The following is a 55,752-nucleotide window of genomic DNA, read 5'->3' as shown; positions in this document are numbered from 1 at the left end:
GTCGAACGCCAAGCCGGGCTCGATCTATCACGCGCTGAAGCAGATGGCGAAGCAGGGCGAGCTGCTGGCGCACGAGGTCGCGCCGAGTACGGCCGGCGGTCCGCCTCGTACGGAGTACGAGCTCACGGAGGCCGGGACCACGGAGTACTTCCGGCTGCTGCGTGAGTCCCTGGTCGAGTACGACCAGAAGATGGACGTGCTGTCGGCAGGCGTCGGCTTCATCGTCGATCTGCCACGCACGGAGGCCGTCGAGCTGCTGAAGGAGCGCGTGCGGGCGATCGAGGCGTGGCGGACGTCGGTGACCGAGCACTACACGCCGGAGGACGGTCCGGAGCAGCTCGGGCACATCGGCGAGATCATGAACATGTGGATCAGTCAGGCCGACTCCGGGGCCGAGTGGACGCGCGGGTTCATCAAGCGCATCGAGGCCGGCGCGCATGTCTTCTCGGGCGAGGGTGAGCCGTTCGTCGGGGTGCTCGCGGAGGGCGAGGAGAACCCGTACGCGACGGGTGTGCCCGCCGAAGGTGACGACGACTGACGTCGCGGGGATATCCTCTAATCAAGTTTGACTAACTCCTTCTCCAGGGTTACCTTTCGGCCTGTAGTCAAGTTTGACTACGTGGTGGAGGGGCTGGAGGCGAAGGCATTGACTGACGCGACGGACGCGATCGTCATGGAAGGCGTACGCAAGCGGTACGGCGAGAAGTCCGCGCTCGACGGACTCGACCTGGTGGTGGCGCGCGGCACCGTGCACGGGGTGCTCGGGCCGAACGGAGCGGGCAAGACGACGGCGGTCCGGGTGCTGGCCACGCTGCTGCGGCACGATGAGGGCGTGGTGCGGGTCGCGGGGCGCGACGTCCGTACGGAGGCGCGGGAGGTGCGCCGGCGGATCGGGCTGCTCGGCCAGCACGCGGCGGTGGACGAGGAACTGAGCGGGTGGCAGAACCTGGAGATGTTCGGGCGCCTGTACCACCTGGGTGCCCGGCGGGCGGCGTCCCGCGCCGACGAACTGCTGGAGCGCTTCGGGCTCGCCGACACCGGGCGCAAGGCCATCAAGCAGTACAGCGGGGGCATGCGGCGCCGACTCGACCTCGCCGCCTCACTGATCACCGATCCTGCGGTGCTCTTCCTGGACGAACCGACGACCGGACTCGACCCGCGCGGGCGCGCCGAGGTGTGGGCCTCCGTGCGCTCGCTGGTCGGCGGAGGCACGACCGTACTGCTGACCACGCAGTACCTGGAGGAGGCGGACCAGTTGGCGGACCGGATCTCGGTCATCGACGAGGGACGCGTGATCGCCGACGGGACCGCGGACCAGCTGAAGGCGAGGATCGGCGGCGACCGCATCGACGTCGTCGTGCCTGATGTGGGTCAACTGGCCGCGGTGGCAAGGCTGTTCGGTGACGAGGCGACGGTGGTCGAGGACCGCCGGCTGGTCAGCGTGCCCGCGGCGAACCGGATGGCGACGCTGGCCAGGGCCGTGCGGGAACTGGAGGCGGCCGGGATCGAGGCGGAGGACATCGGGGTGCGCAGGCCGACTCTGGACGAGGTCTTCCTGCGGCTGACGCAGCGTGTGAAGGAGGCTGTATGAGCACGACGAACGCCTGGGTACTGACCGACTGCTGGACGATGACGCGGCGCGAACTGGCCCATTGGCGCAGGCAGCCGGTCCAGGTGGTCATCGGGCTGATCTTCCCGGTGATGCTGCTGCTGATGTTCGGCTACCTGATGGGAGCGGGTCGCGGGGTCGACGGGGAGTACATCGGCTTCCTCGTGCCCGGGATGCTCGCGCTGACCATGGCCTTCGGGCTGGAGTCCACGATGCTGGCCGTCACCCAGGATCTGGGCAAGGGGGTCATCGACCGGTTCCGCTCGATGCCGATGTCGTCCTCGGCGGTGCTGGTCGGCCGGAGCACCGCGGACATGTTCCAGTCGGCGCTGAGTCTGGCGGTGATGATCGGGGTCGGTTACGCGCTCGGCTGGCGCTGGAACGGCGGATTCGGCGCGCTGCTGGGGGCCGTGGGGCTGCTGCTCCTGCTGCGGTTCGCGATGCTCTGGCTCGGCATCCAGCTCGCGATGGTGGCGGGCAAGCCGGAGATGGTGCAGGCGGTGCAGATCCTGGTGTGGCCGATCGGTTTCTTCTCCAACGCCTTCGCGACACCGGAGTCCATGCCGGGCTGGCTGGGCGCCGCGGTCGAGTGGAACCCGATGTCGGCGACGGCGACGGCGGTCCGTGATCTGTCGGGGGTTCCGGGGCAGTTGAGCGGTTCGTGGGCGGCGGAGAACGCGCACCTGCTGGCGGTGGTGTGGCCGGTCGCGCTGATCGCGTTGTTCTTCCCTCTCGCGGTGGGGCGCTTCCGCGGGCTCAGCCGCTGACCGGCCGGCGATCGGTCGGTGCCCTGCGGCCGACCGATCGCCGGGTTGGAACCTTTCCGGGGTTCGCGGTGTATCAGAGGCAGAACCGCACGTGGCGCGTCGAATCGCCGCGGACCTCGGGGGGAATCCATGCGCAAGATCTTTACGGGCGCGCGCCGCGCGACAGGGGCGGGCGGCGCGACGGGCGCGCGCCGTTCAATGGTGGAAGGCCGTCGCTCTCGACTTGTCCCGGTCCAACGGGTGCGGCTGGCGGCGCAGTTCCGGCAGCAGCAGCCGCAGATCGGCGAGCAGCATCGCGGCGAGGTCGGCCGAGAATCCGTTGCGGCACACCACGCGAAGGACGGACAGATCCTCGCGGTTGGCCGGGAAGGTGTAGGCGGGCATGAGCCAGCCGTGCTCCCGAAGCCGCCGCGAGACGTCGAAGACGTCGAAGTTCTTCACGTGGGGCGCGGTGGTGAAGGCGAAGACGGGCAGTTCGTCCCCGTGGGTGAGCAACTGGAAGTCCTCCATGGCCCCGATCTCGTCGGCGAGCCCCTGGGCCACGTCCCGCGCCGTCTGCTGGACGGCCCGGTAGCCGTCCCTGCCGAGCCGCAGGAATGTGTAGTACTGGGCGACGACCTGCGCGCCGGGCCGGGAGAAGTTGAGCGCGAAGGTCGGCATCTCCCCGCCCAGGTAGTTGACCCGGAAGACCAGTTCCTCGGGCAGTTCGGCCGCGGTGCGCCACAGCGCCCAGCCGACGCCCGGGTAGACCAATCCGTATTTGTGCCCGGAGGTGTTGATCGAGGAGACGCGCGGGAGCCGGAAGTCCCAGACCAGGTCCTCGTCGAGGAAGGGCGCGACCATCGCGCCGGAGGCGCCGTCGACATGGACGGGGATGTCCCGGCCGGTGCGCTCCTGGAGCGCGTCGAGGATGGCGCAGAGCTCGGCGACGGGTTCGTACGAACCGTCGAAGGTCGAGCCGAGCACGGCGACGACGCCGATGGTGTTCTCGTCGCAGAGATCGGCCGCCGCCTGCGGGTCGAGATGGAAGCGGTCGCCCTCCATGGGGACGAGACGGGCCTCGACCTCCCAGAAGTTGCAGAACTTCTCCCAGCAGACCTGGACGTTGACGCCCATCACGAGATTGGGCCGGGCGGCGCCCGGATAGCGGTCCCGGTTCTTCACGGTCCAACGGCGCTTGAGCGCGAGCCCGGCGAGCATGCAGGCCTCGCTGGAGCCGGTGGTGGAGCAGCCGACGGTGGCGGACGGGTCGGGGGCGTTCCAGAGGTCGGCGAGCATCGTGACGCACCGCCGCTCCAGCTCGGCGGTCCGGGGGTACTCATCCTTGTCGATCATGTTCTTGTCCCGGCACTCCGCCATCAGCACACCGGCCTGTCTCTCCATCCAGGTGGTGACGAAGGTGGCCAGATTGAGTCGGGAGTTGCCGTCCAGCATCAGCTCGTCGTGGACGAGCTGGTAGGCCGTGGACGGCGGCATGGGGCCGTCGGGCAGCCGGTGCGTGGGCGGGGCGGACGTCATCCCGCCGATCGGGTCGGCCTCCCCGAAGAAGGGGTTGAGCGACAGTCTGAGCCGCTCGGAGTGGTCTTCCGCCGGATCGTCCGCCGGGCCTCTCAGATTGCCCTCAGCGCCCTGCGTGCCGTGTTGGAGTGGCATCGGCTTCCCTGTCTCCCGTGGTCTGTCGACTCAGCTGCCGAGGCCGTCCTTGAGGGCACGGGTGAATTTCACGACCCGTTCGGCCTGGACGCGGACCGCGGTCAGCGTCTGTTCGTTCACCGGGAGGTCGCCCTGCCCGGAGACGTGCGAGGTGCCGTACGGATTGCCGTCGACGAACTTCGACGCGTGCGTGTAGCCGGGGGTGACGAGGATGCCGCCGAAGTGGTGGATGGTGTTGTAGAGCGCGAGCAGGGTCGTCTCCTGGCCGCCGTGGGGCGTGGCGGACGCGGTGAAGCCGCTGTAGACCTTGTCGGCGAGTTCCCCGCCTGCCAGAGGCCGCCGAGGGTGTCCAGGAACTGCTTCAGCTGAGCCGCGACGTTGCCGTAGCGGGTGGGGGAGCCGAAGATCACGGCGTCCGCCCAGCGCATGTCGTCGGCCGTGACCTCGGCGATGTCCGCGGTCGCCCCGATGTTGGCGCCCCAGGCCGGATTGGAGTCGATCGCGGCCTGCGGGGCGAGTTCGGCGACCTTGCGCAGCCGTACGGTCGCTCCCGCCGCCTCCGTGTCCTCGGTCATGGCCCTGGCCATCGTGGTGAGGGTGCCGGTGGCGGAGTAGAAGACGACGGCGACGTTCACGGGCGTGGGCATGGCGGCTACCTCGGTGGTCGGGCTTCGGCGGCAAGGACGTCAGGCGCGACGATACGGACAAAACGGTCAGTCGGCTCGCCGGGTGCCGGTCGGTTCGTCCGTCGGGGAGCGGTCGCCGCCCGTCACCGCAGGGCTCTGCCGTCCTCGCCGAGTTGCATCTTCGGACGTCCCGTCACCAGCAGCCAGGCGGGCAGCACGGCCACGCACAGCAGGGGAAGCAGGTTCGGGTCCGCGGCGAGTACGGCCGCGGTGAACAGACTCAGCCACCCCTGCCGGGTGATGGCGAGCAGTATCCCGAGCACACCGCAGACGACCGCCACGGTCGGATGCACGGCGGGTACGAGCGCGTGGGCGAACAGCCCGAGGGAGACGCCGATGAAGACTGCGGGGAAGATCCGTCCGCCCCTGAAGCCGCAGGCGGCCGAGATCACCAGCGCGACCGTCTTCACCCCGCACATCAGCGCGAACTGTCCCGCCGACCAGCCGTCCGGGTCGGACGCCAGGGTCTTCACCTCGTCCAGCCCCTTGAAGAGGGTGAGGTATCCGCCGAGCGCCCCGAGGAGGCCGAGGAGCAACCCGCCGACGGTCAGGGCGAGTACGGGACGTCCGATGCGGTTGAAGGCGCTGTGGACGTACGGGAAGGCGTACACGGCAGCCATACCCAGGGCGGCGGCGACCGGTGCGATCACGATCGCGGCCAGGGCGTCACTCCAGCGGGCGCCCGGATGGTTCGGCAGGGAGAGATCGAAGGTCGGATGGTCGATCAGCACGGCCGTGAGCCCGCCGGCCCCGGCGGCGACCAGTGGCCCGAAGAGCTTGTCCCAGAGCGAACCCGGCCCCGGTTGAGCCGCGAAGGTCTCCGTCAGGATCAGCGCGGCGGCCACGGGGGTGCCGAAGAGCGCCCCGATCGTGCCGGCGGCGGCCAGCGAGAGCCAGAGCCCCGCCGGGGCGGAGGGGGCGACCTTGCGGCCGAGCCAGTAGGCGATCGCGATGTTGGCCGCGGTGATCGGGTTCTCCGGCCCGAGGCTCACGCCGCCCGCCAGCGCCAGAGAGGTGGCCAGCAGCAGACCGGGCACGACGCCGGGCGGCAGTGGAGCGTCGACCAGCCCGGTCGTCGCGGGGTCGGGTCCCGCGTGCCCGGGTACCTGCCGTACGACCAGCCCCACCGCGAGGCCGGTCGCCGTGAGCATCACGATCATCCAGAAGGAGGAGTGCCGGCCGATACCGAGCGCGTCGGGGAGCGTCTTCCAGAGCACGTCCTCCAGCAGTTCGGCCAGCTCGCTCACCCCGAGCAGGATGAGACTCGCGATCACACCGACGGCAAGGGAGGGGATGATCAGCGGGAGGAGCGTGCGCCCGGACGGTGACGGGTGAGCGGACGGAGTGTCAGTGGCCACGCGCACACCGTAATGGCACAAATGCCGCAAACCACCCTCATGGAGGAGGGCTCGCACCTCAGTGGCGTGAGGGCGCATGCCGATGCCGTGCCGCATGCCACGGCCGACAACGGCCCGGTGGACGGCGGGGAGCGGCCGGGGCGGACCGGGGACGAAAGGCGCGCAACACCCCGGTCCGGGCCGATCGCAAGCCGTGGGCGCCGGGTGGAACCTCAGCCATGGGCGGAGCGTTGATAGCTTTGGGCAGCCGACAATCGCTGATGGCGATTGGACGACGCTGATGCAGCGACGGCCGATTTCGACGATCGACCGACTATCGACTCAGGAGCCCGGACCTCGTGACAACCCTTGCGCTCGGACCGAGCTGGCTCGACCCGGACTATCTGATCGGGACCTTCGGTCTGATCGGCGTCCTGGTCATCGTTTTCGCCGAATCCGGCCTGCTCATCGGCTTCTTCCTGCCGGGCGACTCACTGCTCTTCACCACCGGACTGCTGGTGACGTCCGGCACGCTCGACAGGCCGCTGTGGCTCGTCTGTGTCCTGATCGTGCTGGCGGCGATCATCGGCGACCAGGTCGGCTATCTCTTCGGCCGCAAGGTCGGCCCCGCGCTCTTCAAGCGCCCCGACTCCAAGTTCTTCAAACAGGAGAATGTGGAGAAGGCGCACGAGTTCTTCGAGAAGTACGGCCCCAAGTCGCTGGTGCTGGCCCGCTTCGTGCCCATCGTGCGGACGTTCACGCCGATCATCGCGGGCGTCAGCCGCATGAACTACCGGTCGTTCGTGACGTACAACATCATCGGTGGCGTGCTCTGGGGCGCGGGCGTCACGCTGCTCGGCGCCGCGCTGGGCAAGATCGAGTTCGTCCACAAGAACATCGAGATGATCCTCATCCTGATCGTGGCGCTCTCGGTGCTGCCGATCGTGATCGAGTTGCTGCGGGCCCGTTCCAAGTCCAAGAAGACCGCCGCTGCCGAGCCCGTGGACCCCGCGCGGCACACGCCCCACGCACCGCAGCACACACAGGTACCGCAGGACTTCCAGACCCAGCAGCTGCGGGTCACGCGTGACGAGTACGGCGCCCCGCGCCCGTACACCACCCCGGACGACCCGGAGGGCCCGCCGCGCGGCGGGCGCCACGCCAGGCGCTGACCCCGCGAGAAGACGGGCCGCCGGCCCGGCCCGCTCAGAAGCCGCGCGTCCTCTTGGCCGCGCGGCGGCTCGACCCCCGGCCCGCGCCCGGCACCTTCAGGACCAGCCGGGAGATCTCGCCCCCGAAGTTCACCCCGATGGCGATCGCCATGGCCAGCGCCGCGGCCTTGGACAGCGAGGCCAGCCCGTCGTCCACATGGTTCTGCGCGAGACCGAGCAGACCGAAGTACGTCGCCGAGCCGGGCAGCAGCGGCCCGATCGCCGCGGTGACGTACGGCAGCGCGGAGGCGAACCGGTACCGCGAGAACAGCTGCCCGAACAGCCCCACCACACCTGCCGCGACCGCGGTGGCGGCCACCGGCGAGATCCCGCCGGTGACATGCATCGCTCCGTAGACCGTCCAGGCCACGCCGCCGTTAAGGGCCACCATCAGCACGGTGGATCGTTCCTGCTGGAGCAGGATCGCGAAGGCGAAACTGAGCGCCACGGCGGCGCAGATCTGGAGCACGGGCCGCCCCTCCCCGGCCTGGAGCGCCGCGTCCGGGTCGAGCTGGGCGTTCAGCTGGACGCCCAGATACAGCGCGATCAGCACCCCCATGACGATCGCGATGAAGAAGTACATGACTTCGAGCAGCCGTGCGGCGGCGGTGATGTAGTAGCCGGTCAGACCGTCCTGCACGCCCGCCACCAGGGCCCGCCCCGGCAGCAGCGCGAAGAGCCCACCGGTGATCACGGCGGACGGCCGACCCTCCCAGTTCACCGCGGAGGCGGCCAGGGTCAGCGCGACCCCCATCGCGGCCGGCGGCATCGCCGCGGCCACGAACTGGTAGAACTCCGGAATCCCGCGCCCCGCGCACAGCCACGCGAGCCGGTCGCCGAGCATCGCGCCGACCATCGCCGCGATGAACACCACCAGATCACCACCGACCAGCACCGACGCGGAGCCGGCCAGCAGCCCGCTCGCGGCGGTCAGCGCCCACCCCGGATAGGGGTGCCGGTTACGCCTGATCTCGGCCAGCCGCCGGTACGCCTCCTCCAGGGTGATGTCCGTGTCCTCGGTGGTGATGTCGTCGACGAGCGTGTAGACGGCGGACAGCCGGGTGTAGTCGGTGCCCCGCCTGCGTACGGTCCGGCTGGCCGTCACCGGATCGTCCACCAGCGACGGCTGGTAGGAGATCGACAGCAGCGTGAAGGTGACGTTCGGCTCGCAGCGGTCGAGACCGTACGCGCGGCTGACCGCGAACATCGCGGCCTCGACGTCCTCGGCCCCCTCACCGCCCGCCAGCAGCAACTCGCCGATACGCAGCGTCAGGTCGAGCACGCGCGGGACGGCGGGCCCGGCCTCGTCGTGCCGCTGCACGATCTCCGCCACCGGCCGGTCCCCGACCGGCATCCGCAGCAGCGTGCGCATCCGGTCCTGCCAGGGCGCTTCCTTCGTCAGCCGGACGATCGGCACGCCCTCCGCCGGAGTGAACGCCTGGGGCGACCGGCGTGCGCGGTAGGTACTCGGCGGATCGAAGGCCGACCGCTCGGTCTCCTGCGTACCCTCCGGACTCATCCCCTGCGGAACCGCGAATTCCGAGGTGGGGCTGTCCTCCTCGGGGGCGGGCGCCTGGCCCATTCCGGACGGCGGAGTGAAGGCGCTGTGCGCCTCGTCGGACGGGGGCTTACGATCCTCCGCCTCGTCCCGCTCGGCCACCACAGTCCTCGCCCTCACTCACTCTCTTCGGTGCCGCTCGGGCACAGTTCGTACAACCATCCGTTCAGTATGGACACGGGCGCGGACATGGGCGCACACGAGCGGCGGACGGCGCACCCGTGAGGTGCCCCGTCCGCCGCTCGTACGTGCCGCTTCCCGGCCGTTCAGGGCCTGACGGCCCCTGAGCCCCGGTCCGTGGGACGCGTGTTCAGTGCGCGCCGCCCTGCGCCTCGAGGCGCTTGTACGAGGCCTCGATCTCGGCCTCCGCCTCGGCGCGGCCCACCCAGTCGGCGCCCTCGACCGACTTGCCGGGCTCCAGGTCCTTGTAGACCTCGAAGAAGTGCTGGATCTCCAGACGGTCGAACTCCGAGACGTGGTGAATGTCCCTCAGGTGCTCCACACGCGGGTCCGAGGCGGGGACGCACAGCAGCTTGTCGTCGCCGCCGGCCTCGTCCGTCATCCGGAACATGCCGATCGCGCGGCACTTGATGAGACAGCCGGGGAACGTCGGCTCGTCCAGGATGACCAGCGCGTCCAGCGGGTCGCCGTCCTCGCCGAGGGTGTTCTCCACGAAGCCGTAGTCGGCCGGGTAGCTGGTCGAGGTGAAGAGACGACGGTCAAGGCGGATCCGGCCGGTCTCGTGGTCCACCTCGTACTTGTTTCGCGAACCCTTAGGGATCTCGATGGTGACGTCGAACTCCACGGGTGGTTCCTCCATGATCAACACAGATGTCGGTGATGCTGCTGTCGGTGGTACCGCACGTCACCGGGGCCGACCCCGGGGCCGAGCAGGATCGGCCATCGCTGGCCGGGGCACCGTGCTCGTGGCAACGCGCAGTGATTAAGTGTCCCCCACGCAGCTGTGTGATCGCGAAAGGGGCTGGTCAACCGTGCTTGAGCCGAAAGTGTGGCAGCTCACGGCAGGTTCCGCCGTGTTCGGCCTCGTACTGGCGGCCGGGGCGGTGGCCTTGGCCGGCCCCTGGGACTCCGGTCAGCGTAAGGCCGAGCGCGAGTGGGCGGCCGCTCAGGGCCGTACAGGTGGCGCACATCACGACGGGGAGCGCGTGCCCGAGCCCGCGCCCAGCGCCGCCGGGGTGCTCGCCGAACTCGGCGTGTCGACCGCGTCCTTGTCCGCGCCCGCGGATCTTCCGGGCGATCTGACGACGACCCTCGGGCCGCTGCTCGAATCGCCCGACCTCGGACCGGCGCCCGCGGCGTCCGTCGTCGACGTCGCGACGGGTGAGCAGTTGTTCGGGCAGCGCGCCGACCGGCTGATGGCACCGGCCTCCACCATCAAGATCGCCACGGCGGTCGCCGCGCTCTCCGCGCTCGGCCCCGACCACCGCATCCCCACCACCGTGGTCACCGCCGACGGAGGCAAGGGCGACAACAACAAGCCAGGCGACAAGCCCGGCAGCGAGCCCGGCAACGAGGCCGACGGCAAGGGCGAGGAGCCGACGGAGATCACCCTCGTCGGCGGCGGCGACGCCACCCTCGACCGCAAGGGCCTGCGCTCCCTCGCCGCCGACACCGCCAGGGCGCTGCGCGACCGCGGTGTGCACCGGGTGACCGTCCGCTTCGACGTCTCTCTCTACTCCGGGCCCCGAGAACACCCGATCGGCCCCAACGACAACATCGCGCCGGTCACCGCCCTGATGGCCGGCCAGGGCCGCCTCGACGACTCCGCCGCCGACTCCTTCGGCGGCCCGGCACCGCGCAGCGGCGACCCGGCGGGCGACGCCGCCGACGTCTTCGCGGACCTGCTGCGCGAACGCGGCCTCAAGACCTCGGGCCCCCCGGCCGCGGGCAGGGCTCCCGGAGACGCCGACCGCCTCGCCGTGACGTACTCGCGCCCCGTCTCCGCCCTGGTCGAACGCATGCTGACGAACAGCGACAACGACATCGCCGAGTCGCTGGTCCGTCAGACCGCGATCGAGGCGGGCGGACCCGCGAGCTTCGCGGGCGCCCAACAGGCCGTCCAGGCCGAGCTGAAGAAGCTGAAGCTGCCCGTCGACGGCGTGCTCCTGCGCGACGGCAGCGGCCTCAACCGCCACGACAGGCTCACCAGCGGCCTGCTCACCGCGCTGCTCGCCCGCGCGGCCGACCCCGACCGGCCCGAACTGCGACCGGTGCTCACCGGTCTCCCGGTGGCCGGATTCAGCGGCACGCTCCAGGGCCGGTACACCGACGCGGACGCGACCACCGGCAGTGGCCTGATCCGCGCCAAGACCGGCACGCTGACCGGAGTGAACTCCCTGGCGGGCACCGTCGTGGGCCCCGGCGGACGGCTCCTCGCCTTCGCCTTCCTGGCGGAGGACGCCCCGGCCCCCGATACGGCCCAACGCGCCCTGGACCACCTCTCGGCGGAACTGGTGTCCTGACCACCCTTGTCCCGCGTGCCCCGGGGCGGCGACAGGAGCGGTCACACGCACCGACCAGGACAGGCCGCGACGCGAACGGCCCGGCCGACACCTCACCGCCTTCCGGCCCGAGCACGTACGGTTGACGCATGACGAGCATCGGTGGGGCCGAGATGGTGGACTGGAATCTCGCGGTCGCGACCGCGACCCGCCTCGCGCGGCCGGGACCGGAAGTGAGCCGGGACGAGGCACGCGAGATCGTCGCCGAGCTGCGACGGCACGCCAAGGCGGCCGAGGAGCACGTGCGCGGCTTCACCCGGATGATCCCGGACGGCCACGAGGCGCCGGACACCCCGGTCCTGGTCGTGGACCGGGCGGGCTGGATCAAGGCGAACGTCGCGGGCTTCCGTGAGCTGCTCAAACCACTCCTCGACAAGATGCAGGACCGCCGGTCGAACACGGCGGGCGGCGCCGTCCTCGGCGCCGTGGGCGGCAAGGTGACCGGCGTCGAGCTGGGCATGCTGCTGTCGTTCCTGTCCTCGCGCGTCCTCGGCCAGTACGAGACGTTCGCCCCGCCGAGCCGCGACCTCCCTTCGAGTGACGGCGGCGGCGGGCGACTGCTGCTCGTCGCGCCGAACATCGTCCACGTCGAACGCGAACTCGACGTCGACCCGCACGACTTCAGGCTCTGGGTCTGCCTGCACGAAGAGACCCACCGCACGCAGTTCACGGGCGTCCCGTGGCTGCGCGACCACCTCGAGGGCGAGATCCAGTCATTCCTCGAGGAGACGGACGTCGACCCCTCGACCGTCGTGGAACGCCTGCGTGAAGCGGCCCAGTCGCTCACCGGCAGCCGCCCCGAGGGCGAGGAGGAGGACGAGGGCCGGAGCCTGGTCGAGCTGGTCCAGACTCCCGGCCAGAAGGAGATCCTCGGCCGCCTCACCGCCGTGATGTCCCTGCTCGAAGGCCATGCCGACTACGTGATGGACGGCGTCGGCCCGCAGGTCGTGCCCTCGGTCGCCGAGATCCGCGAGAAGTTCCAGCAGCGCAGGGCCAAGGGCGCCAGCCGTCTCGATCTGGCGCTGCGCAAACTGCTGGGACTGGACGCGAAACTGCGGCAGTACCGGGACGGGGAGCGTTTCGTACGCGCCGTGGTGGACGAGGTCGGCATGGACGGCTTCAACCGCGTCTGGACCTCCCCCAACACCCTTCCCACGAAGGCGGAGATCGCCAAGCCGGCGGACTGGATCGCGCGGGTGCACCGCAAGGCCGACTCCTAAGGCGTAGTCCTCAGGAGAGCGCCGCGAGGGCGTGTGCCGGATGTCGGCGTCCACAGGTGTCCACCGGAATGGGCCAGCATCACCCATCCGAGGGACCGTGGGCGCTGGGTAGGCGTGCGATGCTCGGGGAACGGCCCGGTTCTGTCACCATCGACGCACTCTGTGTGACTGAACCCCGTCCCTACTCCGACCGAGGCACCCCCCAAACATCACGAAGGGCACCGGACATGGGTCCCCATCCTGCGGTCGCGGCGATACGCCTGGCGGTCCGCCGCGTACTCCACGACGTCATCACCGAATGCTCCGAATTCGAGAGCTCCGACATCGAGCGCTCCCGTCCCACCGCGACGGACGCCGACCCGGCCACCGCACCGCCCCCGGCCGACCGCCGGCCGCTGGTGCTCGTCGCCTGCTCCGGAGGCGCCGACTCCATGGCGCTCGCCTCCGCCCTCGCCTTCGAGGCCCGCAAGCTCTCCGTCCGGGCGGGCGCCGTCACCGTCGACCACGGTCTACAGCCCGGCTCCGACCTCCGTGCCGCCGAAGTCGTCTCCCGGCTCGCCGCCATGCGGCTCGACCCCGTCGAGTCCGTCGCCGTGACAGTCGGTCGCGACGGAGGGCCGGAGGCCGCAGCCCGCGACGCGCGCTACGCCGCCCTGGACGCGGCCGCCGAGCGGCACGGCGCCGCCGCCGTACTGCTGGGTCACACCCGCGACGACCAGGCCGAGACCGTCCTGCTCGGCCTCGCCCGCGGTTCCGGTACCCGCTCGCTCTCCGGGATGGCCCCCGTCTCCGGCGCCACCGGCCGCTACCGCCGTCCCTTCCTCCAACTCGACCGGCAGACGGCCCGCAAGGCCTGCCTCGTCCAGGCGATCCCGGTCTGGGACGACCCGCACAACGCCGACCCCGCCTACACCCGCTCGCGCCTGCGCCACGAGGGCCTGCCCGCCCTGGAGAAGGCGCTCGGCAAGGGCGTCGTCGAGGCGCTGGCCCGTACGGCTCAGCTCTCCCGCGACGACGCCGACGCCCTCGACGCCTGGGCGGCCGACGCCGAGTCCGCCGTACGGGACGACACCGGACAGCTGGAATGCGCCAAGTTGTACGTGCTGCCGCCCGCCGTCCGGCGCCGTGTCCTGCGCCGGGCCGCCGTCGTCGCCGGCGCCCCCGCCGGGTCGCTGTTCGCCCGGCACATCGAGGAGGTCGACCGCCTGATCACGGGCTGGCGAGGCCAGGGAGCCATCAACCTGCCGGGCCGCGTCGAGGCCCAACGGCAGGGTGGCAGACTGGTCATCCGGCAGGGCTGAAGCGCTGAAGCACGACGGCTGTGTCTCCCGGGTGGCGAGTTCCGGCCTCCTGGCCGACAACGAAAGTGATGCGGGTGGACCACAAGGACATGGGCGCCGACCTCCAGTCGGTGCTCTTCACCAAGGAAGAAATCGACGCCAAGCTGGTCGAACTGGCCGCCAAGATCGACGCGGAGTACACGGGCAGGGACGTCCTTCTCGTCGGCGTCCTCAAGGGCGCCGTGATGGTGATGGCGGACCTGGCGCGTGCGCTGTCCACCCCCGTGACGATGGACTGGATGGCCGTGTCCTCGTACGGCGCCGGGACGCAGTCCTCCGGTGTGGTCAGGATCCTCAAGGACCTGGACACCGACATCAAGGGCAAGCACGTCGTGATCGTCGAGGACATCATCGACTCGGGCCTGACGCTCTCCTGGCTGCTGTCGAACCTCGGTTCGCGCGAGCCGGCCTCGCTCGAAGTGTGCACGCTGCTCCGTAAGCCGGATGCCGCAAAGGTCGCGATCGATGTGAAATGGATCGGATTCGACATTCCGAATGAGTTCGTTGTCGGCTATGGACTGGATTACGCGGAGAAGTACCGCAATCTTCCATTCGTCGGCACACTCGCCCCCCATGTCTACGGCGGCTGAGCCGATCCCGGCGCCCGCCGGGCCGGGACGGGAACCCCAGTACCCCTCCCGCCGTTGGAGCATGGGAAGACCGGTTTACCGGCAGTCCCGTGCGGTCGCGGGTGACAATGCTGGGGTACGGTCCGAAGAACAGTCTTTTCTCACAGCGACATTTACCTACGGGCAGGAGGGACGGGGCGTTCTCGCTCCGTATGGATGGACGTGAAGCGATACTTCCGTGGGCCGGTCATGTGGATCGTGCTGGCCGTCCTCGCCGTGGTCGTGTTGATGCAGGTCGTCGGCTCGTCCGGCGGCTACAAGACGGTGGACACCGGCGAGGTCGTCCAGGCGATCGACAAGAACCAGGTCGACCAGGTCAAGCTGACCACCGGCGACGAACAGATCATCAAGATCGACCTCAAGGACGGTCAGAAGGTCCAGGGCGGCGACAAGGTACAGGCCAGTTACATCGGCTCCCAGGGCTCGGCTCTGGCCGAGAAGCTGCAGGGCAAGTTCGAGAGCGGCGACATCAAGCAGGGCTACACGGTCTCGCCCTCCAAGCAGAGCCCGTTCGTCTCCGTGCTGCTCTCCCTGCTGCCGTTCGTCCTCATCGTCGTGGTCTTCCTGTTCCTGATGAATCAGATGCAGGGCGGCGGCTCCCGAGTCATGCAGTTCGGGAAGTCCAAGGCCAAACTCATTACGAAGGACACTCCCAAGACGACGTTCGCCGACGTCGCGGGGTCCGACGAAGCGGTCGAGGAGCTCCACGAGATCAAGGAGTTCCTCCAGGAGCCCGCGAAGTTCCAGGCCGTGGGCGCCAAGATCCCGAAGGGCGTGCTGCTCTACGGCCCGCCCGGTACGGGTAAGACGCTGCTCGCCCGCGCGGTCGCCGGTGAGGCCGGTGTCCCGTTCTACTCGATCTCCGGTTCCGACTTCGTCGAGATGTTCGTCGGTGTCGGTGCCTCCCGAGTGCGTGACCTCTTCGAGCAGGCCAAGGCGAACGCTCCGGCGATCGTCTTCGTCGACGAGATCGACGCCGTCGGCCGGCACCGCGGTGCGGGCCTCGGCGGTGGCCACGACGAACGCGAGCAGACGCTCAACCAGCTGCTCGTCGAGATGGACGGGTTCGACGTGAAGGGCGGGGTCATCCTGATCGCCGCCACGAACAGGCCCGACATCCTCGACCCCGCGCTGCTGCGTCCGGGACGTTTCGACCGCCAGATCGCGGTCGACCGCCCCGACATGCTGGGCCGTCTGGAGATCCTCAAGGTCCACCAGAAGGGCAAGCCGGTCGCGCCGGACGTCGATCTCGGCGCCGTCGCCCGTCGTACGCCCGGTTTCACCGGCGCGGACCTGGCGAACGTGCTGAACGAAGCGGCGCTCCTCACGGCGCGCGGCGACAAGAAGCTCGTCGACAACCACTCCCTGGACGAGGCGATCGACAGAGTCGTGGCGGGTCCGCAGAAGCGGACCCGGATCATGTCCGAGAAGGAAAAGAAGATCACCGCGTATCACGAGGGCGGCCACGCCCTTGTAGCCGCGGCGTCTCCGAACTCCGACCCGGTGCACAAGATCACGATCTTGTCCCGCGGCCGGGCCCTGGGTTACACCATGGTCCTGCCCGACGAGGACAAGTACTCGACCACGCGCAACGAGATGCTCGACCAGCTCGCCTACATGATGGGTGGGCGCGCGGCGGAGGAACTGGTCTTCCACGACCCGACCACCGGCGCGGCCAACGACATCGAGAAGGCGTCGGCGACGGCACGGGCCATGGTCACGCAGTACGGCATGACCGAGCGGCTCGGCGCGATCAAGTTCGGCGGTGACAATTCGGAGCCCTTCGTCGGACGTGAGATGGGCCACCAGCGCGACTACTCGGAAGAGGTCGCCGCGCTGGTCGACGAAGAAGTCAAGAAGCTGATCGAGACGGCGCACAACGAGGCCTGGGAGATTCTCGTCGAGAACCGCGACGTTCTCGACAACCTGGTCCTCGCGCTGCTGGAGAAGGAGACGCTCAACAAGGAGCAGATCGCCGAGATCTTCTCGACGATCGTGCGACGCCCGGCCCGTCCGGCGTGGACCGGCTCCTCGCGGCGTACGCCTTCGACACGTCCGCCGGTGCTCTCGCCCAAGGAGCTGGCCCTCACCAACGGAGCGGCCGGTACCAACGGCACGATTCCCGGTGTGACGGCCGGCGAGTCCGCGGCCGAGGCCGTTCCGGAGGATCGTCCCGAAAGCTGATCCCGCGTCTCTCACCAGGCCCGGAATAGATGCCGCGCCCCACAGGTCTTAGCCTGATGGGGCGCGGCATTTCTGTTGGCGCGCACGGAACGGCAGAGGAACGAGGCTCAGATGACCAACCCCGTGAAGCTGGACGGCGAGGGTGTGATCGGCGAGTTCGACGAGAAGCGGGCCGAGAACGCCGTACGGGAGCTTCTGATCGCGGTCGGGGAGGACCCGGACCGCGAGGGTCTGCGCGAGACGCCGGGGCGGGTGGCCCGCTCGTACAGGGAGATATTCGCGGGGCTGTGGCAGCGGCCCGAGGATGTTCTGACGACGACGTTCGACATAGGCCACGACGAGATGGTCCTGGTGAAGGACATCGAGGTGCAGAGTTCCTGTGAGCACCATCTGGTGCCGTTCCACGGTGTCGCGCACGTCGGGTACATCCCGTCGGCCGACGGGAAGATCACCGGGCTGTCGAAGCTGGCGCGGCTCGTGGACGTGTTCGCCCGCAGGCCGCAGGTCCAGGAGCGGATGACCACGCAGATCGCGGACTCGCTGATGAAGATCCTGGAGCCGCGAGGGGTGATCGTGGTCGTCGAGTGCGAGCACATGTGCATGTCCATGCGCGGGGTGCGCAAGCCCGGCGCCAAGACGATCACCTCGGCGGTACGGGGGCAGCTGCGCGACCAGGTCACCCGTAACGAGGCGATGAGCCTGATCATGGCCCGCTGAACCACCACGGGCGAAGGTCCCCGGAGATCCGGTCGGCCCTGGCCGGGACCGGTCGGGGACGGGCTCAGGCGCGGGCGGCGCCCTTGTGGTCGTCGTCATGCTCTTCCGGCAGCTTGCAGACACGCTCCAGGAATATCGCGGCGGCGATCACCGCGATGCCGGCCAGCACCGAGAATCCCGCGTAGTACGCCTGGTCCCGCCGGGCGGGGATGTCGAGGGAGCCGAGCAGGAAGACGCCCGTCCCGCCGTACATCCCGGCGACCAGCGCCGCGACCAGCGCGCTCGCGTGGCCGAAAACGACGGCGCGGGCCGCCATCATCGGATCCACGCCCTTGGCGCCGGGCCGACGCTCACGCTGGGCGCGCAGCCGCGACCGCAGGGAGAGCGCCGTCGCCGTGAGGACGACGGCGATCACCGCGAGCACGATGGGCGCGGCGAGGGGGACGCTGGGCAGGGTGCCGAGGGAGTCCCAGAGGCGCGTACCGCCCCACGAGAGCACCCCGGCCACGGCGAAGATGCCGAACAGAACCCGGATCCGCAATTGCCCCACCGCGAAAGCCCGCCCTTCACCCTTGCTCGTCACTGACACACGTCACCCGCACACACCACCGGCGCGCACGACCGGCACCGGACACCCCTGGGCCGGCACCCGTACCGGCCGGCCGGTCCGCAGAGCCTAACGATTAGTCGGGCAGGCGGAGTTCCAGGTCCGCCCGCGGCTCCACGCCCCGCTGCTCGATGACGGCGAGCAGTTCGGAGACCGTACCCCGCCCGGCGAGCAGCGCCTCGGGCTCCACGTCGTGCCAGGGCACGAGCACGAAGGCGCGCTGGTGGGCGCGCGGGTGCGGCAGGGTGAGCACCGGGTCGTCCGACACGACGTCCGCGTACGCCACGATGTCGACGTCGATCGTGCGCGGCCCCCAGCGCTCCACCCGGACGCGGTCGAAGGCTTCCTCGACGGCCTGGGCGCGCTCCAGCAGGGACGAGGGCGGCAGCGTGGTCTTCACCACGACGATCGCGTTGAAGTACGAGGGCTGGGAGCCCGGTTCGACACCCCACGGCTCCGTCTCGTACACCGGGGACACCGCCTTGACCCGCAGGCCCGGAGTGTCCTCCAGCGCGTCGATGGCGCCCTGAAGGGTCTCCAGCCGGTTGCCGAGATTGGACCCGAGGCTGATCACGGCGCGCTTCGGGTTGGACAGGGTGACGTCCGCCGCGTCGACCTGGGCCACCACCGAGGCCGGCACCGGCTGGACGGTCGGGTCGCTCTGGGGATTCATACTCGGCTCCGGGTGATGGTGATGGTCACATCGTCGAAGGGCACCGTGATCGGGGCGTCCGGCTTGTGCAGCGTCACCTCGACCTCGTCGACGCCGTCGTGCTTCAGACACTGCTCCGCGATGCGCTCGGCGAGCGTCTCGATCAGGTCGACCGGCTCGCCCCGCACGACGGCCACGACCTCCTCGGCCACGACTCCGTAGTGGACGGTTCTCGTCAGATCGTCTCCGGCCGCGGCGGGGCGGGTGTCGAGGCTCAGCACCAGATCCACGATGAAGGTCTGCCCCTCCTCGCGCTCCCGGGGGAAGACGCCATGGTGCCCACGGGCCTTGAGGCCGCGCAGCGCGAGACGGTCCACGCGAATCACTCCTGCTGTCGTTGGTCAAGTGGGGCACTATGCCGTATGCGGACGGCGGATGTCCCCCGTCGAATCTACTCGCGGGCACCGACAGGCCCTGCCCGTGGGGGCCTCGGGCGCCGTGGACCGTGCTCGCGGCGGGCTCCGCGCGACTGGCACCGCAGGTAGCTCCAGCGGAGCGGGGCCGACCCCTCGTAAGGTCGTCTACCCACTCACGCGGGAGTTTCGTCGTCCTGGTCGTCGTCGGTTTCGGCCAGAACGGGTGAGCCGTGGTGGGACCAGACCCGCCAGCCGTCCGGGGTGCGTCGGAACACGTTCGTGGCGACCACCAGCTGGCCGACGAGCGGGCCGAGCGCGCCGCTCTCCTCCGCCGGTCCGCCGCTGAGGATGTTCTCGGTGCAGGTCACGAGGGCGGTGTCGCCCGCGACGGACACCACGACATCCGTGAGGAAGAACTGGATGTACTCGGTGTTGGCCATGATCAGCGCGTACGAGCGGAGCACCTCGCCGCGGCCCGAGAGCACCGGCCAGCCCGGATGGACGCAGCTGACGCCGGGGCTGTCGCCGTCCAGCCACAGGGCGGACAGCCCGTCCAGGTCGCCGCGCTCCATGGCTTCGTAGAAGGCGGTGTTGAGGGCGTCGACCTGTTCCTTGTCGGTCCCGCTCGGCAGACTCCTCACCGGGCACCCTCGACGGCGCGCGCCACGCGGACGGCGTCGGCCGTCGCGCGTACCTCGTGCACCCGTACCGCCCAGGCGCCCTCGTGCGCGGCGATCGCGGAGACGGCGGCGGTGGCGGCGTCCCGCTCGCGCGCGGGCGGCGGGGCGCCCTCACCGGCCAGTACCCGGCCGAGGAACCGCTTGCGGGACGCGGCGACCAGCAGGGGCCTGCCCAGTGCCCGCAGGTCCGCCAGACGGGCCAGCAGCGCGAGATCGTGCTCGGTGCCCTTGGCGAAGCCGAGGCCGGGGTCGACGACCAGGCGCTCGGGGGCGATGCCGCCGGCGACGACCGCCTCGATGCGCTCGCGGAGTTCGGCCAGCACCTCGGCGACGACGTCCGTGTAGACGGCGCGGCTGTTCATGTCCTGGCTGAAGCCGCGCCAGTGCATGACGACGAACGGCACCCCCGCGGCGGCGACGGCGGGCACCATGGCCGGGTCCGCCAGGCCGCCGCTGACATCGTTGACCAGGACGGCGCCGGCGGCCACCGCCCGTTCGGCGACGGACGCCCGCATGGTGTCCACCGAAACGGTGACGCCCTCGGAGGCCAGGCCCCGTACGACGGGCACGACGCGCCGCAGCTCCTCGTCCTCGTCGACCCGGGGGGCGCCGGGGCGGGTCGACTCGCCGCCCACGTCCACCAGGTCGGCGCCCTCGGTGACCAGATCCAGGCCGCGCTTGACCGCGGCGGTGGTGTCGAACCAGCGGCCTCCGTCGGAGAAGGAATCGGGCGTCACGTTGACGACACCCATGACCGCGCAGCGGTCCCACTCCGGCAGGCCGTCGACCGTGCCCCTTCCGCCCCGCGGGCGCAACGTACTCATACGTCCCACCCTAGGCCCGTACGGGGGCGGGAACGCGTCGCCCGGGCGGCGCGGCCCCTCCCGGACGGCGCTGTCAGGAAGCGGCGATCTGGGCGACCGTCTCCAGTTCCACCTCGGTGCGGGGGATCGCGTGCGCGTCCGCGTCGATCGAGCGGCGCAGTGCCTCGTGCAGCCGGGCCGGGGTCAGGACGCCGAGGAAGCGGCCGGTCGACTCCTTGTCGATGACGGCGATCCAGCCGGCGTCGTGCTGGAGCATCGTGGAGAACGCCTGCTTGAGGGAGGCCCCGACGGGCAGCCAGGCCTCCATACGGCGGGCGTGCTCCCGCACGGTGCCCGAGGAGCCGGTCTGCTCGGTGGAGATCCAGCCGTGCAGATTGTCCTCGGCGTCCAGGACGACCGCCCAGCGCGCGCCCTCCTTGGAAAGCTTCGCCGCCGCCGCCCGCAGCGGGTCGTCCAGATGGACGACGGGCGGCTGTTCCAGGTCGCCCTCCTCGATCGGGGTGACCGAGAGGCGCTTGAGGCCGCGGTCCGCGCCGACGAAGTCGGCGACGTACGGCGTGGCGGGAGCGCCCAGCACGGCGGCGGGGGCGTCGAACTGCTCGATGGTCCCCTGCCCGAAGACGGCGATCCGGTCACCGAGCCGGACGGCCTCCTCGATGTCGTGAGTGACGAAGAGCACGGTCTTGTTGACGGCGGCCTGGAGCTTCAGGAACTCGTTCTGGAGATGTTCGCGTACGACAGGGTCGACCGCGCCGAAGGGCTCGTCCATCAGCAGGACGGGCGGATCGGCGGCGAGTGCCCGTGCGACGCCCACCCGCTGGCGCTGCCCGCCGGAGAGCTGCTCCGGGTAGCGGTCGCCGTAGACGGACGGGTCGAGGCCGACCAGGTCGAGGAGTTCGGCCGCGCGCTCACGGCCCTTGCCGCGCTGCCAGCCCAGGAGATGGGGGACGGTCGCCGTGTTCTCCAGGATCGTCTTGTGGGGGAACAGGCCGACCTGCTGGATCACATAACCGATCCGGCGCCGGAGTTGGACGGGGTCGATGGTTGATATGTCGTCCCCGTCCATGAATATCCGGCCTTCGGTCGGTTCGATCAACCGGTTGACCATCTTCATGGTGGTGGTCTTGCCGCAGCCGGACGGTCCGACGAGCGTGACCAGCTCGCCCGCTCCGACCTCCAGGCTGAGGTCGTCGACGGCCGTGGTGCCGTCCGGGTACCGCTTGGTGACGTGCTCGAATCGGATCATGATTTCCCCATTGTGACGCGTCTTGTGTGAAGGCAATGTTGCTGGAATGTGGCGGCCTTCCGCGATTGTCGGTGGTCGGGGATAGGGTCGCCCAGACAAAGACACCAGACATACGTTCGGGGAGATAGGGGAGGCGGGGGTGGATGAGCGCTCAAAGCTGCCTGGCGGCGAACGAATGGATCTGCGGAGAGTATCTCCGCTCCCGTAGCCAGGAGTTGATCGATGCGACGGTCCAGCACATCGGGATCACCGTCGTCTCGGTCCTCATCGGGCTGCTCGTGGCCTTTCCGCTCGCGCTGCTCGCCCGAGGCAAACCGGCTTTCGCCGGCCCCGTACTCGGACTGACGACACTGCTCTACACGATCCCGTCGCTGGCGATGTTCTCGCTGCTGCTGCCGTTCTTCGGGCTGTCGACCGCGCTGGTGGTCACCGGCCTGGTGCTGTACTCCCTGACGATCCTCGTGAGGAACATCATGGCGGGCCTCGACTCCGTCCCCGCGGAGGCCAAGGAGGCCGCCCGCGGGATGGGGTACGGCTCCGGGCGGCTGCTCTGGGAGGTCGAGCTGCCGCTCGCCCTGCCCGCGCTGATGGCGGGAATCCGGATCGCGACGGTCTCCACGATCGCGCTGACGACCGTCGGCTCGATCGTGGGGCGCGGCGGTCTGGGCAATCTCATCGAGGACGCGCTGCCGAGCCTGTTCAAGGCGCAGGTGCTCGCCGCCTCCGTGCTGTGCGTGCTGCTGGCGGTCACCGCCGACCTGCTGCTCCTGGGACTCCAGCGGCTGCTCACGCCCTGGACACGAATACGTACGGGCAAGGGCCGCACGTCACGTCCGGCGCGCGCGGGCCGGGCCGGCGACCCGGTGAAGGTGGGGGGCTGACCCATGGGTGTTCTGGGTGACGCGTGGACCTGGCTGATCACCGGCTCCAACTGGTCCGGCGAGAGCGGGGCCCTGGCCCGGCTCGGTGAGCATGTGTACGTCAGCGGGGTCGCGCTCGCGCTCGCCTGTGCGATAGCCCTGCCGACGGCCTTCTACCTCGGGCACATCGGCAAGGGCGGCGCCCTCGCCATCAACATCTCCAACGTGGGGCGGGCGATCCCGGTCTTCGCCGTGCTCGCCCTGTTCATGCTCTCCCCGCTGCGCAACGCCGGCTATGTGCCGACGATCGTCGCGCTGGTGCTCTTCGCCGTGCCGCCGCTGCTGACCAACGCCTACGTGGGTATGCGGGAGGTGGACCGCGCGGTGCTGGAAGCCGCTCGGGGCATGGGGATGTCCGGGCGCCAGCTCTTCCTCCGGGTCGAGCTGCCCCTGGCGTACCCGATGGTGATGACCGGCCTGCGGTCGGCCTCCGTGCAGGTGGTCGCCACGGCCACGATCGCGGCGATGGTGGGGCAGGGCGGCCTCGGGCGGATCATCACCGCCGGGTTCAACACCTACGACACCCCGCAGGTGGTCGCGGGCGCGCTCCTGGTGGCGCTGCTCGCGCTGCTGGTCGAGGGCGTGCTCGTGGTGGTGGACCGGATGCTCGACCCGTCTCCTCCCACTGCCGCCACCCGGTCACAGTCGCCCGGCACACGGGACGGCGCCCCGAACGGCGTTCCGAACGACGCCCTCGGTAAGACCGACGCGCTCCCGACGGGCGACTCGCTCCCGCGAGACCGGGTGACGAAGACCGTGTGACGACGACCCGAGTGACACGACGACCGTGTGACGACCGACTTTCTCGGCCTCCCTATGGCCTCTACGGATGGTGAACTTTCATGAGCAAGACCTCGCGCATGGCGGGTGCGGTACTTGGCGCCGTCGTCCTCACCGGGTCGCTCGTCGCGTGCGGCGGCGACAGCCTGGAATCGGACAGCGGCTCCGACAAGGGCTCCGGCTCCGACAAGAAGGGCTCCCTCGTCGTGGGCGCCGCGGCCTTCACCGAGTCCAAGGTGCTCGCCGAGCTCTACGCGCAGATCCTCGGTGACGGCGGATACGACACCTCCGTCACCACGGTGAAGAACCGCGAGCTGTACGAGCCCTCCCTGGAGAAGGGTGAGATCGACGTCGTCCCGGAGTACGCGGCGACGCTCACCGAATTCCTCAACGCCAAGGTGAACGGCGCGGACGAGGCACTGAAGACCCCGCTCGCCTCCAGCGACACGGCCGCCACGGTCGCCGCCCTGGAGAAGCTGGCCGAGCCGCTCGGGCTGAAGGTGCTGCCCGCCGGCAAGGCGGTCGACCAGAACGCCTTCGCCGTGACCAAGGAATACGCGGAGAAGAACAACCTCAAGACCCTTTCGGATCTGGGCGCCTCGAAGCTCAAGGTGAAGATCGCCGCGGGCGACGAGTGCGAGGTGCGGCCGTTCTGCGCGCCCGGTCTCAAGGCGACGTACGGGATCGATGTCACCGGTATCGACCCGCAGGGTGTCGGCACCCCGCAGGCCAAGCAGGCGGTGAAGGACGGCAAGGACCAGCTGGTGCTGAGCACCACCACCGACGGCACGCTCGACAGCTTCGGTCTGGTGGTCCTGGAGGACGACAAGAAGCTCCAGAACGCGGACAACGTACTTCCGGTGGTCAATGCCAAGGACGCCGGTTCTCAGGAGATAGCGGACCTTCTCGGCAAACTCAGCGACGCCCTCACGACAGAGGATCTCGCGAAGCTGAACCTGAAGGTCGACGCCGAACGTGCGAAGCCCGCGGATGTCGCCAAGGAGTATCTGGAGTCGAAAGGTCTGATCGGCAAGTAGCCGGAAGCGGCGGGAAGTAGAGGGAGGGGAGTGGAGTCGGCAACGGACGGGGAAAGATTGTCCGGCCGACCCCCATTCCGCGTCCACGCGCGGTAAATTTCGGGCCATGCCACGTGGACGCCATCGCCATTCCCCGCCCCTCCACAGGATTCTGCCGCCGTCGGCCGTAGCAGGGGCCGCGGCGCTGTGCGCCGCGGGTGCCTGGCTGCTCGCGGAACCCGTGGCGCTCCGCGGTCTGGTGGCCGTCACCGCGGTCGCCGCCGCCACCGGCGCTTATCTGATGCGCAGTTGGGACTCGGCGGCGGGCAGGCGTGTCGCGGAGCTGTTGCGCGCGCGGGCGAGCGAGGAGTGGAAGACCGAGGAGCGAATAGCGGAACTCGAAGCCGATATCGACGAATCGCGCGAGATTCGCACCAGGCTCGAGACCAAACTGCGCGCCAAGCGGGTCGAACTCGCGAAGCTGCGCGGTGAGCACGCCGCGCTCCTGCGGCGGTACGCCACGGCGGAAACCGCGCGGGCCAGTGCGCTGGAGGGCCGGCGGCAGCTCGCGATAGAGGCGGCCCAGGAGCCCAAGGCGCTGCCCCCCGCGGGCAGTACGCCCACCGCGTCGGCGTACTTCCGGGCCTCGAAGGCCCTGGACGACCTGACGCGCAACGGCATCACGCAGCACACCAGGCGGATCCTCGAAGACGCCCGCCGGCGACAGCTCGCAGAACGCGCGGCCCGCGAGGCCGAGGCGGAGGCGGAGCGGGCGAAGCGGACCGCGAAGGCCGAGAAGAAGGCGCGCGCGGAGAGGGCGGAACGGGAGAAGGCCGAGCGGGAGAAGGCGGCCGAGGAGCGGCGCGCGGCACAAGCGGCGACGGCCGCCGAGCAGCACACGCGCCCGTCGTCCGCGCTGCCGCTGAAGGTCCGGCCGACGTCGTCCCTGCCCGCCACCCGCCCCCACCCCGGCGCGTCGGCGATCGTCCCGTACAACCGGCGGCACCGGCTCCAGAGGGGCCCCGAGGGAGGGTTCGACTTCTTCGGTACGCAGAAGGACGGCCCGGCCGCGATCGAACCGCCCGACGGCGCGACGGAGGACGGCCCAGCCGGCCCGGAGGCCGTGGACACCGGGGCCGGACGGCCGGAGCCCGCGCAGTTGGAGCGTGCGCAGCGCGAGGACCTGGCAGATGTGGTCGGCGAGGAGGCCCTGGCCGTACAGCGCGGGTCCGAGGACCGGGCGGTGGGTCAGGTCATCGACCTGACCGAGCACGACGAGACCGAGCCGCTGCCGCTGGGTCAACTGCGCAGCGCGATCGGCTCCTAGACGGCGTCCGAGTCCTGGACGGCGACGGCCGAACGGCGTCCGAGTCCGTCCTACTTGTCGATGTCGCCGACGACGAAGAAGAGCGAGCCGAGGATCGCCACCATGTCGGCGACCAGGGTGCCGGGCAGCAGTTCGGTGAGGGCCTGGATGTTGTTGAAGGACGCGGAGCGCAGCTTCAGCCGGTACGGCGTCTTCTCGCCCTTCGACACCAGGTAGTAGCCGTTGATGCCGAGTGGGTTCTCGGTCCAGGCGTACGTGTGTCCCTCGGGCGCCTTGAGAACCTTGGGCAGCCGCTGGTTGATCGGACCGGGCTCCAGATCCGCGATGCGGTCCAGACACGCGTCCGCGAGGTCCAGCGAGTTGTGGGTCTGCCCCAGCAGGCACTCGAAGCGGGCCAGGCAGTCGCCGTCCTCGCGGGTCACGACCTCGAGCGTGTCCTGGAGTTCGCCGTACGCGAGATACGGCTCGTCGCGGCGCAGATCGAAGTCGACGCCCGAGGCCCGCGCGATCGGCCCCGAGACCCCGTACGCGTGCACGGCCTTCGCCGAGAGGACGCCCACGCCACGGGTCCGGCCCCGGAAGATCTCGTTGCCGAGGACCAGCCTGTCGTACACGTCCATCCGCGAACGGACCTCGGAGACCGCGTGCCTGGCGCGGTCCAGCCAGCCGGCGGGCAGGTCCTCCTTGAGACCGCCGACCCGGTTGAACATGAAGTGCATCCGGCCGCCGGAGATCTCCTCCATGACGGCCTGGAGCTCCTCGCGCTCCCGGAAGGCGTGGAACACCGGGGTGATCCCGCCCAGTTCGAGGGGGTAGGAGCCGAGGAACATCAGATGGTTGAGCATCCGGTTCAGCTCGGCGAGCAGGGTCCGGGTCCAGACGGCGCGCTGCGGCACCTCCATACCGAGCATGCGCTCGACGGCCATCACCACACCCAGCTCGTTCGAGAACGCCGACAGCCAGTCGTGGCGGTTGGCGAGCATCACGATCTGGCGGTAGTCGCGCGCCTCGAACAGCTTCTCGGCGCCGCGGTGCATATAGCCGATGACCGGCTCGGCGTGCCGGATCACCTCACCGTCGAGTACCAGTCGCAGCCGGAGCACACCGTGCGTGGAGGGGTGCTGGGGCCCGATGTTGAGCACCATGTCCGTGCTCTCGGCCGCGCCGCCGATGCCGACCGTCGTGCGGGTGGTCTCCGTCATGGGGCCCAGTCTCTCAGAGCGGTACGGACGGGGGTCATCAGCCAGCCGAAGTCGCCGAGGCCGCCGCGGGCGGTCAGTTCGGCGGCCTGGCCGGCGGAGGCGAGCGCGCCTACGTAGGAGGCGGGGTCGGTCTTGGCGAGGGAGAGCGGTGGGCGCTGCCCGCTGACGCCGAGGCGGTGCAGGGCCTCGCGCTGACTCAGTACGAAGGCCGCCGCATCGCCCCCGATGTCCGCGACGCCCGCGTCGTCGTCGGTGTCGCCGGTGTCGTCCGAGCCGTCCACCGCGACCGCCGCCGCGCACGCGTCCAGCGCGACATGCGCGGTGATGTCGCAGCTCCCGTCCGGCACCGGGCGCACCTCGCGGCCGTCCCGGAACCCGGTCAGCGTCCCGAACAGCGGCCGGTCGCCCCGTACATGGGCGTAATCGACGGCCACCGCCAGCCCCCGGTCCAGCGTCGCCACTGCGGCGGCCCACGCCTCGTCACGGCTGCGCCCGATCTCCGCCCGCGCCCCCGGCTCGGCCATCGGCCACCAGCGCGCCAGCCACGCGGCGTCCGCGCCGTCGACCGGGGCGCCGGGCCGCTCCGTACCGTCGGGGCCGACCAGGACGTACCGCACCGTCCCGTCGGGCCCGGTCTCGGCGACGTCGACGGGCACGTTGTCCAGCCACTCGTTGGCGAACAGCAGCCCCCGCACACCGGTCGGCGGCCGGTCGGTCCACTCGACGCGCCCGTCGAGCCCCGGCGGACGGGCGGCCCGTTCGACGGCGTACGGCCTCACGGCCAGCCCGTCCGGTACGGCGGCCAGGACCCCCGTCAGCAGCTCCCCGCGTCCCGCGCCGACGTCGACCAGCGCGATCTCGTCGGTGTCCAGCGCCTCCGCCGTCGCCATCAGCAGGCGCGCGACGGCCGACGCGAACAGCGGGGAGGCGTGCACGGAGGTACGGAAGTGCCCGGCGGGCCCCTCAGGGCGCCGGTAGAAGCCCTCCGGGCCGTACAGCGCGCTCTCCATGGCCGCGGCCCACCCACGCGGCTCCTGGCCCCACGGAGCCCCGCGAGTCCCCTCGCGCTTACACGTCTCATCCGTCACAGGCCCAAGTCTCCACCTTGGGGAGTACGCGCCGACCGACCGGATCGGCCCTCCGGTTGACCCTTCTACCTTTCTCGCTTCCCTACGCTGGGTTACGTGCAGCGTCTCTATGATTTTCTCCGCAGGCACCCGACGGGCGTCGACAGCTTCTGGGCTGTGGTGCTCTTCGGGTGCTCCGTGCTGTGGGTGGGGGTGGAGAGCAACACCGGCGCCGAGCGGATGCTCGTGGCCCTCGTCGTCGTTCTTCTGCTCTCGCTGACCGTCGCGCTGCGCCGACGTGCCCCGGACAAGATGCTGCTGCTCACGGCCGTACTGGGCGTGGTCCAGCTGCTGGCCGATGTCAGCGTCAATCCGGCCGACTTCGCCATGCTGGCGCTGATCTACACGGTCGCCGCCCGTGGTGGCCCCCGCTGGGCCACCCGGCTGGGGCTGATCGGCGGATTGGCCGCGGCGCCGCTGGCGTCACTGCGCTGGCCCACCAACGAGGCCAGCTTCAGCGGGCAGGTCTTCCTCACCGTCGTGCTGACCGTGCCCTTCGTGCTCGCCTGGGTGCTCGGCGACTCCATCCGTACCCGTCGCGCCTACTTCGCCGAGCTGGAGGAGCGCGCCACCCGGCTGGAGAAGGAGCGCGAGGCGCAGGCCAAGGTGGCCGTCGCCGCCGAGCGCGCGCGGATCGCCCGCGAACTGCACGACGTCGTCGCGCACAACGTGTCCGTGATGGTCGTCCAGGCCGACGGCGCCGCCTATGTCCTGGACACCGCGCCCGAGCAGGCCAGACAGGCCCTGGAGACCATCTCGGGCACCGGACGGCAGGCGCTGGCGGAGATGCGCCGGCTGCTCGGAGTGCTGCGGACGGGGGACGTCAAGGAGAGCGGTGAGTACGTGCCGCAGCCCGACGTCCGGCAGATAGAGGATCTGGTCGAACAGGTGCGGTCGGCGGGGCTCACCGTGGACTTCAAGGTCGAGGGCACGCCCCGGTCGCTGCCGAGCGGGGTGGAGCTCACCGCGTACCGGATCGTGCAGGAGGCCCTGACGAACAGCCGTAAGCACGGCGGACCCGATGTGGGAGCCAGTGTGCGTCTGGTCTACTTCGACGACGGGCTCGGACTCCTGGTCGAGGACGACGGGCGCGGCGCGGGCCACGAGATGTACGTGGACGGTGGCGCGGACGGCCGGGGACACGGTCTCATCGGGATGCGCGAGCGCGTCGGCATGGTCGGCGGCACGCTCGACGCGGGGCCCCGCCCGGGGGGCGGCTTCCGCATCAGCGCGCTGCTTCCCCTGAAGCCCGCGCATTGAGCCGCGACCGCCACCACCCCCGCCCACTTCTCCCCGACCCGACCCGACCCGACCCGACCCGACCTGAACCGATCCGACCCACCCGATCACTGGACCCAACGGACAAGGAACCCGCCGATGTCGATCCGCGTGATGCTCGTCGACGACCAGGTGCTGCTGCGCACCGGTTTTCGCATGGTGCTGGCCGCACAGCCGGACATGGAGGTCGTCGCGGAGGCGGGCGACGGAGCGGAGGCGATCGAGAATCTGCGCGGCACCGCCGTGGACGTCGTCCTGATGGACGTCCGCATGCCGCGGCTGGACGGCGTGGAGGCGACCCGCCGGATCTGCGCGGAGCCCGACCCGCCCAAGGTGCTCATCCTGACCACGTTCGACCTCGACGAGTACGCCTTCTCGGGGCTCAAGGCGGGCGCCAGCGGCTTCATGCTCAAGGACGTACCGCCCTCCGAACTGCTGACCGCGATCCGCGCCGTGCACAGCGGTGACGCGGTCGTCGCGCCGTCCACGACGCGCCGGCTGCTCGACCGCTTCTCGGCCATGCTGCCGAGCGGCAAGGAGAACGGCGCGGCCACCGGCGCGCTGGAGCGGCTGACCGGCCGCGAGCGCGAAGTCATGCTGCTGGTCGCCCAGGGCCTGTCGAACGGCGAGATCGCCGCCCGGCTGGTGCTCTCCGAGGCGACCGTGAAGACGCACGTCGGCCGCATCCTCACCAAGCTCGGTCTGCGCGACCGGGTGCAGGTCGTGGTGCTCGCGTACGAGTCGGGGCTGGTGCGCGCCGGAGGAGGCGCCCTCTGATGCTGCTGTGGATCAACGGGCCGTTCGGCGGCGGGAAGACACAGACCGCGCACGAGATCGCGCGGCGGCTGCCGGGCAGCGTCGTCTGCGATCCCGAGTACGTCGGGTTCGGGCTGCACCGCATGCTGCCAGCGGGGCTCCGTGGTGACTTCCAGGACCTGCCCGTCTGGCGGCAGGGCGTCCACGACATGCTCGATCTGGCGCTGCGCGAGCACGACGGCACGGTCATCGCCCCCATGACGCTCGTCGACGACGGCTACTTCAAGGAGATCGTCGGCCGACTGCGCGAGGAGGGCCACGACGTACACCACTTCGCTCTGCTGGCCGCGCGCGAGACCGTCCTTAAGAGGCTCACCGAACGCGGACTCGGGCTGGGGCTCAAGCGGGAGAGCTTCGCCGTCGGGAAGCTGGACCACTGTCTGGAGCGACTGTCCCGGCCGGAGTTCGGCGAGCACATCCGTACGGACGGCCTGACGATCCCCCAGGTCGCCGACACCGTCGCCGCGTCGGCAGGGCTGCGGCTCGCCCCGAACACCGACAGCGCGTTCCGCCACCGGCTGCGGCGGGCCTGGACCGGCGTCAAGCACATCCGCTTCGACTGAGCCCGAGGCCGGGGCCGAGGGCGTGCCCGCGATTGTCGTGCCCTCGATCGGGCCGCGAGCGGCTCGCCACTCAGCGCAGCACGCCCTCCAGGAAGTCGCTGCCGAGCCGGGCCACGAGGGTCACGTCCAACTGGTGCAGCACATAGCGCCCCCGGCGGCGGGTGGTCAGCAGACCGGCCTTCCGCATCACGGCCAGATGCCGGGACACCTCGGGCGCCGTGATCCCGTACGTGTCGGCCAGCTCGCCCGTCGTGTACGAGCCCCGCGCCAGACTCCGGCACATCCGCATCCGCATGGGGTGCGCGACCGCCTCCAGACGCAGCTTGACCATCTCCACGGAGGGGGCGCCGCCCGACGGCTCCGGGCTGCCCACCGGGTACTGGACGACCGGCTGCCAGTCGCGCGCGTACAGCGCCAGCAGATGCGGCCAGCCGAAGGCGGTCGGCAGGAAGGTCAGGCCCGTCCCGGCGGCGCTCGTACCGCCCGACGTGAGCTTGTCGACGACGACGGCGAGGCCGCCCGTGCCCGTCTCCTGGAGGCTCACGGCGGACGAGACGGCGGCGACGGCGTCCGCGAGCCCCTTGTGGCGCAGCAGTTCGGTCTTGTGCCGGGCGTCGGCGGCCAGCTGGACCCGGACACGCCGCCAGGTCTCGGCGAAGAACGCCTCGTCGCAGTCCTCCAGCAGCCGCCGTATCCATGCCCGGACGGCGGGCGGGTCGGTCAGCATGCGCCGTACGAAGGCGGCCTGGTGCGGCCCTCGTGCCGCCGCCAGCTCCAGTACGCGCTCGCGCATCGCGGTGTCCACCAGCGGGGACGGCGCGCCCGTGCCGTACTGACTGGCGCAGGAGATCTCCAGCGCCGCCGCCACGTACTGCTCGTCCGGCATCGTGTCGAGGTCGTCCAGCTCCTCGGCCAGCGTCTCGCGGGGGCGGGCGGGCAGCAGGATGTCGGAGCGGGCGGACCGCCACAGGAAGTCCGCCTCGTGCAGCCGGTCGGCCAGCTCGGGCTTGAGGCCGGCGGACGTGGAGGTGACCCAGCCGTGGAGCCGGGCGTGGTGGCCGGGCTCCGACAGCACGTGCAGGGCGGCGCCCAGCTCCGCGAGCGGTGAAGGTCCGAAGACGATGCGCTCGTGTGGCAGCCCGGTGATGTCGATGGTCACGCTCATGCACCCATGCTGCACGCCACCACCGACACCGCGGCGGACGATTGACGCCGTCCGTCAATCGGCGGGCCCGTTACCCCGGCACCACTCGCGCCATGAACTCACCGACGGCCAGCCGCACGTCGTCCGCCGTCCACTCCAGCCCGTCCGAACCCACCGTCACCTCCGCCACCGCCACACCGGGCGGGCCCGCACCCGACTCGAACCAGCGGCGGAACAGCGTCACACCGGTCTCCTCGGCCTGCCGTACGGCCGCCTCGTTGAGCACCGCCGCGTCGTGCGGAAGCCACACCTGGAACTGGTGCGTGTGCGGTGTACGTGGATGTACGCGGAACCACGGGGCCGCCGATTCCCCCGCCGCGCCCGGCGCCGGTGCCGCGAACGCCTCCGCCAGCGCCGTGGCGACCACGCGCGCGTGCGCCACGTACGAAGGCAGCCGCGGCAGCTCCCGCTCAAGCCCCAGCAGCGCGGACAGCGCCGCCGGATACTGCTGGAAGAGCTGCCCTCCGTACCGATGCCGCCACACCCGCGCCTCCTCCACCACCGCCGACGGGCCCACGAGCATCGCCCCCGACAGCCCGTCCAGGGATTTGTAGAAGGACACGTACACGCTGTCCGCGAGCCCCGCGATCTCCTTCAGCGGCCGGCCGAAGTGCGTCACGCACTCCCACAGCCGCGCGCCGTCGAAGTGCACCACCGCGTCCCGCTCGCGCGCCGCCGCCACCACGGCGACGAGCTCGTCCCACGTCGGCAGCACGAACCCCGCGTCGCGCAGCGGCAGTTCCAGCATCAGCGTGCCGAACGGCTCGTCCGCGGCGTGGATCTCCTCGGCCGTCGGGAGCCGGGGCGCGGACGTCGGGTGGACCGTACGGAGGCCGCTGACGACCGACAGGGCGCCGCCCTCGTGCACCTCCGGGTGCGCCTGCGGATGCAGCGCCACGGTCGCGTTCCCGGTGCGCCCCGCCCAGCACCGCAGCGCCACCTGCTGCGCCATGGTCCCGGTCGGGAAGAACGCGGCGGCCGGGAAGCCGAGCAGGTCCGCCACCCGGCTCTCCAGCTCCGCGACGACCCCGTCCCCGTACACGTCCGTCCATTCGTCCAGGTCATGGACCGATGACGCGTCGGCCGCCAGAGCGGCCAGCCGCTCACCGAGGGGCCGGTCGGCCGAGCTGCGCCAGAGGGTCCGTCCGGACGCCTTCCAGGCGGCCAGCCGCCGCCGTCGTTCGTCCTGTTCGCTGATGTCTGCCATGGGGGGATCATCGTCCACGGGGCAGACGGGTCCCAGTCCTTCACCGGGGTCGCCCACAGCCTGTGGACAGTCGGGGAATGCCACGAAACGCTGGCGTAGCATGGCGAGAAATCGTCCGGTACCCGTCGCGGACTGGAACGGAAGGCCCCGCCGCGTGAACGCATCAGCAGTTCCCAGAGATCCACGTGACCCGAGGGACAGGCCCGCCCGGCTCACGGTCGGAGTCGTCGGTTCCGGCCGCGTCGGGCCGACGCTGGCCGCCGCTCTCCGGCTCGCGGGCCACCGCCCGGTCGCCGCGTCGGGCGTCTCCGACGCCTCCGTACGGAGGGCGGCCGTCCTGCTCCCCGACGTGCCCCTCGTGACGCCCGCCGAAGTGCTGGCCCGCGCCGAACTGGTGCTGCTGACCGTCCCGGACGACGCCTTGCCCGGCCTGGTCGAAGGGCTCGCCGAGACCGGAGCCGTACGGCCGGGACAGCTGCTGGTCCACACGTCCGGGCGGTACGGCACGAAGGTGCTTTCCCCCGCCCTGCACGCGGGCGCGCTGCCGCTCGCGCTCCACCCCGCGATGACGTTCACCGGCACCTCCGTGGACGTCCAGCGGCTGGCGGGCTGCTCCTTCGGGGTCACGGCGCCCGACGAACTGCGGCTCGCCGCTGAGGCGTTGGTCATCGAGATGGGCGGCGAGCCCGAGTGGGTCGAGGAGGACGCCCGCCCGCTCTACCACGCGGCCCTGGCGCTCGGCGCGAACCACCTGGTCACGCTGGTCGCGCAGTCGATGGAGCTGCTGAGCAAGGCCGGCGTCGCCGCGCCGGACAGGATGCTCGGCCCGCTCCTCGGCGCCGCCCTCGACAACGCGCTGCGCTCCGGCGATGCCGCGCTCACCGGTCCCGTGGCGCGCGGCGACGCCGGCACCGTCGCCGCGCATGTCGCCGAACTGCGCGAGCACGCGCCCGCCGTCGTGCCGGGCTATCTGGCGATGGCCCGTACGACGGCAGACCGGGCGCTCGCCCACGGGCTGCTCAAGCCGGGGCTGGCCGAGGACCTGCTGGACGTCCTCGCCGACGGTGACCACCACGGGGGAAGCGCCCGATGAGCCTCGAAGTGGCCTCCACGCGCGCGGAGCTTCACCGGCTGCTCGCCCGGCACGGCGAACGGCCCGCGGCAACCCATGAGCCCGCACCCGCCGCCCGTACCGCCGTCGTCATGACGATGGGCGCCCTCCACGACGGCCACGCCGCGCTGGTACGTGCCGCGCGGGCGCACGTCGGCCCGGCCGGTTCCGTCGTCGTCACCGTCTTCGTCAACCCGCTCCAGTTCGGCGCGGGCGAAGACCTCGACCGCTACCCCCGGACACTCGAATCGGACCTCAAGACGGCCGAGGCGGCGGGCGCCGACGCCGTGTTCGCGCCGTCCGTCGACGAGGTGTACCCGGGCGGCACGCCCCAGGTGCGGATCTCCGCCGGCCCGATGGGGGAGCGCCTCGAAGGCGCCGCGCGGCCCGGACACTTCGACGGCATGCTCACCGTCGTCGCGAAGCTGCTGCACCTCACCGCCCCCGACGTCGCCTTCTACGGACAGAAGGACGCCCAACAGCTCGCGCTGATCCGGCGGATGGCCCGCGACCTGAACTTCCCGGTCGAGATCGTCGGCGTGCCGACGGTCCGGGAGGGCGACGGTCTCGCCCTCTCCAGCCGCAACCGGTTCCTCTCCGCCGCCGAGCGCCGTACCGCCCTCGCGCTCTCCCTCGCGCTCTTCGCCGCGAGAGACCGTCTGGGCGCCCAGCACGCGCTGCGCGCCCGCGCGGAGTCCGCGCCCACGTCCAATGCCCGCGCCGCCGCCCTCTCCGCGCTCGGCGAGGCCCGTGCCGCCGCCGACACCCACGCGGTGGCGCACGCCGCCTCACGTACGCCGCCGACGCGGGGCTGCGGCGCGCACGCCGTACGGTCCGCGGCCCGCGTCGTCCTCGACCAGGCGGCCAGGGACAACCGGTCCTTCACGCTCGACTACCTGGCCCTCGTGGACCCCGCCGACTTCACCGAGGTCCCCGACGACCACACCGGCGAGGCGATCCTCGCCGTGGCCGCGCGGGTCGGCGCGACGCGGCTGATCGACAACATCCCCCTGACGTTCGGAGCCGCCCAGTGACCGCCGAGTCCGCCCGGACGCCGGAGCCCGGCCTGCCGGCCGGCATCCAGCTCACCGCGCCCGTGCCCGGCTGGGCCATCGACGCCGACGTGGTCGTGGTCGGCTCCGGCGTCGCCGGACTCACCGCGGCGCTGCGCTGCACGGCGGCCGGGCTCAGGACGGTCGTCGTCACCAAGGCACGCCTCGACGACGGCTCCACCCGCTGGGCGCAGGGCGGCATCGCCGCCGCCCTCGGCGAGGGCGACACCCCCGAGCAGCATCTGAGCGACACCCTCGTCGCGGGCGCGGGCCTCTGCGACGAGGAGGCCGTACGCACCCTCGTCACCGAGGGCCCCGACGCCGTACGCCGCCTGATCGGGACTGGCGCGCGGTTCGACACGTCGGCGACGGGCGACCTCCAGCTGACGCGCGAGGGCGGCCACCACCGCCGCCGTATCGCCCACGCGGGGGGCGACGCGACCGGCGCGGAGATCTCCCGCGCCCTGGTGGACGCGGTGCGCGACGCCTCACTCCGTACTGTCGAGAACGCGCTGGTCCTCGACCTCCTCACGGATGAGTACGGCAACACCTCCGGCGTCACCCTCCATGTGATGGGCGAGGGTCAGCACGACGGCGTCGGAGCGGTCCGCGCCCCCGCCGTGGTCCTGGCCACCGGCGGCATGGGCCAGGTCTTCTCGGCGACGACCAACCCCGCCGTATCGACCGGCGACGGCGTTGCCCTCGCGCTCCGCGCCGGCGCCGAGGTCTCCGACCTCGAATTCGTGCAGTTCCACCCGACGGTGCTCTTCCTCGGCGCCGGATCGGAGGGCCAGCAGCCGCTGGTCTCCGAGGCGGTACGGGGTGAGGGCGCCCATCTCGTGGACGCCGACGGGGTCCGCTTCATGCTCGACCAGCACGAACTCGCCGAGCTGGCGCCCCGCGACATCGTCGCCAAGGCCATCATGCGGCGGATGCGGGAGCAGGGCGCCGAGCACATGTATCTGGACGCCAGGCACTTCGGCGCCCGGATGTGGGCCGACCGCTTCCCCACGATCCTCGCCGCCTGCCGGTCGCACGGCATCGACCCGGTCACCGAGCCGATCCCGGTCGCGCCCGCCGCCCACTACGCCTCCGGCGGCGTCGTCACCGACCTCCGGGGCCGTACGACCGTGCCGGGCCTCTACGCCTGCGGCGAGGTGGCCTGCACGGGCGTGCACGGCGCGAACCGGCTGGCGTCCAACTCGCTGCTCGAAGGACTGGTGTTCGCCGAGCGCATCGCGGCCGACATCGCCGCGGTCGCGGCGGCTCCCCGCCCCGAGCCCTCCGCCGACCGGCCCCCGGCCACCGCGCACGGGACGGCCGATGCCACCGCCCTCCTGCCGCTCATCGCCCCCGAGGCACGCCTCACGATCCAGCGGATCATGTCCAAAGGCGCGGGGGTCCTCAGGTCCGCCACGAGTCTGGGCGTGGCCGCCGAGGCCCTGGAGGCGGTGCACCAGGAGGCGCTGCGCCCCACGGACCCCGGAAAACCCGCCCAGCCGGGCGTCGAGTCGTGGGAGACCTCCAACCTCCTGTGCGTCGCCCGCGTCCTGGTGGCCGCCGCCCTGGAGCGCGAGGAGACCCGCGGCTGCCACTGGCGCGAGGACTTCCCCGAGCGGGACGACACCGACTGGCGCCGCCACCTCGTCGTAAGGCTCGGGGCGGGCCGCGCCCTGGAGCTGAGCCGTACCGACACCCCCGCATTTCCCGCCGTACGCCCAGCAGATCCCCCCGTCCCCAGGGAGCCGTCACCGTGAGCACGCCCGAAGACAGTCCGCGCCCCGAGGCCGTGGACGTACCGCTCATCCAGATCGGCGCCCCGGCGTCGGCCGCCGGGGGCTGCGGAGACGGCTGCGGCTGTTCCGACGGGGAGGACTCCCTGGAGTGCGGTCTCGACCCCGCGCTCGCCGCGCTGCTGGCCGAGGCCGGGCTCGACCCCGTACAGGTCGAGGACATCGCCCACGTCGCCATCGGCGAGGACCTCGACCACGGCGTGGACGTGACGAGCGTCGCGACCGTCCCCGCCGACGCCGTCGCCACCGGCGACTTCACGGCCCGCAGGAGCGGCACGGTCGCCGGACTGCGCGTCGCCGAGGCCGTCCTCTCCCTCGTCTGTACGGAGGACTTCGAGGTCGAGCGGCACGTCGAGGACGGTGACCGCGTCGAGGCCGGTCAGAAGCTCCTCAGCGTCACCACCCGCACCCGTGACCTGCTCACCGGCGAGCGCAGCGCGCTCAACCTCCTGTGCAGGCTCTCCGGCATCGCGACCGCCACGCGCGCGTGGGCCGACGCGCTCGAAGGCACCGGCGCGAAGGTGCGCGACACCCGTAAGACGACACCCGGTCTGCGCGCCCTGGAGAAGTACGCGGTGCGCTGCGGCGGCGGCGTCAACCACCGGATGTCGCTCTCCGACGCCGCGCTCGTCAAGGACAACCACGTGGTGGCGGCCGGCGGGGTCGCCGAGGCCTTCAAGGCCGTACGGGACCAGTTCCCCGATCTGGCGATCGAGGTGGAGACGGACACGCTCCAGCAGGTCCGCGAAGTCCTCGACGCGGGCGCCGACCTGATCCTGCTGGACAACTTCACCCCCGCCGAGACCGCCGAGGCCGTCGCGCTCGTCGCCGGCCGGGCCCTGCTGGAGTCGTCCGGCACGCTGGTCCTGGAGAACGCCCGCGCGTACGCCGAGACCGGCGTCGACTATCTCGCCGTAGGCGCCCTCACGCACTCCGCCCCGATCCTCGACATCGGCCTCGACCTGCGCGAGGCGGGAGTCTGATGCTGCTCACCATCGACGTCGGCAACACCCACACCGTGCTCGGTCTCTTCGACGGCGAGGAGATCGTCGAGCACTGGCGCGTGTCCACCGACTCACGCCGTACGGCCGACGAACTCGCCGTCCTCCTTCAGGGACTGATGGGGATGCATCCGCTGCTCGGCGACGAACTGGGCGACGGCATCGAGGGCATCGCGATCTGCTCCACCGTGCCGTCCGTCCTGCACGAACTGCGCGAGGTGACCCGCCGCTACTACGGAGACGTGCCCGCGGTCCTGGTCGAGCCCGGCATCAAGACCGGCGTGCCGATCCTGGTCGACAACCCGAAGGAGGTCGGCGCCGACCGCATCATCAACTCGGTCGCCGCCGTCGAGCTGTACGGCGGTCCCGCGGTCGTCGTCGACTTCGGTACGGCCACGACGTTCGACGCCGTGAGCGCGCGCGGGGAGTACACGGGCGGGGTCATCGCGCCCGGCATCGAGATCTCCGTGGAGGCGCTCGGCATCAAGGGCGCCCAGCTGCGCAAGATCGAGCTGGCGAGGCCGCGCAGCGTCATCGGCAAGAACACGGTCGAGGCGATGCAGTCGGGCATCGTCTACGGGTTCGCCGGCCAGGTCGACGGCGTCGTCACACGGATGGCGCGCGAGCTGGCCGAGGACCCGGGCGAGGTGACCGTGATCGCGACGGGCGGCCTGGCGCCGATCATCCTCGGCGAGTCGTCGGTGATCGACGAGCACGAGCCGTGGCTGACGCTGATCGGCCTGCGACTGGTGTACGAGCGCAACGTGTCACGCATGTAGGGCCGTCGTCCGCAGAGCCCGCTGTTCGGATCGGGGTGCCGGGCCGCCACGTCGGGCCGCCGGGCCGGGCCGTATCCGAACGGCGGACCCCGGTCCCCGCCGCGCCGCTTCCGTCGCGTTTAGACGATTTTGTGCGGTTCGTGAGTATCGTCACCTCATGCCCACGCCATACGGATCCCGCGGCGGCATGGCGTTCGGCGCAGACGAGCTGCGTGTGCTCCGAGGCGCCCTCGCCGTCGCTCTCCACCCCGCTCCCCTCCCCGACGAGGACGTCCAGGCATGCCTGCGCCTCGCCGAGTCCGTGGACGAAGCGGTCCGCGAGGCCGGCCGGCTGCGCGCGTTCCTCCTCGCCGACCTCGCCCGCTACCGCGCCGCGCTTCCCGGCTCTGCCGCCGGTTATCTGGAGCTTCTCCAGGACGCCCTGGCCGCCGGGTACGACCCCCGTCCGGAGGACCTCATGGCTCTGCGCACCCTGTGCCCCGCACCCGCCGCCACCGCGCTGCTCGACCGCTGCCGGCGGATCGCCGAGAACTCCGTACGGGCCCGCCTCGCCGGCCGCCAACCCGCCGCTCCCGCGCCCCGTACCCGGCTGCTGGCGCTCCAGGGAGGCCGCGCCGCAGCCGACCCGGACCGGCCGAAGGAGGAGCCGGGAAAGGCCCCGGGAAAGGCGCCCACGCCGCCCCGCCGTCCGGCGGCCCCCGGGCGACCCGCCACCGAGCGCCCGATGCCCAAGCCGTCCGAGGTGTTTCCGCCACGCCGTAAGCCCACGCCCCCGGCGGAACGGCGGGCCGCCGGATAGCTACTCTGGTCCCATGGACTACGTATCCGCTCTCCTGCCGCCCGTGGTGATGGCCGCCTTCTTCATCGGCCTGGTCGTGACGATCGTCAAAAGCCAGGGCGGGGACAACAAGTCGAAGGAGGACGCGGCCGTGGACGCGGCGATCGCCCGCGCGGAGGCCGTGAAGCAGCCGGGTACTCCGTCAGGAGCCTGACGCACCGGGCTGTAGATCAGGACGTACGACTTCCACCATGTCGTACGTCCTTTTTGTTACGTCAATAACCGGCCATTCGGACATCTCGCACTATGGTTGCGGTGTGCCCCGCCAATTGGGAGACCTGGAAGACGCCGTCATGAGTCGCGTCTGGCAATGGAACCGTCCGGTCACCGTCCGGGAAGTCCTCGAAGACCTTCAGCGGGAACGGTCCATCGCCTACACGACCGTCATGACCGTAATGGACAATCTCCATCAGAAGGGCTGGGTGCGCAGGGAAGTCGACGGCCGCGCCTATAGATATACGGCGGTCTCCACGCGTGCCGCCTACGCGGCGGCGCTGATGAACGAAGCCTGGTCGAAGAGCGACAACCCGGCGGCCGCTCTTGTCGCCTTCTTCGGGATGATGTCGCCGACGCAGCGCGACGCCCTGGAGGACGCGGTCCGTATGGTGCGGCGTGACCAGCCGGAAGTCGAGGCCGAAGCCGCACCGGGGGCAGTGCCGGAAGTTCCGTCTGAAGCCCCGTCAGAAACTGCCCCCGAAGTCCCGGCCGAAGTCCCTGCCGAAGCACCTGGTGAAGTCCCGGACGAAGTGCCCGCCGAAGTCCCGTCCGAGGGCGCCGACCGAGAGCATCCAGCGGGGCGATAGCGTCCAGTCATGTCCTCTGAGGTTCCGAAAGCCGCGGCGAATGCCATCACCGTCCGGCGGGCCAGGACGAGCGATGTGTCCGCGGTCCGTCGTCTCGTCGACCCGTACGTGAGTGAAGGCATCCTGCTCGACAAAGCGACGGTGACGCTTTACGAGGACATCCAGGAGTTCTGGGTCGCCGAACGCGACGACGACGCGGCGGTCGTCGGATGCGGCGCACTCCATGTCATGTGGGAAGACCTCGCCGAAGTGCGCACACTCGCGGTGGATCCACGGTTCCGGGGCGACGGCATCGGGCGTCATGTGCTCGACAAGTTGTTGCAGACCGCCCGGTGGCTCGGTGTGCGGCGCGTATTCTGTCTCACCTTCGAAGTCGACTTCTTCATCAAGCACGGCTTCGTGGAGATCGGTGAGACTCCTGTCGACGGAGATGTCTACAGCGAGCTGCTGCGTTCCTATGACGAGGGTGTGGCCGAGTTCCTCGGTCTCGAACGGGTGAAGCCGAACACCTTGGGTAACAGCCGGATGCTTCTGCACCTGTGAGCGGCTGAAGAACCCGGAACCCTATGTCCGAATCGCGCACGTTTCCCGTGTTCTTGTGCTACTGAACCTCTGCCGGGGGTTTGTGTTTTCCTGAGAAAAGCGGTTTCCTTTCGGCGTACTGCATTTTCGATGAAAGGAAAACCGGTGGCACAGAAGGTTCAGGTCCTTCTTGTTGACGACCTCGACGGTGGCGAGGCGGACGAGACCGTCACGTTCGCGCTGGACGGCAAGACCTACGAGATCGACCTCACGAACGCGAATGCGGACAAGCTTCGTGGGCTGCTCGACCCGTACACCAAGAGTGGCCGTCGCACCGGTGGCCGTGCCGCCGGTGGCCGTGGCAAGGGCCGCGCCGCCGCGGGTGGGAACAAGGACACCGCGGAAATTCGCAAGTGGGCCAAGGAGAACGGCTACAGCGTCAACGATCGCGGTCGCGTTCCGGCCGAGATCCGTGAAGCCTACGAGAAGGCCAACGGCTGAGATTTCGTACGTGCCGTTTCTCCACGAAGCAATCGGGCCCGGTGGCACTGAGTCGCCGCCGTGTCCACGAGTCGAACGAGATCGGGGACACCCCCACCACTGTCCCCGTGTCCGGCACTCCCTCCGGGGCCGTGTCCGATCTGAGTGAGAGCCGGCAGGGTCGGCTCCACCTCGCGTCCCGGCTCGGGGGGCCGCAGCCACACGGCGGCCCCCTGCTCCGCTCCCGGGCGTCCGTCCCCCGCTCCGCCTCGCGCCTGAATCCCCGTCGGCCCCCGAGGGCCTCTCGGCCCCGTCGGCCTTCCCGGCGGCTCCGGAGCGGTCATCCGGCCGCCGGCGCCCACCGCGGTCAGATCCAGCGTGATCCCGCCCCACTCCAGCCAGTCGAGCAGCCCCGGCAGTTCCTCCGCGCCGCCCGCGGCCACCAGCAGCCGCATCCGGCCCTCCACGAGCGCCACCGGCCCGGTCCCGGACGCGTCGATCCGGCGCAGCAACGCGGCGCCCGCGTCGGCCGGCAGCTCCAGAACGTCGAAGCGGAGCCCGGTCAGCAGCGCGACGGGTGGCCCCGGCGCCGTGGCCCAGCCCAGCTCGTGCTCGTACCAGAAGGCACTGCCGCCTTCGAGCGGCAGCGGCGCGCGGGGGAGCGGAACGGGGAGAGCCATGTTCGGACCAACTCCCCTTCGCCGCTTTGAGTTACGCGCTGTTGCCATGCGCTCGCTCCGAGTGTTCATCGTGGGGGCGTACTGAAGCATTCGGGAGTGCAAGGGTGTTCGCCCGTAGCGGAGGGAACCGGGGTGCGCCGCATGGACTGTCGGTGCTTGCGGGTAAGACATTCCTAGTGGGGAGGGTCGACACGCGGTCCCGGACGTCTCACGTTCGCCATCGGCGTACCGATAGCGGGGGTATCTGTCTGGCCTGCGGGAACATCGTCTCGCACCATCAGGTTGGAGCAGATGTCGGCTGTTCGTGAGGAAAGTTCGCCGCCGAGGCGGGGTGATCACGGCGGATGTCGGCAGTTGGAATGAGCGGTCCCCGCTTGCGGGACTAAGCTGCGGAAGGACAGGGAGGGGACCGACCCCTTTACTGCCTGACCGCTCTGAGGAGCGATTAACGATGTTCGAGAGGTTCACCGACCGCGCGCGGCGGGTTGTCGTCCTGGCTCAGGAAGAAGCCCGGATGCTCAACCACAACTACATCGGCACCGAGCACATCCTCCTGGGCCTTATCCACGAGGGTGAGGGTGTCGCCGCTAAGGCCCTGGAGAGCCTCGGGATTTCGCTCGAGGCGGTCCGCCAGCAGGTGGAGGAGATCATCGGGCAGGGCCAGCAGGCTCCGTCCGGCCACATCCCCTTCACGCCCCGTGCCAAGAAGGTCCTGGAGCTGTCGCTCCGCGAGGCCCTTCAGCTCGGCCACAACTACATCGGCACCGAGCACATCCTGCTCGGCCTGATCCGCGAGGGCGAGGGCGTCGCCGCCCAGGTCCTCGTGAAGCTGGGCGCCGATCTCAACCGGGTGCGGCAGCAGGTCATCCAGCTGCTCTCCGGTTACCAGGGCAAGGAAGCCGCCACCGCCGGCGGCCCGGCCGAGGGCACGCCCTCGACCTCGCTCGTCCTGGACCAGTTCGGCAGGAATCTCACGCAGGCCGCCCGTGAGTCCAAGCTCGACCCGGTCATCGGGCGCGAGAAGGAGATCGAGCGGGTCATGCAGGTGCTGTCCCGCCGTACGAAGAACAACCCTGTTCTCATCGGCGAGCCCGGCGTCGGCAAGACGGCGGTCGTCGAGGGACTGGCGCAGGCCATCGTCAAGGGCGAGGTGCCCGAGACCCTCAAGGACAAGCACCTCTACACCCTGGACCTCGGCGCCCTGGTCGCGGGCTCCCGCTACCGAGGTGACTTCGAGGAGCGCCTGAAGAAGGTCCTCAAGGAGATCCGCACCCGCGGCGACATCATCCTGTTCATCGACGAGCTCCACACCCTCGTGGGTGCGGGCGCCGCCGAGGGCGCGATCGACGCGGCTTCGATCCTGAAGCCCATGCTCGCCCGTGGAGAGCTCCAGACCATCGGTGCGACGACGCTCGACGAGTACCGCAAGCACCTGGAGAAGGACGCCGCGCTGGAGCGCCGCTTCCAGCCGATCCAGGTGGCCGAGCCGTCGCTGCCGCACACCATCGAGATCCTCAAGGGTCTGCGGGACCGTTACGAGGCGCACCACCGCGTGTCCATCACGGACTCCGCGCTGGTCGCAGCCGCGACGCTCGCCGACCGTTACATCTCGGACCGCTTCCTGCCGGACAAGGCGATCGACCTGATCGACGAGGCCGGCTCACGGATGCGCATCCGCCGGATGACCGCTCCGCCGGACCTCCGCGAGTTCGACGAGAAGATCGCGAACGTCCGCCGCGACAAGGAGTCGGCCATCGACTCCCAGGACTTCGAGAAGGCAGCTTCGCTCCGCGACAAGGAGAAGCAGCTGCTGGCCGCGAAGACCAAGCGGGAGAAGGAGTGGAAGGCCGGCGACATGGACGTCGTCGCCGAGGTGGACGAGGAGCTGATCGCCGAGGTCCTGGCGACCGCCACGGGCATCCCGGTCTTCAAGCTCACCGAGGAGGAGTCCTCGCGGCTGCTCCGCATGGAGGACGAGCTCCACAAGCGCGTCATCGGCCAGAAGGACGCCATCAAGGCGCTCTCCCAGGCGATCCGGCGTACGCGGGCGGGTCTGAAGGACCCCAAGCGTCCCGGTGGCTCGTTCATCTTCGCCGGCCCCTCCGGAGTCGGTAAGACGGAGCTCTCCAAGACGCTCGCCGAATTCCTCTTCGGCGACGAGGACGCGCTGATCTCCCTCGACATGTCGGAGTTCAGCGAGAAGCACACGGTTTCGCGTCTCTTCGGTTCTCCCCCCGGATACGTGGGGTACGAAGAGGGCGGCCAGCTCACCGAGAAGGTGCGCCGGAAGCCGTTCTCCGTCGTCCTCTTCGACGAGGTCGAGAAGGCCCACCCCGATATCTTCAATTCCCTTCTGCAGATCCTGGAGGACGGTCGGCTGACCGACTCCCAGGGCCGGGTCGTGGACTTCAAGAACACGGTCATCATCATGACGACCAACCTCGGGACCAGGGACATCTCCAAGGGGTTCAACCTGGGCTTCGCCGCCCAGGGCGACACCAAGTCCAACTACGAGCGGATGAAGAACAAGGTCAACGAAGAGCTCAAGCAGCACTTCCGGCCCGAGTTCCTCAACCGTGTTGACGACACGGTCGTCTTCCACCAGCTCACCGAGGAAGACATCATCCAGATCGTCGACCTCATGGTGGACAAGGTGGACGAGCGCCTGAAGGACCGGGACATGGGCCTCGAGCTCAGCCCGAACGCCAAGGCGCTGCTCGCCAAGAAGGGCTACGACCCCGTTCTGGGCGCCCGGCCGCTGCGCCGGACGATCCAGCGCGAGATCGAGGACATCCTCTCCGAGAAGATCCTCTTCGGTGAGCTGCGCCCCGGTCACATCGTGGTCGTGGACACCGAGGGCGAGGGCGAGGAGAAGAAGTTCAGCTTCCGTGGCGAGGAGAAGTCGGCTCTGCCCGACGTCCCGCCGATCGAGCAGGCGGCCGGCGGCGGCGCCGGTCCGAACCTGACGAAGGAGGCGTGAGCCGGGGCTGAGCCGCTGCGCTCGGCCTGAGAGCCCGCAGTCGAAGGGGTGGCCCGAGACCGTAAATGGTCTCGGGCCACCCCTTTGTCGTACCTGCGGTCCGCCCTCTTCCGGGCCCCTTCCGAGGGCCTCTTCCGCGCTTCGGTCATGCCTCGGTCGCACCTCCGTCCTGGCCCCCCGCGAGGCCCGTTGAGAGCCCCCCGCCGTGACAAGCCGCACACCCCTTTCCGCGCCTACGACCAGGAATAGTGGTGAAGCGGATGATTGTGGCGGGACCTTCGGAAAGGTCCGCCTCGGGACCAAGGTCCCGAGGCCCCGGAAAGGGGCGGTGGCCCGGCCGCCGACCGGATGCGCACCACTCTGACGTGCGAATAAACGGTATCTAATACGGACATTTCGATTCAAGACGGAGAAGCGTCTCGGGTCGTCAAGGGGTCGATCTGCCGGTGCCGCGACTACGACGACATGTCGTAGATGGGCGGTTTGGGGTGTGATGGGCGGTCGGGTTACCAAGGTGAGGCAAGCCCACCCGGTGCCTGAGTGCCGGGTCCATTGACGCCCCGGAGGTTTCTCAATGTCGCAGCGCACCACGCCCCGCCAGTCCACGCTCCGTACTCGTGCCGCCATCCTGGCCGCCGGACTCGGAGTGACGACGGCGCTCGGAGCGGGGGTCGCGTTCGCCGCGAACAGCAGCGGCGACGCCGGCGCCCCCGCCGCCGTAGCCGCCGACAAGGCCCACTCGGAGAAGGCGACCGCAGCCAAGGCCGCCGACAAGGCCAAGGACAAGGCCAAGAAGGCCAAGAACCCCACCTGGGCCAAGCCGGTCTCCAAGTACACCCTCAGCGCCACCTACGGCCGCGGTGGCGGTATGTGGGCCAGCAAGCACTCGGGCCAGGACTTCGCCGTCTCCGTCGGCACGAACGTGAAGGCCGTCCACAAGGGCACCGTTGTGAAGGCCGGACCCAACGGCGCCGGTGACGGCCCCGCGTACGGCAACGCGATAGTCGTCAAGCACGGCACCGGGCCGAGCGCGAAGTACTCGCAGTACGCGCACCTGTCCAAGGTGAAGGTGCACGCCGGCCAGAAGGTCGACAAGGGCCAGAGCATCGCGCTCTCCGGCAACACCGGCAATTCGAGCGGCCCGCACCTGCACTTCGAGATCCGCTCGACCCCGAACTACGGCAGTGCGATCAACCCGGTCTCGTTCCTGCGCTCGGCCGACGTCATTCTGTGACGCCCTGAGCCTGCACCATCAGATCGGTGGCGACCTCGAGGATGGCTTCCTGCTTCTCCTCGGGGTCGCCTTCGACGTCCCTGAGCGCGAACATGCCGGCGTGCATGGCGAAGATCGCGGTGAAGCAGCGCACGCGGTCGGTCATCGTCCCCTCGGGCTGCTTGAGCAGCTCCAGGAGCCGCATCATGCGGCTCTTGAAGGTCTCGCCGACGCTCAGGTCGCGCATCGTCGCCTGGTTCTCCTGCATGAAGCGGAACAGGGGCGCCGCGGCGGCGAGCGCGTCGCTGTAGCGGCGCAGGATCTCCTTCTTCGCCTCCAGGGTCGGCGGCTGTGTCTCGCCCCAGGCGATCAGCTCGTCGATCGGCCTGGCCAGGTCCTGGAAGAGGCTGACCAGGATGTCTTCCTTGGTCTTGAAGTGGTAGTAGAGCGCCGCCTTGGTGACCTCCAGGTGCTCGGCGATTTCGCGCAGTGAGGTCTTCTCGTAGCCCTGCTCGGCGAAGAGTTCCAGCGCGACGTCCTGGATGCGCTGACGGGTGTTGCCCCGACGTGGCTGCGCCGTGCTGCTCATGCTGCTCTCCCGAGTTACTTACTTGACGACCGGCAAGTGACAGGTCTACCTTCCCCGAGTGTACTTACTTGCCGGTCGGCAAGTAAGTAGAAGAACGGGGCCAGGAACAAGGGGAGTGGGGGACCATGTCGCTCGACGCGGTGGGGTCGGAACAGAAGACTAAGGCGGAGCCACAGCCGCGCAGCGTGCGGGTGGTACTGCTCGCGCTCATGATCGCGATGCTGCTCGCCATGCTGGACAACATGATCATCGGCACCGCGATGCCGACCATCGTCGGCGAGCTGGGCGGGCTGGAGCACCTGTCCTGGGTGGTCACCGCCTACACCCTCGCCACCGCCGCGTCGACCCCGATCTGGGGGAAGATCGGCGACATGTACGGGCGGAAGAAGATCTTCCTGCTCTCCATCGTCATATTCCTGATCGGCTCGGCGCTCAGCGGCATGGCCCAGGACATGGGCCAGCTCATCGGCTTCCGCGCCGTCCAGGGCCTGGGTGCCGGCGGACTCATGGTCGGTGTCATGGCGATCATCGGAGACCTCATCCCGCCGCGTGAGCGCGGCAAGTACCAGGGCATGATGGCCGGCGTGATGGCCCTCGCCATGATCGGCGGACCGCTGGTCGGCGGCACCATCACCGACCACCTCGGCTGGCGCTGGAGCTTCTACATCAACCTGCCGCTCGGCGCCGTCGCCCTCGCGATGATCGTGACCGTGCTGCACCTGCCCGCCGTGGAGCGGACCAAGAACAAGATCGACTATCTCGGCGCGGCCCTGCTGACGGTCGGCATCACCTCGATCGTGCTGGTCACCACCTGGGGTGGTACGGAGTACGCCTGGAGCTCCGCGGTGATCATGGAGCTGATCGCCATCGGCGTCGTCACCCTCGTCTCGTTCGTGTACGTACAGACCAAGGCGCCCGAGCCGATCCTGCCGTTGCACATCTTCCGCAACCGAAACTTCAGCCTCATGCAGGTCATCGGCTTCCTGACCGGTTTCGTCATGTTCGGAGCCGTACTCTTCCTGCCGCTGTACCAGCAGTCCGTCCAGGGCGCCTCGGCGACCAACTCCGGTCTGCTGCTCCTGCCGCTGCTGCTGTCGATGATGGTTGTCTCGCTGTTCGCGGGCCGGGTCACCACCAACACGGGCAAGTACAAGATCTTCCCCATCGTCGGCAGCGCCCTGATGGTCACCGGGCTCCTCCTGCTCGCGCAGATGGACACCGGGACCTCCCGGCTCACCTCCGGCGTCTACATGGCCGTCCTCGGCGCCGGGATGGGCTTCCTGATGCAGATCACCATGCTCGTGGCGCAGAACAGCGCCGAGCCGAAGGACATGGGCGTCGCCTCGTCCTCGACCACCCTCTTCCGTACGCTCGGCAGCTCCTTCGGCGTCGCCATCATGGGCGCACTGTTCACCAGCAAGGTGCAGGAGGAGATGACGGCGCGCGGTGGTGACGCGGTGACGCAGCAGTCCGCGCAGCTCGACGCGGCGAGCCTGGCCAAGCTGCCGGACGCGGCGCGTGAGGCGTACCAGATCGCCGTGTCCTCCGGAACGCACGTGGCCTTCCTGCTGGCCGGTTCCGTCGCGGTGATCGGCTTCGTCGCGGCGTTCTTCGTCAAGGAGGTCCCGCTGCGGGGCGCGGGCCCCGAGAAGGCCGGCGCGGCGGACAAGGGCGTGGCTCCGCCCGACGGGGCGAAGGTCGCGCAGTCCGTCTAGAGCGTCCCCGGCCGGTGTCGGGTGCGCTGTGGACGGTGGGGGGCGTTGTCGGTGGGCCGTGCCGGCGTCGGGGACGTGAAACAGCGAGCAAGCAGGTCAGCCGCCGCAGGTGCCCCTCAGGCACCTGCGGCGGCCGCGTCTGGCCAAGGACGCCATGGACCGCGACCGGGCGTCAGTCCGGCAGTGTGATCATCGGGAAGCTGCCCGTCGCCGTCGGGGCGTGCTCGGGGAGCCAGAGGACCGCGATCGCGCCGCCCGTCTCGTCCGGGCCCGGTATCGGGCCCTCGGGCGCCGCGTTGCGGAAGGTCAGCCGTGCCCCGAGAACGCGCGCCTGACCGGCGGCGATGGTCAGGCCGAGACCGTGGCCGTGCCCCGCGCGATCGCTCGCGCCCGTACGGAACCGGCTCGGCCCGTCACGCAGCAGCGCCTCGGGAAAGCCGGGACCGTGGTCGCGTACACGTACCACCCGGCCCTCGACGGTCACCTCGACGGGCGTGCCGCCGTGCTTGGCCGCGTTGGCCAGGAGATTGCCGAGGATGCGTTCCAGACGGCGCGGATCGGTGTTCACCCGTGAGTCGTGCGCGACATGGATCCGCACATCGGGATCGAGCAGCGCCACCCGCCTGCTGACGAACTCGCCGAGCGCCACCTCCTGGAGTTCGGCGCGTTCCGACGCGCTGTCCAGCCTGGCGACCTCCAGCACGTCCTCGACCAGCGTCCGCATGGCCTGGGCGCGGTCCCGCACCAGCTCGGTGGGGCGGCCCGGCGGCAGCAGCTCCGCGGCCGTCAGCAGCCCCGTCACGGGCGTACGGAGCTCGTGCGCGATATCGGCGGTCACCCGGCGCTCCGCCTCGATGCGTTCGTTCAGCGCGTCCGTCAGGGCGTCGACCGCGCGGGCCAGCTCGTCGGTCTCGTCCCGTACGACTCCGCCGACCGCCTCCCGTACGCGCACGTCCGTATTGCCCTGCGCGACCTTGCCGGCGGCGGCCGCCGCCTTGCGCAGCCTGCGCGAGAGCTGCCCGCCGATCAGCACTCCCAGCGCACTGCCGCCGACGACCACACAGACCGAGCCGATCAGCAGGGCCCGGTCGAGGTCCTTCATGATCGTCGCGGAGCGGTCGGCGAACTTGCTGTGCAGGGAGAGCACCCCGTTCTCCAGCGGTACGGCCGCCCAGACGTCGGGCGTCCCCTCCCCCGAGTCGCGCACATAGGTGGCACGTCTGCCCTCCTGCACCTTCTTCCGCAGGTCGTTCGGGAGCACGGGGTCGTTCAGCTTCGTGCCGAACTTCAGCTCATGGGTCGAGTCGTACATGCGCTGCGCGAACAGCAGCCGCTCCAACTGCACCTCACGCGCGTTGTCCAGCATCGAGACCTGAGCCGCGTTGTGCACGACAAGGCTCAGCGCCAGCGCGATGAGGGCGCCGACCGCCGCGATCGCGATGCTGATCTTCCACCGGACGCCGGTGCGCAGGGCGAGGCGCTTCATGCCTTGAGCTTGTAGCCGAAGCCGCGGACCGTCTCGATCCGGTCCTGTCCGATCTTGGCGCGCAGCCGCTGCACATGGACGTCGACCACGCGCGTGTCACCGCCCCAGCCGTAGTCCCAGACGCGTTCGAGCAGCTTGTCACGGGACAGGACGGTGCCGGGCGCGGCCGAGAACTCGATCAGCAGCCGCATCTCGGTCGGCGTCAGCGACACCGGCTCACCCCCTTTGCGTACCTCCATGCCCTCCTTGTCGATCTCCAGATCGCCGAAGGACAGCGCGCCCTGCTCGTCCGCCCCCTCCTGCCCGCCCTGGTCCCCGGCCGGTCCGCCGGCGTGCCCGAAGCGGCGCAGCACCGCGCGGATCCGGGCGACCAGCACCGCGCCGTCGAAGGGCTTGGTCACGTAGTCGTCGGCCCCCGCCTCCAGGCCGAGCACCACATCGATCGAGTCGGCGCGCGCCGACAGCATGATCACGGGCACCGTCGACTCGTCCCTGATACGGCGGCAGAGACTGACACCGTCGAGGCCCGGCACCATCACGTCCAGCAGCGCGATGTCCGGCCGGTCGGCCCGGAACGCCTCAAGACCGGACAGGCCGTCAGGCATGGCCGTCACCGTGAAGCCGTCACGCTCCAGCGCGAGTTGGGTGGCCTCGCGGATGACGTCGTCGTCCTCGACGAACAGGACATGGGTCTCCAGCATCCGGCAGCTCAGCTCTCTCAGTTCCCGATCGACGCGGACGGCGCGGGGGCGTCCACGGGGCCGTTGACGACCGCTCCGCTGTAGTTGTTGCGCACCCGGTAGCGCTCGGTGAATCTCGTGTCGGCCCAGCCGTAGGTCACGATGTCCTCGCCGGACGGATACGAGACGGGGTCGCCCTTCGCGTACACCTGGCGGGTCACCACCAGCTCGCCGCGGTCGATCGTGGCGTACACGGCGGGTTCCTCGGCGACGAAGACGTTCTCGTACCGCTGCTGGTCGGACTCGCGGTAGACGTACGTCCCCAGGCCCACGGCGTCGTCGCAGCTCATCACGTTGACCACCACGTCCGGCGCGGTGCCGTCGGTCAGATTCCCGTACGAGGTGTCCACCGGGTAGGCGTCCTCGGAGCACGGCTTGAGGTCGGCCTTGACCTGCCCGCTCACCTTGGGGTCACGCTGGAGCAGGGCCACCGGGTCGATGTCCTCGGCGGGCATGGCCGAGTCCGTGTCGGTCGGCGGCGTGACGGGGTCGGCGGTGGCGACGGCGGCGGCGCCCTCGTCCCTGGTGCCGGTCGCGGTCGTGGAGCCGATGGCGAACACGCCGAAGGCGACGATCACGACCAGCGCCAGGGCGCCGGTCGCGGTCGTCGTTGTCAGTGTCAGCCGTTTCAGGGTCCGGCTCGCCGGTGTGTCACCGGGCGATATGTCGTCGGCCGCCGCCCGGCCGGTCTTGGTGCGGCCGGTCTTGGTGCGGCCGGTCTTGGTTCGGCCGGGCGCTGTGCCGTCGGGCGCCGTGCCGTCGGTGGCGCTCCGGGCCGCCGGCGTACGACCGCTCGTCGTTCTCGGCGCAGGGGTGCCGTCTCTGTCGCGCTTCAGGCCGCGCACCGCTCCTGCCCCCGTCCGTCGCGACGATAACCGGCACGCTCCGGAGCCTGGGCGCGCGGACGGCGTCGCTCCGGCTGCCGGTTCCCCGGCGTCCGGCGCTCCACATCGCGGCGTGCCAGCTCCCGGGCCTCCAGCTCCTCACGGAGTTTGGCCAGCGCCCGGTGCAGCGTGCTCTTCACCGTACCGGTAGACATGCCGAGCGCCGCCGCCGTCTCCTCCGTGCTCATCTGCTCCCAGTGCCGCAGCACGACGACGCTGCGCTGCTTCGGCGCCAGGACCCCGAGGATGTCGATGAGCAGCGCTCGGTCGGCGCGCTGGTCGGATCCGTCCTCGATGCAGGGCTCGGGCAGCTGCTCGGTCGGCACCTCTTCGAGCCTGCGCGCCCGCCACCACTCCGTACGGGTGTTGATCATGACGCGGCGCAGATACGCGTCGGCGAGCGACTTGTCGGCGATACCGTCCCACCGGCCGTACGTACGGGCCAGGGCGGTCTGGAGCAGGTCCTGGGCGTCGACGGGATCGGGGACCAGCCGCCTGGCACTGCGCAGCAGAGCTTCCTGCCGGGTGCGTACGTACTCCTCGAATTCGAGCACCTCGCCGTTCGCCATGCCAACCGCCTCCCACCCCGTGAACCGCACCGCTCGCCGCGCTGCTGTCGTCCTCCGTGCTGCCTTACGTCCCAGAAGTTACGGAGGCGTTGTCACGAGGTCGTGCGCGCCAGCCCTCGGCGGGCGCACGGACATCCATCGGTTGTGTAACGGCGCAGGGATGGAACGGACGAAGCCGCGACAAGTGGCGTGACATTCGAACGGCCGGCCCGCAGGGGGCCGGCCGAGCCGGATCGAATGGGGCGTCGCCGGGTGGTAACAGAGGGTCGGGCGGAAAGGGCCGGGTGGTGCGCTCAGGTCTGCGGCAGTCGGTACAGGTCGTCGGCCAGCGGCTCGACCAGCCCGTCGGCCACCAGCCCGTCCAGCGCCCTGGCCCGCTGCACCGGTTCCTCCCACACGCCGTCGAGCACCGCGAGCGGCACCGGCCCCACCGCCTCGCGCAGTACGGCGAGCAGCTTGCCCCGCACCTGGCGGTCGGTGCCCGCGTACGTCTGGCCGCGCCGGGCCGGGCCCTGGTGCGCCGGTTTGCCGGCCTGCCGCCAGGCGCACTGTGACGCGATGGGGCAGCGCGCGCAGTCCTCGTTCTTCGAGGTGCACACGAGCGCGCCGAGTTCCATGGACGCGGCGGCCCAGCGGGCGGCCGTCTCCTCGTCCACGGGCAGCAGCGCGCGGGCCAGCCGGCGCTCGGCGGCCGTCGTCGCGTTCGGCGGGTACTGGATGCCGGCGGCGGCGCGCGCGAAGACGCGCCGCACGTTCGTGTCGAGGACGGCGTGCCGTTGTCCGTACGCGAACGAGGCCACGGCGGCGGCCGTGTACTCGCCGATCCCGGGCAGCGCGAGCAACTGACCGTGCTCGCGGGGTACGTCGCCGCCGAACCGCTCCGTTATCGCCAGGGCCGCTCCGTGCAGCCGCAGCGCCCGGCGTGGATAGCCGAGTCTGCCCCAGGCGCGTACCGCTTCGCCGGGAGCCTCGGCGGCCAGGTCGGCCGGGCGGGGCCAGCGCGCGAGCCACTGTTCGTACACCGGGAGCACCCGGGCGACCGGGGTCTGCTGGAGCATGAACTCGCTGACCATCACGCCCCAGGCGCCCGTGTCGGGGCGGCGCCAGGGCAGGTCGCGGGCGTGCGCGTCGAACCACGCGATGACGGGATCGTGAAGGGCGGCCGGGTCGGTGACCGGCGGCGTAGTCGCAGAAGTCGCAGTCATGGCACCACCGATCCTGGCACGTTCAGGGTTGGGGGTGGTGCATCCGGGCCGCCGTGCGCCCGGCGTCGCGGGGAGTGACGGGGGCGTGAAGGGGGCGCGTTGTTGGTCGTGCCCGCCCGGCCGACGGTGGGGGACGCGGGAGTGAACCGCGCGCTCAGGGGCGCGCGCCGTGGCGGCCCCTCTGCCGGCGGAGCCGGCGGGAGTCCCCGACAGGTCCGTGCCCCGCTCCGTGCCCGGACTCCGGTCCGTACCCCGACGCCTGGCCGGACCCCTCGCCGTGGACCTGTCCCGAACCGATGTCGGGCCGGACGGCCGGCCCCGGCCCCGCGAACCAGACCACCACACCCGTACGGCTCGTCCGCATCGTCTCGATCAGCGCCCGAGCGGGCCGCGTCAGCGCCAGGACGACGAGCGTGGCGACCAGCCCGCCGAGCACCAGCCCCACCGCCACGTCGTGCGGATAGTGCACGCCGACGAAGACCCGCGAGAAGGCGGCGAAGAGCGCCAGCGGGAGCGTGAGGATCGCGATCTTCCGCCAGGCGATGGCGAGCGCGATCGCCGCCGCCCCGGCGATGGTCGAGTGGTTGCTGGGGAACGACCAGTCGCCGACCGGCGGACAGGTCGCCAGTGACGCCGCCGCTCCGGCGACCGCGCGGCACGGCCGGTCCTCCTGCACGGCGCTCTTGAACAGTTCGCTGCACACGTACGCGACGGCGGTCGCCAGCGGCCCAACTACCGCCACGGCCATGGCCCGTGAGTCCGCGGACCGGGTGCGCCACCAGCTGACGAGGAACAGAACTCCGAAGATCAGGATCACGGCCTCCGTCCCTATCTCGACGAAGTGCCCTACCCAGGAAGGCGATTGCTGGGCGAGGTCAGTAATGTCGCGGTAAAGGCCGCTGGTGACGGAGGGGTCCATGATTACGGACGGTACCTTCCTCGCTCCGGCTCGCGCATCTCGCCATCGGCGGCCGAACCCCTGACGAAAGTGACAAGTAGGGGCACACGGGCGGTCGTCGCGTGATGATGATCCGTAAAACTTGCGAGACGAGCGGCATGTGGGGCGGGAGTTGGGCCTGAACTCTCGTAGAGTTTGCGTCGTGGGATCTATGCGCAATCCGGTCGGGCCGCTTCCCTCCTCCATCTACTGGCGACGGAGGGCAGTAGCGGCGACTCTGATCGCGCTGCTCGCGTTGCTCGTCGTATGGGCCGTCACATCCAACGGTGGTGAAGGCGGGAAGAAGCGCGACGACGGCGCGAACGGAGAAGGCCCCGCGCCCTCGATCACTCCGGGACCGTCCGGATCCGGACCCGCGATCAGTGAACAGCCGGGCGGACGCGACGAGTCGGACGAGACCGGCGGCAACGGCGGCGGCGACCAGGGTGGTACGGACGCGGGCGCCGACGGCGGTGGCAGCGGCGAGAACAGCGGTGGTGGTACGGGCGGATCCGCCGGTTCGGGCGGCGCCGCGAACGGCGGCGGCAGCGGTGGCAGTGGCGGTGACGGCGCGAGCGGCGGCAGCACGGGCGAGCAGGTCCCGGTCGGATCGAGCCTCCCCGACTGCGCGCCGAGCGCGCTGACCCTGAAGCTGGAGAGCCGGAAGGTCGCCTACGAGCCGGGCGAGAAGCCCACGTTCAGGATCGTCGCCACCAACGGGTCGGCCAAGGACTGCAAGGCGGACCTCGGGCCGAAGTCCGTGGTGCTGACCGTCACCGACGCCGAGAGCGACGAGGTCTGGTCCTCCAAGGACTGCCCCAAGATCGGTCAGTTGCTGCTGAAGGTGCCCGCCGGCGGGACCGTCACGCGCACGCTTGTCTGGGACCTCACGCAGAGCGCCCCGCAGTGCGCCACACCCCCGCCGGGCAAGGCCGAACCGGGCACCTACCTGGTGGAGGCGGCGGCGCCCCGCGCGACCGTGAAGCAGGGCCAGACGTCGATCCGCCTGGACAAGGACTGACACGCACGCAGGGCCCACGTACGTAGGAGGGCGGCACCACCGACGCGGTGGTGCCG

53 protein-coding genes and 1 pseudogene (1 of these 54 only partly in view) are annotated in these 55,752 nt (G+C 70.5%); 31 read left to right on the top strand and 23 right to left on the bottom strand.

Going from position 1 to position 55,752, the window contains the following annotated elements:
* The 3 genes from ACFWHU_RS17100 to ACFWHU_RS17090 form a co-directional block, all read left to right on the top strand.
* On the top strand, nt 1–538 hold the 3' portion of the coding sequence (locus ACFWHU_RS17100; protein WP_387225429.1) for a PadR family transcriptional regulator. 104 nt of this gene lie to the left of the window's left edge; only the last 538 of its 642 coding nucleotides appear in the window; its start codon lies off the left edge, out of view; the stop codon is at nt 536–538.
* A gap of 135 nt (nt 539–673) precedes the next feature.
* The gene (locus ACFWHU_RS17095; protein WP_385798485.1) at nt 674–1,591 is read left to right on the top strand and encodes an ATP-binding cassette domain-containing protein; all 918 of its coding nucleotides are present in this window, start codon (nt 674–676) and stop codon (nt 1,589–1,591) included.
* The gene (locus ACFWHU_RS17090) at nt 1,588–2,376 is read left to right on the top strand and encodes an ABC transporter permease (RefSeq protein WP_387225428.1); all 789 of its coding nucleotides are present in this window, start codon (nt 1,588–1,590) and stop codon (nt 2,374–2,376) included. Before ACFWHU_RS17095 ends, ACFWHU_RS17090 begins: the two co-directional genes overlap by 4 nt.
* A 195-nt stretch (nt 2,377–2,571) precedes the next feature.
* Here the strand turns inward: ACFWHU_RS17090 and ACFWHU_RS17085 are convergent, their stop codons facing one another.
* The 3 genes and pseudogenes from ACFWHU_RS17085 to ACFWHU_RS17075 all read right to left on the bottom strand — a co-directional run bounded on the left by ACFWHU_RS17085 (nt 2,572) and on the right by ACFWHU_RS17075 (nt 6,073).
* Nucleotides 2,572–4,029 (bottom strand): glutamate decarboxylase, encoded by a 1,458-nt coding sequence (locus tag ACFWHU_RS17085; protein ID WP_387225427.1) that lies wholly within the window; start codon nt 4,027–4,029, stop codon nt 2,572–2,574.
* 30 nt (nt 4,030–4,059) lie between these two features.
* Nucleotides 4,060–4,676: pseudogene (gene wrbA, locus ACFWHU_RS17080) on the bottom strand (NAD(P)H:quinone oxidoreductase).
* A gap of 122 nt (nt 4,677–4,798) precedes the next feature.
* On the bottom strand, nt 4,799–6,073 hold the full coding sequence (locus tag ACFWHU_RS17075; RefSeq protein WP_387225426.1) for an ion channel protein: 1,275 nt from the start codon (nt 6,071–6,073) through the stop codon (nt 4,799–4,801).
* A 338-nt stretch (nt 6,074–6,411) separates the two neighbouring features.
* On the opposite strand from ACFWHU_RS17075, the gene ACFWHU_RS17070 reads away from it, so the two are divergent.
* The gene (locus tag ACFWHU_RS17070) at nt 6,412–7,224 is read left to right on the top strand and encodes a DedA family protein (RefSeq protein WP_385798357.1); all 813 of its coding nucleotides are present in this window, start codon (nt 6,412–6,414) and stop codon (nt 7,222–7,224) included.
* A gap of 34 nt (nt 7,225–7,258) precedes the next feature.
* Here the strand turns inward: ACFWHU_RS17070 and ACFWHU_RS17065 are convergent, their stop codons facing one another.
* Together ACFWHU_RS17065 and ACFWHU_RS17060 are read right to left on the bottom strand one after the other, a co-directional pair.
* A complete protein-coding gene (locus ACFWHU_RS17065; RefSeq protein WP_385798483.1) occupies nt 7,259–8,926 on the bottom strand; it encodes a threonine/serine exporter ThrE family protein in 1,668 nt (555 codons plus the stop codon).
* Nucleotides 8,927–9,131: 205 nt separating this feature from the next.
* The gene (locus tag ACFWHU_RS17060) at nt 9,132–9,626 is read right to left on the bottom strand and encodes an inorganic diphosphatase (protein WP_003968257.1); all 495 of its coding nucleotides are present in this window, start codon (nt 9,624–9,626) and stop codon (nt 9,132–9,134) included.
* Between the two features lie 187 nt (nt 9,627–9,813).
* On the opposite strand from ACFWHU_RS17060, the gene dacB reads away from it, so the two are divergent.
* From dacB to folE, 6 genes are all read left to right on the top strand, one after another.
* Nucleotides 9,814–11,304 (top strand): D-alanyl-D-alanine carboxypeptidase/D-alanyl-D-alanine-endopeptidase, encoded by a 1,491-nt coding sequence (dacB, locus tag ACFWHU_RS17055; RefSeq protein ID WP_387225425.1) that lies wholly within the window; start codon nt 9,814–9,816, stop codon nt 11,302–11,304.
* A 128-nt stretch (nt 11,305–11,432) separates the two neighbouring features.
* Nucleotides 11,433–12,563, top strand: coding sequence for a zinc-dependent metalloprotease (locus ACFWHU_RS17050; RefSeq protein ID WP_385798353.1), 1,131 nt, complete (start codon nt 11,433–11,435; stop codon nt 12,561–12,563).
* A gap of 227 nt (nt 12,564–12,790) precedes the next feature.
* Nucleotides 12,791–13,864, top strand: coding sequence for a tRNA lysidine(34) synthetase TilS (gene tilS / locus ACFWHU_RS17045; RefSeq protein WP_387225424.1), 1,074 nt, complete (start codon nt 12,791–12,793; stop codon nt 13,862–13,864).
* A 68-nt stretch (nt 13,865–13,932) separates the two neighbouring features.
* Complete coding sequence (gene hpt / locus ACFWHU_RS17040) at nt 13,933–14,493, top strand: hypoxanthine phosphoribosyltransferase (protein ID WP_387225423.1); 561 nt, start codon at nt 13,933–13,935, stop codon at nt 14,491–14,493.
* A gap of 195 nt (nt 14,494–14,688) precedes the next feature.
* Nucleotides 14,689–16,716 carry an ATP-dependent zinc metalloprotease FtsH gene (gene ftsH, locus ACFWHU_RS17035; protein ID WP_385798348.1) on the top strand — a complete coding sequence of 676 codons (2,028 nt, stop codon included), beginning with the start codon at nt 14,689–14,691 and terminating at the stop codon, nt 16,714–16,716.
* A gap of 111 nt (nt 16,717–16,827) precedes the next feature.
* Nucleotides 16,828–17,433, top strand: coding sequence for a GTP cyclohydrolase I FolE (gene folE, locus ACFWHU_RS17030; RefSeq protein WP_385798346.1), 606 nt, complete (start codon nt 16,828–16,830; stop codon nt 17,431–17,433).
* Nucleotides 17,434–17,497: 64 nt separating this feature from the next.
* On the opposite strand, the gene ACFWHU_RS17025 is transcribed toward folE, so the two are convergent.
* The 6 genes from ACFWHU_RS17025 to ACFWHU_RS17000 form a co-directional block, all read right to left on the bottom strand.
* Complete coding sequence (locus ACFWHU_RS17025) at nt 17,498–17,983, bottom strand: DUF3180 domain-containing protein (RefSeq protein WP_385798482.1); 486 nt, start codon at nt 17,981–17,983, stop codon at nt 17,498–17,500.
* Nucleotides 17,984–18,116: 133 nt separating this feature from the next.
* A complete protein-coding gene (folK, locus tag ACFWHU_RS17020; RefSeq protein WP_381904156.1) occupies nt 18,117–18,713 on the bottom strand; it encodes a 2-amino-4-hydroxy-6-hydroxymethyldihydropteridine diphosphokinase in 597 nt (198 codons plus the stop codon).
* Nucleotides 18,710–19,069 (bottom strand): dihydroneopterin aldolase, encoded by a 360-nt coding sequence (folB, locus tag ACFWHU_RS17015; RefSeq protein ID WP_385798343.1) that lies wholly within the window; start codon nt 19,067–19,069, stop codon nt 18,710–18,712. Before folB ends, folK begins: the two co-directional genes overlap by 4 nt.
* Before the next feature lie 212 nt (nt 19,070–19,281).
* Nucleotides 19,282–19,740 (bottom strand): nuclear transport factor 2 family protein, encoded by a 459-nt coding sequence (locus ACFWHU_RS17010; protein ID WP_147878412.1) that lies wholly within the window; start codon nt 19,738–19,740, stop codon nt 19,282–19,284.
* A 5-nt stretch (nt 19,741–19,745) separates the two neighbouring features.
* On the bottom strand, nt 19,746–20,612 hold the full coding sequence (folP, locus tag ACFWHU_RS17005; RefSeq protein ID WP_385798341.1) for a dihydropteroate synthase: 867 nt from the start codon (nt 20,610–20,612) through the stop codon (nt 19,746–19,748).
* 73 nt (nt 20,613–20,685) lie between these two features.
* Entirely contained in the window at nt 20,686–21,858 is a 1,173-nt protein-coding gene (locus tag ACFWHU_RS17000) for an ABC transporter ATP-binding protein (RefSeq protein WP_385798339.1), read from the bottom strand.
* Nucleotides 21,859–22,001: 143 nt separating this feature from the next.
* Between ACFWHU_RS17000 and ACFWHU_RS16995 the strand changes: the two genes are divergently transcribed.
* The 4 genes from ACFWHU_RS16995 to ACFWHU_RS16980 all read left to right on the top strand — a co-directional run bounded on the left by ACFWHU_RS16995 (nt 22,002) and on the right by ACFWHU_RS16980 (nt 25,901).
* Complete coding sequence (locus ACFWHU_RS16995; protein WP_385798337.1) at nt 22,002–22,739, top strand: ABC transporter permease; 738 nt, start codon at nt 22,002–22,004, stop codon at nt 22,737–22,739.
* A gap of 3 nt (nt 22,740–22,742) precedes the next feature.
* On the top strand, nt 22,743–23,540 hold the full coding sequence (locus ACFWHU_RS16990) for an ABC transporter permease (RefSeq protein WP_387225422.1): 798 nt from the start codon (nt 22,743–22,745) through the stop codon (nt 23,538–23,540).
* Between the two features lie 80 nt (nt 23,541–23,620).
* The gene (locus ACFWHU_RS16985) at nt 23,621–24,595 is read left to right on the top strand and encodes an ABC transporter substrate-binding protein (protein WP_385798333.1); all 975 of its coding nucleotides are present in this window, start codon (nt 23,621–23,623) and stop codon (nt 24,593–24,595) included.
* A gap of 106 nt (nt 24,596–24,701) precedes the next feature.
* Nucleotides 24,702–25,901, top strand: a complete 1,200-nt coding sequence (locus ACFWHU_RS16980) for a hypothetical protein (protein ID WP_387225421.1) — start codon at nt 24,702–24,704, stop codon at nt 25,899–25,901.
* A gap of 50 nt (nt 25,902–25,951) precedes the next feature.
* Here ACFWHU_RS16980 and ACFWHU_RS16975 read toward each other — a convergent pair whose 3' ends face one another.
* The gene (locus ACFWHU_RS16975; protein ID WP_385798329.1) at nt 25,952–27,103 is read right to left on the bottom strand and encodes an NADH-quinone oxidoreductase subunit D; all 1,152 of its coding nucleotides are present in this window, start codon (nt 27,101–27,103) and stop codon (nt 25,952–25,954) included.
* Nucleotides 27,100–28,113, bottom strand: coding sequence for an SAM-dependent methyltransferase (locus ACFWHU_RS16970; RefSeq protein ID WP_387225420.1), 1,014 nt, complete (start codon nt 28,111–28,113; stop codon nt 27,100–27,102). The genes ACFWHU_RS16975 and ACFWHU_RS16970 overlap by 4 nt, the downstream gene beginning before the upstream one ends.
* A gap of 174 nt (nt 28,114–28,287) precedes the next feature.
* On the opposite strand from ACFWHU_RS16970, the gene ACFWHU_RS16965 reads away from it, so the two are divergent.
* The 3 genes from ACFWHU_RS16965 to ACFWHU_RS16955 all read left to right on the top strand — a co-directional run bounded on the left by ACFWHU_RS16965 (nt 28,288) and on the right by ACFWHU_RS16955 (nt 30,887).
* On the top strand, nt 28,288–29,490 hold the full coding sequence (locus tag ACFWHU_RS16965; protein WP_385798325.1) for a sensor histidine kinase: 1,203 nt from the start codon (nt 28,288–28,290) through the stop codon (nt 29,488–29,490).
* Nucleotides 29,491–29,607: 117 nt separating this feature from the next.
* Nucleotides 29,608–30,285 (top strand): response regulator, encoded by a 678-nt coding sequence (locus ACFWHU_RS16960; RefSeq protein ID WP_385798324.1) that lies wholly within the window; start codon nt 29,608–29,610, stop codon nt 30,283–30,285.
* Nucleotides 30,285–30,887, top strand: coding sequence for an AAA family ATPase (locus ACFWHU_RS16955; protein WP_387225419.1), 603 nt, complete (start codon nt 30,285–30,287; stop codon nt 30,885–30,887). The genes ACFWHU_RS16960 and ACFWHU_RS16955 overlap by 1 nt, the downstream gene beginning before the upstream one ends.
* Nucleotides 30,888–30,957: 70 nt before the next feature.
* Here ACFWHU_RS16955 and ACFWHU_RS16950 read toward each other — a convergent pair whose 3' ends face one another.
* Both ACFWHU_RS16950 and ACFWHU_RS16945 read right to left on the bottom strand, forming a co-directional pair.
* Complete coding sequence (locus ACFWHU_RS16950) at nt 30,958–32,052, bottom strand: DUF5937 family protein (RefSeq protein ID WP_387225418.1); 1,095 nt, start codon at nt 32,050–32,052, stop codon at nt 30,958–30,960.
* Between the two features lie 70 nt (nt 32,053–32,122).
* Nucleotides 32,123–33,298 (bottom strand): threonine aldolase family protein, encoded by a 1,176-nt coding sequence (locus ACFWHU_RS16945; RefSeq protein ID WP_387225417.1) that lies wholly within the window; start codon nt 33,296–33,298, stop codon nt 32,123–32,125.
* A gap of 154 nt (nt 33,299–33,452) precedes the next feature.
* Here ACFWHU_RS16945 and ACFWHU_RS16940 point away from each other — a divergent pair, with 154 nt between their 5' ends.
* The 10 genes from ACFWHU_RS16940 to ACFWHU_RS16895 all read left to right on the top strand — a co-directional run bounded on the left by ACFWHU_RS16940 (nt 33,453) and on the right by ACFWHU_RS16895 (nt 41,698).
* Nucleotides 33,453–34,391: a Rossmann-like and DUF2520 domain-containing protein gene (locus tag ACFWHU_RS16940; protein ID WP_385798316.1), complete on the top strand. Its 939-nt coding sequence runs from the start codon at nt 33,453–33,455 to the stop codon at nt 34,389–34,391.
* Nucleotides 34,388–35,443: a pantoate--beta-alanine ligase gene (panC, locus tag ACFWHU_RS16935; RefSeq protein WP_387225416.1), complete on the top strand. Its 1,056-nt coding sequence runs from the start codon at nt 34,388–34,390 to the stop codon at nt 35,441–35,443. Before ACFWHU_RS16940 ends, panC begins: the two co-directional genes overlap by 4 nt.
* The gene (locus tag ACFWHU_RS16930) at nt 35,440–37,218 is read left to right on the top strand and encodes an L-aspartate oxidase (protein ID WP_385798313.1); all 1,779 of its coding nucleotides are present in this window, start codon (nt 35,440–35,442) and stop codon (nt 37,216–37,218) included. The genes panC and ACFWHU_RS16930 overlap by 4 nt, the downstream gene beginning before the upstream one ends.
* The gene (nadC, locus tag ACFWHU_RS16925; RefSeq protein ID WP_147878357.1) at nt 37,215–38,237 is read left to right on the top strand and encodes a carboxylating nicotinate-nucleotide diphosphorylase; all 1,023 of its coding nucleotides are present in this window, start codon (nt 37,215–37,217) and stop codon (nt 38,235–38,237) included. The genes ACFWHU_RS16930 and nadC overlap by 4 nt, the downstream gene beginning before the upstream one ends.
* Nucleotides 38,237–39,034, top strand: a complete 798-nt coding sequence (locus ACFWHU_RS16920; protein ID WP_078075763.1) for a type III pantothenate kinase — start codon at nt 38,237–38,239, stop codon at nt 39,032–39,034. The genes nadC and ACFWHU_RS16920 overlap by 1 nt, the downstream gene beginning before the upstream one ends.
* Before the next feature lie 187 nt (nt 39,035–39,221).
* The gene (locus tag ACFWHU_RS16915) at nt 39,222–39,833 is read left to right on the top strand and encodes a hypothetical protein (RefSeq protein WP_387225688.1); all 612 of its coding nucleotides are present in this window, start codon (nt 39,222–39,224) and stop codon (nt 39,831–39,833) included.
* A 13-nt stretch (nt 39,834–39,846) separates the two neighbouring features.
* On the top strand, nt 39,847–40,026 hold the full coding sequence (locus ACFWHU_RS16910; RefSeq protein ID WP_385798310.1) for a hypothetical protein: 180 nt from the start codon (nt 39,847–39,849) through the stop codon (nt 40,024–40,026).
* Nucleotides 40,027–40,165: 139 nt separating this feature from the next.
* Nucleotides 40,166–40,675: a BlaI/MecI/CopY family transcriptional regulator gene (locus tag ACFWHU_RS16905; protein WP_387225686.1), complete on the top strand. Its 510-nt coding sequence runs from the start codon at nt 40,166–40,168 to the stop codon at nt 40,673–40,675.
* 9 nt (nt 40,676–40,684) lie between these two features.
* Nucleotides 40,685–41,218 (top strand): amino-acid N-acetyltransferase, encoded by a 534-nt coding sequence (locus ACFWHU_RS16900; RefSeq protein ID WP_147878355.1) that lies wholly within the window; start codon nt 40,685–40,687, stop codon nt 41,216–41,218.
* Between the two features lie 144 nt (nt 41,219–41,362).
* The gene (locus ACFWHU_RS16895; RefSeq protein ID WP_023539576.1) at nt 41,363–41,698 is read left to right on the top strand and encodes an Lsr2 family protein; all 336 of its coding nucleotides are present in this window, start codon (nt 41,363–41,365) and stop codon (nt 41,696–41,698) included.
* Here ACFWHU_RS16895 and ACFWHU_RS16890 read toward each other — a convergent pair.
* On the bottom strand, nt 41,677–42,357 hold the full coding sequence (locus tag ACFWHU_RS16890) for an SCO3374 family protein (protein ID WP_387225415.1): 681 nt from the start codon (nt 42,355–42,357) through the stop codon (nt 41,677–41,679). The two genes, ACFWHU_RS16895 and ACFWHU_RS16890, sit on opposite strands and share 22 nt — an antisense overlap.
* Before the next feature lie 451 nt (nt 42,358–42,808).
* Here ACFWHU_RS16890 and ACFWHU_RS16885 point away from each other — a divergent pair, with 451 nt between their 5' ends.
* Together ACFWHU_RS16885 and ACFWHU_RS16880 are read left to right on the top strand one after the other, a co-directional pair.
* On the top strand, nt 42,809–45,337 hold the full coding sequence (locus tag ACFWHU_RS16885; protein ID WP_382570164.1) for an ATP-dependent Clp protease ATP-binding subunit: 2,529 nt from the start codon (nt 42,809–42,811) through the stop codon (nt 45,335–45,337).
* 574 nt (nt 45,338–45,911) lie between these two features.
* On the top strand, nt 45,912–46,571 hold the full coding sequence (locus tag ACFWHU_RS16880) for a M23 family metallopeptidase (protein ID WP_385798304.1): 660 nt from the start codon (nt 45,912–45,914) through the stop codon (nt 46,569–46,571).
* On the opposite strand, the gene ACFWHU_RS16875 is transcribed toward ACFWHU_RS16880, so the two are convergent.
* Nucleotides 46,561–47,139 carry a TetR/AcrR family transcriptional regulator gene (locus ACFWHU_RS16875; protein ID WP_387225414.1) on the bottom strand — a complete coding sequence of 193 codons (579 nt, stop codon included), beginning with the start codon at nt 47,137–47,139 and terminating at the stop codon, nt 46,561–46,563. The two genes, ACFWHU_RS16880 and ACFWHU_RS16875, sit on opposite strands and share 11 nt — an antisense overlap.
* 125 nt (nt 47,140–47,264) lie before the next feature.
* Between ACFWHU_RS16875 and ACFWHU_RS16870 the strand changes: the two genes are divergently transcribed.
* Nucleotides 47,265–48,854, top strand: a complete 1,590-nt coding sequence (locus ACFWHU_RS16870; RefSeq protein WP_385798300.1) for an MDR family MFS transporter — start codon at nt 47,265–47,267, stop codon at nt 48,852–48,854.
* 172 nt (nt 48,855–49,026) lie between these two features.
* On the opposite strand, the gene cseC is transcribed toward ACFWHU_RS16870, so the two are convergent.
* The 6 genes from cseC to ACFWHU_RS16840 form a co-directional block, all read right to left on the bottom strand.
* Complete coding sequence (gene cseC, locus ACFWHU_RS16865) at nt 49,027–50,340, bottom strand: two-component system sensor histidine kinase CseC (RefSeq protein ID WP_387225413.1); 1,314 nt, start codon at nt 50,338–50,340, stop codon at nt 49,027–49,029.
* The gene (gene cseB / locus ACFWHU_RS16860) at nt 50,337–51,041 is read right to left on the bottom strand and encodes a two-component system response regulator CseB (protein WP_385798296.1); all 705 of its coding nucleotides are present in this window, start codon (nt 51,039–51,041) and stop codon (nt 50,337–50,339) included. The genes cseC and cseB overlap by 4 nt, the downstream gene beginning before the upstream one ends.
* A 17-nt stretch (nt 51,042–51,058) precedes the next feature.
* Entirely contained in the window at nt 51,059–51,925 is an 867-nt protein-coding gene (locus tag ACFWHU_RS16855; protein ID WP_387225412.1) for a hypothetical protein, read from the bottom strand.
* Nucleotides 51,913–52,533, bottom strand: coding sequence for a SigE family RNA polymerase sigma factor (locus ACFWHU_RS16850; protein ID WP_385798292.1), 621 nt, complete (start codon nt 52,531–52,533; stop codon nt 51,913–51,915). The genes ACFWHU_RS16855 and ACFWHU_RS16850 overlap by 13 nt, the downstream gene beginning before the upstream one ends.
* 293 nt (nt 52,534–52,826) lie before the next feature.
* Nucleotides 52,827–53,738 (bottom strand): A/G-specific adenine glycosylase, encoded by a 912-nt coding sequence (locus tag ACFWHU_RS16845; RefSeq protein WP_387225411.1) that lies wholly within the window; start codon nt 53,736–53,738, stop codon nt 52,827–52,829.
* Nucleotides 53,739–53,892: 154 nt separating this feature from the next.
* Nucleotides 53,893–54,657 carry a phosphatase PAP2 family protein gene (locus tag ACFWHU_RS16840; RefSeq protein ID WP_387225410.1) on the bottom strand — a complete coding sequence of 255 codons (765 nt, stop codon included), beginning with the start codon at nt 54,655–54,657 and terminating at the stop codon, nt 53,893–53,895.
* 181 nt (nt 54,658–54,838) lie between these two features.
* Between ACFWHU_RS16840 and ACFWHU_RS16835 the strand changes: the two genes are divergently transcribed.
* Nucleotides 54,839–55,696, top strand: coding sequence for a hypothetical protein (locus ACFWHU_RS16835; RefSeq protein ID WP_387225409.1), 858 nt, complete (start codon nt 54,839–54,841; stop codon nt 55,694–55,696).
* Nucleotides 55,697–55,752 lie beyond the last annotated feature (56 nt).

It is taken from the genome of Streptomyces sp. NPDC060366, assembly GCF_042725135.1.
GTDB lineage: Bacteria > Actinomycetota > Actinomycetes > Streptomycetales > Streptomycetaceae > Streptomyces.
Note: the sequence above shows the minus strand (reverse complement) of the source record. Positions and strands in the feature narration are given on the sequence as shown.

Bases quoted from the DNA above. Each gene is read 5' to 3' on its own strand.
- ACFWHU_RS17095 (WP_385798485.1), top strand. From the start codon at position 674: ATGGAAGGCGTACGCAAGCGGTACGGCGAGAAGTCCGCGCTCGACGGA.
- ACFWHU_RS17090 (WP_387225428.1), top strand. From the start codon at position 1,588: ATGAGCACGACGAACGCCTGGGTACTGACCGACTGCTGGACGATGACG.
- ACFWHU_RS17085 (WP_387225427.1), bottom strand. From the start codon at position 4,029: ATGCCACTCCAACACGGCACGCAGGGCGCTGAGGGCAATCTGAGAGGC.
- ACFWHU_RS17050 (WP_385798353.1), top strand. From the start codon at position 11,433: ATGACGAGCATCGGTGGGGCCGAGATGGTGGACTGGAATCTCGCGGTC.
- tilS (WP_387225424.1), top strand. From the start codon at position 12,791: ATGGGTCCCCATCCTGCGGTCGCGGCGATACGCCTGGCGGTCCGCCGC.
- hpt (WP_387225423.1), top strand. From the start codon at position 13,933: ATGCGGGTGGACCACAAGGACATGGGCGCCGACCTCCAGTCGGTGCTC.
- ftsH (WP_385798348.1), top strand. From the start codon at position 14,689: ATGGACGTGAAGCGATACTTCCGTGGGCCGGTCATGTGGATCGTGCTG.
- folE (WP_385798346.1), top strand. From the start codon at position 16,828: ATGACCAACCCCGTGAAGCTGGACGGCGAGGGTGTGATCGGCGAGTTC.
- folK (WP_381904156.1), bottom strand. From the start codon at position 18,713: ATGAATCCCCAGAGCGACCCGACCGTCCAGCCGGTGCCGGCCTCGGTG.
- folP (WP_385798341.1), bottom strand. From the start codon at position 20,612: ATGAGTACGTTGCGCCCGCGGGGCGGAAGGGGCACGGTCGACGGCCTG.
- ACFWHU_RS17000 (WP_385798339.1), bottom strand. From the start codon at position 21,858: ATGATCCGATTCGAGCACGTCACCAAGCGGTACCCGGACGGCACCACG.
- ACFWHU_RS16995 (WP_385798337.1), top strand. From the start codon at position 22,002: ATGAGCGCTCAAAGCTGCCTGGCGGCGAACGAATGGATCTGCGGAGAG.
- ACFWHU_RS16990 (WP_387225422.1), top strand. From the start codon at position 22,743: ATGGGTGTTCTGGGTGACGCGTGGACCTGGCTGATCACCGGCTCCAAC.
- ACFWHU_RS16985 (WP_385798333.1), top strand. From the start codon at position 23,621: ATGAGCAAGACCTCGCGCATGGCGGGTGCGGTACTTGGCGCCGTCGTC.
- ACFWHU_RS16980 (WP_387225421.1), top strand. From the start codon at position 24,702: ATGCCACGTGGACGCCATCGCCATTCCCCGCCCCTCCACAGGATTCTG.
- ACFWHU_RS16975 (WP_385798329.1), bottom strand. From the start codon at position 27,103: ATGACGGAGACCACCCGCACGACGGTCGGCATCGGCGGCGCGGCCGAG.
- ACFWHU_RS16970 (WP_387225420.1), bottom strand. From the start codon at position 28,113: ATGGAGAGCGCGCTGTACGGCCCGGAGGGCTTCTACCGGCGCCCTGAG.
- ACFWHU_RS16960 (WP_385798324.1), top strand. From the start codon at position 29,608: ATGTCGATCCGCGTGATGCTCGTCGACGACCAGGTGCTGCTGCGCACC.
- ACFWHU_RS16955 (WP_387225419.1), top strand. From the start codon at position 30,285: ATGCTGCTGTGGATCAACGGGCCGTTCGGCGGCGGGAAGACACAGACC.
- ACFWHU_RS16950 (WP_387225418.1), bottom strand. From the start codon at position 32,052: ATGAGCGTGACCATCGACATCACCGGGCTGCCACACGAGCGCATCGTC.
- ACFWHU_RS16945 (WP_387225417.1), bottom strand. From the start codon at position 33,298: ATGGCAGACATCAGCGAACAGGACGAACGACGGCGGCGGCTGGCCGCC.
- panC (WP_387225416.1), top strand. From the start codon at position 34,388: ATGAGCCTCGAAGTGGCCTCCACGCGCGCGGAGCTTCACCGGCTGCTC.
- ACFWHU_RS16920 (WP_078075763.1), top strand. From the start codon at position 38,237: ATGCTGCTCACCATCGACGTCGGCAACACCCACACCGTGCTCGGTCTC.
- ACFWHU_RS16915 (WP_387225688.1), top strand. From the start codon at position 39,222: ATGGCGTTCGGCGCAGACGAGCTGCGTGTGCTCCGAGGCGCCCTCGCC.
- ACFWHU_RS16910 (WP_385798310.1), top strand. From the start codon at position 39,847: ATGGACTACGTATCCGCTCTCCTGCCGCCCGTGGTGATGGCCGCCTTC.
- ACFWHU_RS16905 (WP_387225686.1), top strand. From the start codon at position 40,166: ATGAGTCGCGTCTGGCAATGGAACCGTCCGGTCACCGTCCGGGAAGTC.
- ACFWHU_RS16900 (WP_147878355.1), top strand. From the start codon at position 40,685: ATGTCCTCTGAGGTTCCGAAAGCCGCGGCGAATGCCATCACCGTCCGG.
- ACFWHU_RS16890 (WP_387225415.1), bottom strand. From the start codon at position 42,357: ATGGCTCTCCCCGTTCCGCTCCCCCGCGCGCCGCTGCCGCTCGAAGGC.
- ACFWHU_RS16885 (WP_382570164.1), top strand. From the start codon at position 42,809: ATGTTCGAGAGGTTCACCGACCGCGCGCGGCGGGTTGTCGTCCTGGCT.
- ACFWHU_RS16880 (WP_385798304.1), top strand. From the start codon at position 45,912: ATGTCGCAGCGCACCACGCCCCGCCAGTCCACGCTCCGTACTCGTGCC.
- ACFWHU_RS16875 (WP_387225414.1), bottom strand. From the start codon at position 47,139: ATGAGCAGCACGGCGCAGCCACGTCGGGGCAACACCCGTCAGCGCATC.
- ACFWHU_RS16870 (WP_385798300.1), top strand. From the start codon at position 47,265: ATGTCGCTCGACGCGGTGGGGTCGGAACAGAAGACTAAGGCGGAGCCA.
- cseC (WP_387225413.1), bottom strand. From the start codon at position 50,340: ATGAAGCGCCTCGCCCTGCGCACCGGCGTCCGGTGGAAGATCAGCATC.
- cseB (WP_385798296.1), bottom strand. From the start codon at position 51,041: ATGCTGGAGACCCATGTCCTGTTCGTCGAGGACGACGACGTCATCCGC.
- ACFWHU_RS16850 (WP_385798292.1), bottom strand. From the start codon at position 52,533: ATGGCGAACGGCGAGGTGCTCGAATTCGAGGAGTACGTACGCACCCGG.
- ACFWHU_RS16845 (WP_387225411.1), bottom strand. From the start codon at position 53,738: ATGACTGCGACTTCTGCGACTACGCCGCCGGTCACCGACCCGGCCGCC.
- ACFWHU_RS16840 (WP_387225410.1), bottom strand. From the start codon at position 54,657: ATGGACCCCTCCGTCACCAGCGGCCTTTACCGCGACATTACTGACCTC.